Source organism: Streptomyces sp. NPDC058880 (assembly GCF_042742535.1).
In the GTDB taxonomy this organism is placed as follows: domain Bacteria; phylum Actinomycetota; class Actinomycetes; order Streptomycetales; family Streptomycetaceae; genus Streptomyces.
This window is the reverse complement of the sequence record NZ_JBHYMC010000004.1, coordinates 104,930-160,549: the sequence shown is the minus strand read 5'-3', so window position 1 is coordinate 160,549 and position 55,620 is coordinate 104,930. Positions and strand designations below refer to the sequence as shown.

The following is a 55,620-nucleotide window of genomic DNA, read 5'->3' as shown; positions in this document are numbered from 1 at the left end:
GCCGTCGCCGTGGGCGGAGGCCTCCTGCTGGGAGCCCGCAGACTCCGCACCCGACCCCGCGGCCGCGGGTGCTGACGCCGTCCCGCCTGCACTGGAGTCCGCCCCCCGGCTGATGTCCGTCCGCCCGTGATGACGTCGGCCGGCCCGTGGGGAAGTCCGCCCGCCCCCGGAGTCACGTACGGCGGCCGCGACCGCCCCGCATAGAGTCCCGTTGTGGAAAAGAACCTCCAGAGCCACCGCCCCGGCTCGCCCGTGCGGTCCGGCATCCCCGAGCACGGCCGCATCCCCAAGTACTACGCCGTCAAGGCCCGGATCGCCGAGCTCCTCGACGCGCTCGGCGAGGGCGGGACACTGCCCACCGAGCGCGATCTGGCCGAGCGGTACGAGGTCTCCCGCGAGACCGTCCGGCAGGCCCTGCGCGAGTTGCTGCTGGAGGGCCGGCTTCGCCGCTCCGGCCGGGGGACCGTCGTCGCCGGGCCCAAGCTGGAGCAGCCGCTGTCCCTCGCCAGCTACACGGAGGGGGTGCGCCGCCAGGGGCACCGGCCGGGCCGGCGGCTGATCGGGCTGGAACAGTTCCCCTGCCCGCCCGACCTCGCGCCCGGGATCGGTGCCGAGCCCGGCCAGCCCGTCTGGCACCTGGAACGGGTCCTGCTCGCCGACGACGAGCGCGTCGGCCTGGAGAGCACATACATCCAGGTGGCCCGTGCCCCGCGCCTGGACATCGATTTCCAGCCGGACTCCTCCTTCTACGGATATCTCCGCGACAGCCTCGGCATCTCCTTCGGCGAAGCCGACGAGAAGCTGGAGACCGTGCTCGCCACCCCTCGCGAGGCCCTGCTGATCGGCACCCCGCCGGCCCTGCCCATGCTGCTCATCCACCGCTTCTCGCGGGACGGGGAGGGCCGCCCCTTGGAGCGGGTGCGTTCGCTCTACCGCGGTGACCGGTTCAGCTTCACGACCCGCCTGCGCGCCGAATAACCCGACGTCAAACCCCCGTAGCCACTGAAAAGGGGTGCAGTGATATCACAGAAAGATAACGGGTCTGGTCCAATCGTCGAGGCGCGTTCACCGGCGCGTCGCCGGACCGCCCCTCCCGGGTCACGGCCGGCACCCACCGTTGGCGGCGTGAGAGTCATAGTCGTCGGAGGCGGCGTGGTCGGCACCATGCACGCCTGGCAAGCAGTCGAACGCGGCCACGAGGTCGTCCAGATCGAGCGGGAGGCCGAGGCGCGCGGCGCCTCACTGCGCAATTTCGGCCAGATCTGGGTCAGTGGACGGGCCGGGGGCGAAGAGCTCGACACCGCCCTGCGCGCCCGCGAGCTGTGGGAGCGGATCGGCGCGGAGGTGCCCGGCCTGGGTTTCCGTGCCATCGGCTCCCTCACTCCCGTCCGCAACGCCCGCGAACACGCCGTCGCCGAGGCGGCCCTGGCCCGCCCGGACGCCGCCGCCCGCGGCTACGAACTTCTCGGCGCCGGGGAGGCGCGCAGGATCAACCCGGCCCTGCGCGGCGACTTCGAAGCCGCCCTGTGGTGCGAGCGGGACGCGGCCGTCGAACCGCGCACCGCTCAGCTGCACCTGCGCGAGGCCCTGCGCGCCAAGGCCGGCAGCCGCTACACCTTCCTGCCCGGCCGCGAGGTCCGCGAGGTCACCGGCCCCGGCGCAGTCCGCGACGACCACGGCGACGTCCACCGCGGCGACGCCGTGGTCCTGGCCACCGGCGCCTGGTTGACCGGGCTGGTCCGCGAACTGGTCCCGGACCTGCCCGTGCGCCGGGTCCGGCTCCAGATGATGCAGACCGCGCCGCTCGGAGAGGCGCTCACCACCTCCGTCGCGGACGCCGACAGCTTCCGCTACTACCCCGCCTACCGGTCCGCGGCCCTCGACGAGCTGAACGCCGGCCAGGCCCAGACGCCGATCGCCGCCGCGCACCGGATGCAACTGCTGATGGTCCAGCGCCAGGACGGCGGACTGACGATCGGCGACACCCACGCATACGAGCACCCCTTCGCCTTCGACACCGTCGAGGATCCGTACGAGCACCTCACCGAGGTCGTCGAGTCCTTCCTGGGCCGCTCACTGCCGAAGATCAGGCAGCGGTGGGCCGGCGTGTACGCGCAGTGCACGGACACCTCCCGCGTCGTCCACCGCCAGCAGGTCGCCGACGGCGTCTGGCTGGTGACCGGACCCGGCGGGCGCGGCATGACCTGCTCCCCCGCCATCGCCGAGACCACCGCGAACGAACTGGGCTGGTAATCCCGATGACCGACACCACCGAAACCACCGGCACCACTCGCGCCGAAGCCACCGACACCACCCGCACCACCACCCGCACCACCACCGGCGCCGGCCGGCTGGTCGTCCTCGACATGGCCGGTACCACCGTCGCCGACGGCGGCCTGGTCGAGCGCGCCTTCGAGCGGGCGGCGGGGCGCCTCGGCGTCGAGCCCGGCACCCCCGACCACGCCGAGAAGCTCCAGTACGTCCTGGCCACCATGGGCGAGTCCAAGATCTCTGTCTTCCGGCACCTCTTCGGCAGGGAGGAGCTGGCCCGTCGCGCCAACTCCGCCTTCGAGGAGGCCTACGCGGAGCTCGTCGACGGCGGCCTGGTCGCCGAGGTCCCCGGCGCCCGCGCCGCGATCGAGGAGCTCCGTGCCGACGGCCGGACCGTCGCCCTGACCACCGGCTTCGCCCGCGTCACCCAGGACGCCATCCTGGACGCACTCGGCTGGCAGGACCTCGCGGACCTCACCCTCTGTCCCGCCGACGCGGGCGGCCGCGGCCGGCCCTTCCCCGACATGGTGCTGACCGCGTTCCTGCGGACCGGTGCCGCGGCCCGGGTCGCGGATGTCGCCGACATCGTGGTCGTCGGCGACACGGCCTACGACATGCTCAGCGGGCGGCGCGCCGGAGCGGGCATCGTGGCGGGCGTTCTCACCGGCGCCCACGACCGCGCGGCGCTGACGCGGAACGGCGCGACCCACATCCTCGGCTCCGTCGCCGAACTCCCGCGGCTCCTCCCGGAGTCGGCGTGAGCGGTATCCGCTTCGACGGGGTCAGCGTCGCCTACGACGGCAACACCGTGCTGGACCGCCTCGACCTGACCGTGGAGGCGGGCGAGGTAATGGCGCTGCTCGGACCCTCCGGCTCGGGCAAGACCACCGCCCTGCGCGCGGTCGCCGGCTTCGTACGGCCCGGCGCGGGACGGGTGCTCATCGGCGGCCGGGACGTCACCGCACTCCCGCCGCACCAGCGCGGCATCGGCATGGTCGTCCAGCAGTACGCGCTTTTCCCGCACATGCGGGTCGAGGACAACGTCGCCTTCGGCCTCAAGGCCCGGAAGGCGCCGAAGGCCGACGTCCCCGGCCGGGTCGCCGAAGCCCTGGAGATGACGGGCATGGCCGCCTACGCCCGGCGCTACCCGCGCGAGCTGTCGGGCGGCCAGCAGCAGCGGGTCGCCCTCGCCCGCGCCCTCGCCATCCGCCCCGGCGTGCTCCTGCTGGACGAACCGCTCTCCGCCCTCGACGCACAGCTGCGCTCCGGGATGCTCGCCGAACTGGCCCGGCTGCACCGCGAACTGCCCGACGTGTCCATCCTGTACGTCACGCACGACCAGGTGGAGGCGCTCACCCTGGCCGACCGGATCGCCGTCATGGATCGCGCCCGGCTGCAGGACTGCGGAACACCGCAGGAGCTGTACCGGGCCCCGCGCACGGAATTCACCGCTTCCTTCGTCGGCGACGCGAACCTGCTCCCGGTCACGGTGGCGGACGGCGGCGCCGTCTTCGAGGGCCGTGTGCTGACCCTCGACCCGGGGCGCGCGGCGCCGGGAGCCGCGGCCACCCTGTGCGTACGGCCGCACCTGCTCGGTCTCGGTACCGGCCCCAACGCGCTGAGCGGCACCATCACCGAGGTGCAGTGGCGGGGTTCCACGCACCGGCTGTACGTCGACGTCGGCGGACACCGGGTGAAGGCGGACCTTCCCGAACTGCGGGAGACGCCCTCGCTGGGAGACCCGGTCACGCTGCACTTCGAGCCGCGCGACGCGGTGCTGCTGGCCGCAGGGGTGACCCGTGCCTGACGCCGCGCGGCAAGCCCTGCCGCCCCCGCCGCGGGGCTCCGCCGCACCCCCGCCGCCCGACCCGGTGCCCCCGGTCCTTCCCGCTCCCGGTCCCGCCCTCGCGGCCCCCGGGGCGCCCCCGCGGGGGATCCCGCGCAGTGTGTGGGCGGTGCCGCCGGTGGCCGTGCTCGCGCTGCTGTTCCTGTATCCCCTCGCGCTGGTCGTCCAGCAGTCCCTCACTCCCGACGGCGGCGGCGCCTTCGACGCCTATGCCCGCGTCTTCGGGTCGCAGGCCTTCCGCGACGCCCTCGGGACCACCGTCTGGCTCGCGGTCGGAGCCACCCTCGGCTGCCTGCTCCTCGGGTTCACGCTCGCGCTGATCATCGCGTTCGTGCCCTTTCCCGGAGCCCGCGCCGTCGCCAGGTTCATCGATGTCTTCCTCTCCTTCCCCTCCTTCCTCATCACTCTCGCCCTCCTCTTCCTCTACGGCACCGTCGGCATGGCCAACGGCCTCGTCACCGGATTCACCGGCGCCGCCGAGGGGCCGTTCCGCTTCCTCACCACCCCCTGGGGCGTCCTGCTCGCGGAGATCACCTACTTCACGCCCTTCGTGATCCGCCCGCTCCTCGCCGCTTTCTCCCAGCTCGACACGGCCCAGCTGGAGGCCGCCGCGAGTCTGGGCGCGCGCCCCGCCCGGATCGTGCGGCGGGTGATCCTGCCCGAGGCCCTCCCGGCCCTCGCGGCCGGCGGCAGCCTCGTCCTCGTCATGTGCCTCAACGAGTTCGGGATCGTCCTGTTCACCGGGGCCAAGGGGGTCACGACCCTGCCGATGCTCATTTACGGCAAGGCCATCCTCGAATCCGACTACCCGGCCGCCTGCGTGGTCGCCGTCGTCAACATCGTGATCTCCGTAGGCCTGTTCGGCCTCTACCGGATGGTGGGCAAGCGTGCTGGTGCATAGCAAGACCGGCCGCTGGGCCGCCTGGGGCCTTTTCGGGCTTCTGTTCCTGCCGCTCTTCGCGCTGCCCCTGGCCGTCGTGGTCGCGGCGTCCTTCGCCACCCACTGGTCCGGAGCCTTCCCCTCCGGCCCGACCGCCGCCCACTACGCCGCCGCCGTGCGCGGCGAGTCCCTCCAGGCCCTCACCACCAGCCTGGTCACCGCCGTCGCCGCCAGCCTCCTCGCGCTCACCGTCGGCACCTGGTCCGCGCTGGCCGCCGCCGCGCTGGGAAAGCGGGGCAAGCGGCTCCTGGACGCGCTGTTCATGCTGCCCGTGGCGGTGCCGTCCGTGGTCGTCGGCCTCGCCGTCCTCGTCGCCTTCAGCCGCCCGCCCGTCCTGCTCAACGGCACCGCCCCGATCGTCGTCCTGGCCCACACCGTCCTCGTCACGGCGTTCGCCCACCAGTCGGTGTCCGCCGCCATCGTCCGGCTCGACCCCGCCTACGAGCAGGCGGCGGCCTCCCTCGGCGCCCGTCCCGGGTACGTGCTGTGGCGGGTCCGGCTGCCCCTCCTGCTGCCGTCCCTCACGGCCGCGGCCGGCCTCTGCTTCGCCCTGTCCATGGGTGAGCTCAGCGCCACGATGATGCTCTACCCGCCGGACTGGGTGCCCCTCCCGGTCCGTATCTTCACCGCCACCGACCGCGGTTCGCTCTTCGGTGGATCCGCCGTCGCCGTCGTCCTGATGGCCACCACCGTGCTGGTCCTGCTGGCCGTCTCCCGCATCCGCACCAGGGCCTCGTACCGCTGATTCCCTCCGCCCCCGCCGAGCCGGGCGGATCCCCACCGATCGCAGTCGATCGCGACCGGTCTCCGTCGAACTCCGCCCGTCCCCCCTCCCGCCGAATCCTGTACCCCGTAAGGAAGTTCCATGCCCAGAACCCTCGTGCTCCGCGCCTGCGCCGCGGTCACCGGCAGCCTCGCCCTCACCGTCTCACTCACCGCCTGCGGCGGCTCCTCCGCGGCCGGCCCCGCCGAGTCCGGGGAGACCGAGAAGGTCGTCACCGTCTACAGCGCCGACGGCCTCAAGGGCGAGAAGGGCGACGGCTGGTACGACCGGGTCTTCGCCGACTTCACCAAGAAGACCGGCATCGAGGTCAAGTACGTCGAGGGCGGCTCGGGTGAGATGGTGCAGCGCGCCGTCCGCGAGAAGACCAACACCCAGGCCGACGTGCTGATCACCCTGCCGCCCTTCATCCAACAGGCCGACGGCAAGGGCCTGCTCCAGCCCTATGTGCCCCGGGGCGCCGACAAGGTCAACGGCGCGGACAAGTCCACCGACGGCAAGTGGACCTCGGTCGTCAACAACTACTTCGGCTTCGTCTACAACAAGAAGGAGCTCGCCGAGGCCCCCAGGACCTGGGAGGAGCTGCTGGACGCCCGCTACAAGGACAAGCTCCAGTACTCCACCCCGGGCGTCGCGGGCGACGGCACGGCCGTCCTCATCAAGTCGATGCACGACTTCGGCGGCAAGGAGCCGGCGATGGAGTACCTGAAGAAGCTCCAGGCCAACAACGTCGGCCCGTCCTCCTCCACCAGCAAGCTCGCGCCCAAGACCGACAAGGGCGAGCTGCTCGTGGCCAACGGCGACGTCCAGATGAACTTCGCGCAGTCCAAGTCCATGCCGAACCTGGGCATATGGTTCCCCGCGAAGGAGGGCGGCAGGCCCACCACCTTCGCCCTGCCGTACGCGGCGGGCCTGGTCGCCAAGGCCCCGCACTCCGAGAACGGCAGGAAGCTCCTCGACCACCTGCTCGGCGAGGAGGCCCAGCGGCTGGTCAGCGAGGTGGGCGGCGGCTTCCCGGCCCGCAGCGACGTCAAGCCGACCGACGCCAACGCCGTCGAACTCACCAGGCTCATGACGGGTGTCGAGATCTTCGAGCCGGACTGGGCGGACATCGACAAGAACCTCACCGACTACGTGGACGCGTGGAAGTCGGCAACCGGAAGCTGACCTGTCGCCTCCCGGTCACCCACGACCGGCACAGTGACACCCGCATAACGGGTCTGGACCGAAGACCGCACCTTCGGTCCGGGCCCGGCGCCGGCCGGGGGTGTCCTGCCGATCGCGCCGGGCCCGCGGGCCCTGGCACCGCACCCCGCCGGCACGTCACCCCCAGCGCCCCTTCCCACGATCACTCCCGGAGGAGTTCGTGTCCCCTGCCATCCCCGCCGTCCCTGCCGTCCCTGCCGGACGCACCCTCGCCGTGGCCGCGACCGCCACCGCCCTGATCGCCGCTGCCCTCGGCGCCCCCACCGCCACCGCCGCCGCGGCCGGCACCAGCGACAAGGTCCTCGTCATCGGCGTCGACGGCGCGGTCCTCGACCGCGTCAAGGCCGCCGACGCCCCGCACCTGCAGGGCCTGATGGCCCAGGGGCTGACCGCCCGGAGCACCCTCTACGCGAGTCCGATGGCCGCCACCTCCTCGGGCCCCGGCTGGTCCACCATCGCCACCGGCGTCTGGCCCGACAAGCATGGGGTGAAGGACAACTCCTTCATCGGCAAGAACTACGCCGCCCACCCCGACTTCCTCACTCGCATCGAGAACGCCAAGCCGGCGCTCAACACGTATGCGGCCGCGGACTGGGAACCCATCACCTCCACCGACCAGAACGGCCCGATCTTCTCCGCCAAGGTCGACAAGCGCCTCTCCCTCAAGGGCGACCGCGACGGCTACCGCAAGGAGGACCCGAAGGTGGCCGCCGCGGCCGCCACGGAACTGCGCACCCAGAACCCGGACGCCGCCTTCGTCTACCTCGGCGAGATCGACGCCGCCGGCCACTCCCACGGCGCCGCCAGCCAGCAGTACCTCGACGCCGTCGCCCGCGTCGACGCCCTGGTCGGCCAGCTCCTCGCCGCCGTAGAGAACCGCCCGACGTACGGCCGGGAGAACTGGAAGATCCTGGTCACCACCGACCACGGCCACACCTCCTCGGGCGGCCACGGCGGCTCCACCCTCGCCGAACGCGGCACCTTCGTGATCGCCAAGGGCGCCGGGATCCCCGCCGGTTCGGTCCGCGACGACGTCAAGCTGGCCGACGTGGCCGCGACCGCCCTCGCCCAGGTCGGCGTCAGCGCCCCCGGCATCGACGGCGTCCCGCTGGGCTCCCCGGACGCCGACCCCTTCGACACCGTGCGCCCCGCCCTCCAGGCCCGGGTGGACGAGACGGGCATCCCGGCCGGAGTGAAGGGCTTCACGCACACCCCGCCCGCCGGCTGGTCCGTCGACAACTCGAAGATGGGCACGGGCGGTGTCAGCGAGTGGGCCGGCTGGGCCTTCGCGACCGACGAGTTCTGGACCCAGTCGCAGCGCGACCAGTGGCGCGAGCTGAACGTCCGCTCCCGTGACGTCTTCGCCGTCGCCGACTCCGACGAGTGGGACGACAAGGCCCACACCGGCACCTTCGACTCCACCCTCGTCACCCCCAAGTGGCCGGTCACGGGCGGCAGTACACGAACCCTCACCTTCCAGACGCACTACCGCCACGAGGCGGGCCAGACCGCCCAGGTCCTCGTCTCGTACAACGGCGCCGCCCCGACGGTGGTGAAGACCTACACCGCCGATGCCGTCGCCAAGACCGAGTCCCTCGCCCTCCGGGTCCCGACCGGAGCCACCGACGTCCAGGTCCGCTTCCGCTACAGCGGTGACAACAACTGGTTCTGGACCATCGACGACGTCCGGCTGGGCTGACCGCCCGCCCGCCCTCCCGCGTCCGGGCTGTGGACGGCCGAGACGTCCGCAGCCCGGCCCGGATAGGGTGGTACAGACCAGAGGCAGCAGGTCAGCGAGAGCGGAGAACAGTCCCGTGGCAGAGCGCAAGCCGATCGAATCGTGGCTCACCGACATGGACGGGGTCCTCATCCACGAGGGCACGCCGATCCCGGGCGCCGATGCCTTCATCAAGCGGCTGCGCGAGTCGGGCAAGCCCTTCCTGGTGCTGACCAACAACTCCATCTACACCCCGCGCGACCTCCAGGCCCGCCTCGCCCGCATGGGTCTGGACGTCCCCGTCGAGAACATCTGGACCTCCGCCCTGGCCACCGCCAAGTTCCTCGACGACCAGCGCCCCGGCGGCACGGCCTACGTCATCGGCGAGGCCGGTCTGACGACCGCCCTGCACGACATCGGCTACGTCCTCACCGACCACGAGCCCGACTACGTGGTGCTGGGCGAGACCCGCACCTACAGCTTCGAGGCCATGACCAAGGCGGTCCGCCTGATCAACGCCGGGGCGCGCTTCATCTGCACCAACCCCGACGAGACCGGTCCCTCCACCGAGGGCCCGCTCCCCGCCACCGGCGCCGTCGCCGCGCTGATCACCAAGGCGACCGGCAAGCAGCCGTACTTCGCGGGCAAGCCGAACCCGCTGATGATGCGCACCGGCTTGAACGCCATCGGCGCGCACTCGGAGACCAGCGCGATGATCGGCGACCGGATGGACACCGACGTGCTCGCCGGTCTGGAGGCCGGCATGCGGACCTTCCTGGTGCTGACCGGGCTGACCAGTGAACAGGACACCGAGAAGTTCCCCTACCGCCCGACCGAGACGGTCGCCTCGATCGCGGACCTGGTCGACCTGGTCTGACGGACGGCGGCCCGTACGGCCGTCCGGGCGTACCGTGTTTGGGGCGTACGGCTGACACGTACGGCGCCGCTCCGGATGCGGAGCGGCCTGCCGCGCGTGAATCTCCTTGTCGAGGAGGTTCACCATGCGCAGTGTTCCGATCGCTGTCCGCACCGCCGCCGTGGCCGCCGCTCTGGCCGCGTTCTCCGCGGTGACCGTCGTGTCCGCGCCCGCCGCCCTCGCGGGTGAGGAGGACCGTGGCGACCGCGGCAGCATCACGGTCGACCCGAACCCGGCCGCCCCGGGAGCGCAGGTCAAGCTTCGGGTCCACGGCTGCGAGGGCAACCGGGGGGCGGCCAAGTCCTCCGTCTTCGTCTCGGACGCCGATCTCTACGGACGCGACGGCGGGCGCCGCAGTCCGCTCTACGGCGACGCGATGATCAGCTCGCACGCCTCGCCGGGCTGGCACGCCGTCCGGGTGTACTGCGACGGCGGTGAGAAGTTCACCGGCTCCGTGCAGGTCGCCGCCCGCCGCCACCCCTCCCACCACGCCTCGCCGATCTGGCCCGTCCACGCGGGCGGCGGCGGCATGGCGGACCGCCCGGCCGAGGCTCCCGGCCTGCTCACGGCGGCGAAGAAGGAGCACACGGGCGGCGACGGCCCGGGGACGCCGCACACGGTGATCGGCGCCGTGCTCGCCGCGGTGGCCACGCTGGCCGTCGCGGGCCGCGCCCTGGCCCTGCGCCGCCGACGCAGCGGCGAGTGAGGCGGGCGGCGCGTGGGCGAGGAGTGGCGGACGGACGAGGCCAAGGCTTCCGCCGGGGGTCGGTTGCTGACCTTCGCGGCCTGGTCGGTGCTGGTGCTGGGCCTGTGGCTGTGGGGCCGTGAGCTCACCGTGCCGCCGGCCCCGCTCGCCGGGCAGGGCGGCGGAGGATTGAGCGCGGGGCTGCCGGCCGCGCACGCCCCCGTCGCGGGATCGCTGCCGCAGCGCGTCGACGTGCCGTCCATGGGGATCCAGGCTCCGGTGGTCTCCCGTGGTCTGGACAAGGACGGTGCGATCGATCCGCCGCCGTACGACAGCCCCGGCACGGTGGGCTGGTGGGGGCAGGGCGTCCAGCCGGGGGCGGTGGGGACGGCACTGATGGTGGGACACGTGGACACGCGGTCCAAGCCGGCGGTCTTCTACGGCCTGAGCACGGCGAAGCCGGGTGACAAGGTGCGCGTGGTGCGGGCGGACGGCTCCGTCGCCGAGTTCACGATCGAGGACGTACGGGTCTACGAGCGTGCTGCCTTCGACGCGCACAGGGCGTACGGCCCACGGGTGCCGGGCCGCGCGGAACTGCGGCTGGTGACCTGCGGGGGGACGTACGACAAGACGGCCAAGGAGTACACGGCGAACGTGGTGGTCTCCGCCTATCTCACCGGCGTGGGAGTCCGCTCCGGCACGTCGGTCTAGCGCGCCCGGCGCACGGAGCCCTCGCACGGGAACGAAGAAGCCCCTCACAGGTTTCCCTGTGAGGGGCTTCTTCCGTCTGTGCGCCGCCAGGGACTCGAACCCCGGACCCGCTGATTAAGAGTCAGCTGCTCTAACCAACTGAGCTAGCGGCGCTTGCTGACAGGGAAAACTCTACCCCACCTCCGCGGGTGCTCATGACCAGCCACGCCCACCTTGTCCGATTAACCCATGTTTGGGCAGTTTATCGTGCACGATATGTCTGCGCCGCCCGCATCTGACGCTTTACCAGATGCGGCCCCGGTCGACCACTGGAACAGCAGGGGAGTGGACGGAACCGCATGACGATGCAGCCCCCGGCGCATGTGCAGATGCCCATGCCCGCTTTCGAGGAGTACGAGCCCGCGGGCGACTGCGTGTGCCGGGGCTGCGCCCAGCGCCGCCGGGACCTCGCCCGCGCCGGAGCCATACCGCTTCGGGACGGCGGCCACCCCGCCGCGCGCGGCGCGCGGCGGGCGCTGGTCGTGGCCACCGCAGCCGGAGTGGTCCTCGGCGGTGGTGGCGGGACCGCGGTGGCCCTGAGCGCACCCGCCACCGGACCGGTGGCCCTCGACGACCCCGGCAGCCCGCAGGGCGGCCGCGCCCCCCTGCACGGCCCGAAGGGCATGCCGGGCAACCCCGGGGCGCCGGCCCGGCCCGGCGCCGTCAAGCGGATCGACCGCACGACGATCATCAACAGGGCCAAGCTATGGCTGGACGCGCGGGTTCCGTACAGCATGTCCGCGTACTGGTCGGACGGCTACCGGCAGGACTGCTCGGGCTACGTCTCCATGGCCTGGAACCTCGGCTCGAACGAGTGGACCGGCAGCCTCGACACGTTCGCCACCAAGATCACGAAGGAGGAGTTGCTGCCGGGGGACATGCTGCTCTTCCACAACCCGGCGGACCCCAACAACGGCTCGCACGTGGTCCTCTTCGGCGGATGGGTCGACGAGACGCGCACCCACTACGTCGCCTACGAGCAGACGCGCCCCACGACGCGGAAGCAGGCCACGCCCTACGGCTACTGGGCCAACGCGGCGAAGTACGTCCCCTACCGCTTCAACGGGGTGACCGGCGGCATCGTCCCGGAGGCCCCGGGCACCGTCCCCGCCCCCGAAGCGCCGGCGGCGGGCCCGAAACCCGGCGACCCCGCCAGGACCTTCCCGGGCGCGGACACGTTCGGCCCGGGCGCCGTCAACGACCACGTCGCCCAGCTGGGCCGGATGCTGATCGAGCGCGGTGCCTACCGCTTCTACCCCAAGGGGGTGGCCGACCGGACGTGGAGCGACCACGATCGGCTCGCCACCCAGGCCTTCCAGCGGGCGCAGGGCTGGACGGGCGCCGACGCCGACGGCGTGCCCGGCGCGCACACCTGGCGCCTGCTCGTCGACCAGCAGGGCAAGAACATCCCGCCGACGGTGGGCGCGGCGCCCGGCCCCGGCGGCGTACGGGCCTACCCCGGCGCCGCGGTGTTCCGCCCGGGGCAGTCGCACCCGGCCATCGAGGCCCTCGGCCGACAGCTGGTGAAGAAGGGCTTCGGCAGGTACTACACGTCCGGGCCGGGCCCCCGCTGGGGCGAGGCCGACCGCCGCAACGTCGAGGCCTTCCAGCGCGCGCAGGGCTGGCGCGGGGCCGCGGCCGACGGCTATCCGGGCCCGGAAACGTGGCGTCGGTTGTTCGCATGACGGAGGTAACGATGTTTCCCACGCGCACCACCTCGACGACGGGCACCCTCCGCCTGCCGGCCGCGCCCGAGCCCGCCCCGACCTCCTTCGGTTGGGCCGCCACCACCCCGACCCTGTCCCTGCGGGCCGCACCCCCGCCGGCTGCGGAACGGGCTCCGTCCCGCACCGGCGACGGGCCCGCCGCGCCGCCCGCCACCGGGTCCGTCCCGCCGCCGGCCGGTGAGGCCGTGCCCGGTCCCGTCCCGGTGCCCGCGGCCGCATCGGGTGCGGTGTCGGCGGAGCCGCCGGGGGAGCCCTGGCCCGCGCCCGCCGCATCGGCGGCGCCCGTTCCGACCCCGTCCGGGCCGGGGGAGCCGTGGCCCGCGCCCGCCGGGCACGGTTCGACGACGGTGCCCGCCCGGCCCTCCGTATCGGCGCCGGCCGGGTCGGCCTCCTCCGGGCCGGCCCCCGCCGCCGTTGCGTGGCCCGCCGTCGCACCGCACGGGGTACCGGTTCCCGCCGGACAGGCCCCGCCCCGGGCTGCCGAGCCGTCTGCGGTGTCTGCCCGGCAGCCCGGGCCCGCCGCACAGACCCCGCAGACCCCGGACGGGTGCGGTTCCGCGGCCGTGCCGGGGGCGGTGCTCGCGGGGGTGCCCGCAGCGCAGGCCCCGCGGGCCGTACCGCTCGGCACGTACGCCGTGCCCCCGGCGGTGGAGCAGCCCGTGGGGCCCGCCCCGGAGACGGCCTCCGAGCCGCCCGCCGTTCCGGCGCCCGCCGGTGAGGCCGAGCCTCTGGCGGCGCGGGCGCCGCACGCGTCCTGGCCGCAGCCGGCGCCCCGCCCGGCGGACAGGGTTTCCGGACCCCTCCTCCCTGCTCCTGCGGCGGCTCCGCTCGCGCACGGCGAGACGGCGGGGGTGGACGACGGCTCCGGCCGCGTCCCGGCGCCGGGTCCGCAGGCGGCCGAGGCGGCCGAGGCGGCCGAGGCGGCCGAGGCCGCGGTGCGCGCGGCGCGGGGGCGGGCCGAGCCCGAGCACACCCGGGCGGGCTCGGAGGGCGGACGGCCGGACGCCGGTGTCCCGCACCCGCAGTGCGGGGAGCGCGAGGAGTCCGGTGCCGCCCCGAACTCGGGCGTGCCCGGACCGGGCGTCGCCGAGATCGTCGCCCGGGCGGTGACGCGCGCCATGGAGGAGGACAGCGCCCGGGACCTCCCGAACGCCGCCGCCCCCCACCGCGGGACCGCCGTCACCGAGGTCCCGTTGCACCTCCCGTTCCGTGCCGCGTCGACCGGCCTCCTGCCCCAGCGCGCCCCCGCGGCGGTGGCCCGCCCCGTGCGCCCCGCCCCCGGCCGCCGGGTCCCCCGCGGCGACGACCAGCTCCGCGAGCACCGTGGCCCGGTGCTGCCCGGCTGGGTCGGCGTGGCCGTCGGCGGCCTCGCCCTCGTCGGCTGCACGGCGGTGCTCTGGCGGGCCGGGGCCGTCCCCGACGCCTTCGCAGCCGCGTTCGGGGCCGCCCCCCGCGCCTACCGCGGACTGCGTGCCGCCGACTGGCCGCCGCTGGCCTTCCTCGGCGTCGTGGCCCTCGTGGCGCTCGGCGGCCTCGGTCGGGCGCGTACCGGCCACGCCTGGGTGCTCACCCTCTTCGGCCGCTACCGCGGCACGGTCCGCCGTACCGGTCTGACCTGGGTCAGCCCTCTCCTGCTGCGCCGCCGGGTGGATGTACGCCTGCGCCACTGGCGCAGCGACCCGATGCCCGCCGTCGACTCCGGCGGACTGGCCCTCCAGGTCGTTGTCCAGGTCGTCTGGCAGGTCAAGGACACCGCCCGTGCCACGCTCGCCGTCGCGGACCACACCGGATACCTCGCCGAGCAGGTCGAGTCCGCCATGGCCCGCGTGCTCTCCCAGCTTCCGGCAGACGCCTTCCACGAGGACGCCCCGACCCTGCGCGACGCCGAGGCCGTCGGCGACGCGCTGACCCGGATGCTGGCGGCCGAGACCGAGGCGGTCGGGATCGAGGTGTTCTCGGCCCAGCCGACCCGGATCGAGTACGCGGCCGAGGTCGCCGAGGCCATGCGCCGCCGCCGGGTCGCGGCGATCGACGCCAAGCATCGGGACACGGTGCTGGCCTCGGTGGTGGACGCGGTGGACGACACCGTCCACCGGCTGACCTCGCGCGGACTCGTCGAGCTCGACGACTACGAGCGCAAGGCCCTGGTGAAGGACCTCACGGTCGCCTTCTGCACGGGACGCGCCGACTAGGGCCGGCCGGGGGCGTGGGGCAGGCGGGGCCTTCGCGATGTGCCCGGGCGGGGCCGGGGCACGTACCGCGTCGGGAGCGGGAGCGGGAACGGGTGGCCGGAAGAGACCGGACCACCCGTTCTCTCATTGGTATGGACATGGCCAACTCTCGTCAATAATCTGGGACTTGGTCTAGACCTGAATCCCCTGCGCGCGCTCGCCGAACTCCCCCCACGTCCAAGGAGCATCATGCGTAACGTCCGCGTGCCCGGACGGGCCGGCGTCGCCGCGCTCGGTCTCGGCCTCGTTGCCGCAGTCACCCTCGTCGGCGCCCCCAGCGCCAGCGGTCACGGCTACACCGACACCCCCATCAGCCGCCAGAAGCTCTGCGCCAACAGGACGGCCTCCGACTGTGGTGCGATCCAGTGGGAGCCGCAGAGCGTCGAGGGCTTCAAGGGCTTCCCGGCCGCCGGCCCCGCCGACGGCAAGATCTGTTCCGGAGGCCTCTCGCAGTTCGCCGAGCTCGACAACCCGCGCGGCGGCGCCTGGCCCACCACCAAGGTGACCAGCGGTCAGGGCTATTCCTTCCGGTGGCAGTTCACTGCCAACCACTCCACCACCGACATCAAGTACTACGTCACCAAGAACGGCTGGACCGGCACCAAGGCCCTCACCCGCGCCGATCTCGAACCCCAGCCCTTCCTCACCGTCGCCTACAACGGCGCCCGCCCCGCCATGACCACCGTGCACCAGGGCGCCATGCCGAGCGGCAAGACGGGCCGGCACCTCATCCTGGCGGTCTGGACCGTCAACGACACCCCGATGGCCTTCTACGCCTGCTCGGACGTTCAATTCTGACCATACGTCAGCTACCCTCCGGCGGCATGCGGACGACGACAGCACCCGAAACCGTCGCGGAGCTCATAGCGCGCCAATGGGGCGACCACCGGCCCGGGCTGAAGCACGCGGAAGGCGTCCTCACCCACCACCGGACCGCCCGCGAAGCCGCCGCACGCGCCGCGCTCCTCGTCGACCTCATGCCCGCGGAGGCCGAGCCGCACCTCGGGGTCCTGCTCGACAACACCCCCGAGTTCCCGTTCTGGCTCGGCGCGGCGGCCCTCGCCGGGGCCGCCGTCGCCGGGATCAACCCCACCCGGCGCGGCCCCGAGCTGGCCCGGGACATCCTGCACACCGAGTGCCGGCTCCTGATCACCGAGCCCGCCCACCTTCCCCTGCTGCGCGGCCTCGACCTGCCGGGCGTACGCGTCCTGATCACCGGCACCGAGGAGTACGAGGCCCTCCTCGCGCCCTACGCGGCCGCCAAGCCCGGCGACGCCGCACTGCGCACCCCCGGCCCGGACTCCCGCCTCCTCCTCTACTTCACCTCCGGCTCCACCGGCGCTCCCAAGGCCGCCATCTGCAGCCAGGGCCGGCTCGCCGCCGCCGGAGCCTCGCTGGCCCGCAGCTTCTCCGTCGGCCCGGACGACGTCCACTACGTGTGCATGCCGCTCTTCCACGGCAACGCCGTCATCGCCGACTGGCTCCCGGCGCTCGTCGGCGGGGCCGCGGTGGCCCTGCGGCGGCGCTTCTCCGCCTCGGCGTTCCTGGACGACGTACGGGCGTACGAGGCCACCTACTTCACCTACGTCGGGCGGGCGATCCAGTACCTGCTGGCCACCGGGCCCCGCCCCGACGATCGTGTCCACCGCCTGCGGCTCGGCTTCGGCACCGAGGCCGGGGCGGTGGACGCGGCACGCTTCGCCGAGCGATTCGGCGTCCGCCTGGTGGAGGGTTACGGCGCCACCGAGGGCGGCGCCTCGATCCAGCGCACCCCGGACACCCCGCCGGGCGCCCTGGGTCGGGCGGGTGCGGGCGACGACCTGGCGGTCATCGACCCGGAGACCGGCGCGGAATGCCCTCCGGCCGTCCTGGACGGGGGCGGCCGCCTCCTCAACGGCTCGGCCGCCATCGGGGAACTCGTCAACCGGGGCCACAGCCTGTTCGAGGGCTACTGGCGCAACCCCGAGGCGGAGGCCGACCGCACCCGCGACGGCTGGTACTGGACGGGCGACCTGTTCTTCCGCGACGCGGCGGGCTTCCTCTACTTCGCGGGCCGCACCGACGACCGGCTCCGCGTCGACAGCGAGAACCTCGCCGCAGCGGTGATCGAGAACATCCTGGCCCGCTGGCCGCAGGCAGCCGCGGTGGCCGTCTACGGGGTCCCGGACGAGGTCGCCGGCGACCAGGTGATGGCGGCCCTGTCCCTCCGGGAGGGGGCGGAGTTCTCCCCGGACGCCTTCGCCGCCTTCCTCGCCGGCCAGCCGGATCTGGGCACGAAGATGCTTCCGCGCTATGTCCGCGTCGTCCCGGAGATGCCGGTCACCGCGACGAACAAGGTCCACCGCGTGTCCCTGCGCCGGGCGGGCTTCCGATGTGCCGACCCGGTCTGGCACCGGTCCCCCGCGGGGGGCTACACCCTCCTGACCCCGCCCGAGCTCATGGCCCTGCTGGCCCGGTACGCGGCGCAGGGCCGCACGGACCTCCTCGACCGCGAAGCGGGCCTCCGCTAAGGAGGGCGGTGTTCCGGAACGGTGAAAGGTGCAGGTGGGGAGTGGGCTCGGGGCCGTCCGGGCGGGGGCGTCCGCCCGCCGCGGGTGCCCGCGGTCCGCGCGTACCCGCGCGGGGCGTGGTTTGGAGCACCCCTGAGGACCGGGTACTATTTTCTCTGTCAGCAGGCGCCGCTAGCTCAGTTGGTTAGAGCAGCTGACTCTTAATCAGCGGGTCCGGGGTTCGAGTCCCTGGCGGCGCACCTGTCCTTCGGGCGGTTTCCGGTTCACCGGGAACCGCCCGAAGTGTTTTCCGGCCGGCCCCGAACGGTCTCGCCCGGGCCTCCTCCTGTGGGCCACTGGTCGGCGCCACCTCCCGCTGGGGCGCCGCTAGAGGGTGAGCGACAGCAGCAGCGGCGCGGCCTTCCGGTTCAGGGTGTCGGCCGCGGCGCGCAGCCGGTGCGCGTGCTCGACCGGCATCGACAGCGCCAGGCAGCCGACCGAGGCCCCCGCCGTGATCGGGACGGCCGCGCAGACCGTGCCCACGGCGTACTCCTGCAGGTCCAGCATCGGGACGGTGGCCGGCTGGGCGTCCAGCTTGGAGAAGAGGACCCGCTCGTTCACGATCGTCTTCGACGTGAGCCGGGCGATCTTGTGTCGGGACAGGTGGTCGCGCCGCCCGTTCAGGTCCAACTGGGTCAGCAGGCACTTGCCGACCGCGCTGGCGTGCGCAGCCGACCGGAAGTCGACCCACTCGTGGACCTTCGGGGTGCGAGGGCTGTCCGCGAACTGCGTGATCCTGACCTCGCCGTCCACGTACCGGCTGATGTAGACGGCCGCGCCGACCGAATCGCGCAGCCGGTCGAGGGTCTCTTGGAGCTTGTCGGTCAGGGCCTGCTGGCGGTCGGTGCCGGACCCGAGCAGGACGAGGGAGTCCCCTATGGCGTACGCGCCGTCCGCCACCTGCAGGACGTATCCCTCCCGGCGCAGCATCAACAGCATGGGGGCGAGATGGACTGCGGGCAGGCCGGTCTCACGCGCGATCTGCATGTCGGTCACACCGCCGGTGTGCCGTGCGATCGTTTCGAGTACGCGCAGTGCGTACTGCACCGAGTGGAACGGCGCGGTCGGCTCGGGCTTCAGCGCCACGGTTTCCCCCCTAGCAGGTTGTTACCGCTTGCCTTACCACGATAGCCATCAAGAGGCCCCTGTGGAGCGTCGGTTGGGGAGATTGATGGCTCGATCGCGTCCGTCTGCCTCGATCTATGACGCAGGCATATGCCGTGGTCACGCGTCCCGCGCCGTCGCTCCGGGAATGCCCGGCGACCGGTCACGGTTCGAGTTCTTCGTACGGTTTCGCGCGGACGTCGCGCGGACGTGGACGACGGTACGGGAGCGACGATGAGTGACACCGGGGACGCGGGCGGCGCGGCGAGCGGGCTGCGCGGAGGCGGCGCCGACGGCCCGGCCGTCGATGCGCAGGACGGCCCCGGCGGCATACGGGGTACCGCCCTCGGCCGGGCGCCCGTACCGCTCTCCGTCCTGGACCTGGTCACCGTCGGCGCCGGCAGCACCGCGCACGACTCCCTGCGCACCAGTGTGGCGATCGCGCGCCTCGCCGAATCCCGCGGCTACCACCGCCACTGGGTCGCCGAGCACCACTCCATGCCCGGCGTCGCCAGCTCCTCGCCGGCTGTGATCCTGGCCCACCTCGCCGCGCACACCTCCCGCATCCGGCTCGGCTCCGGCGGGGTGATGCTGCCCCATCATGCCCCGCTCGCCGTCGCCGAACAGTTCGGCACCCTGGAGGCGCTCGCCCCGGGGCGGATCGACCTCGGGCTCGGCCGGGCCCCCGGCACCGACGGCCGCACGGCCGCCGCACTGCGCGGGCCCGGACGGCTCGATGAGGGTGCGGACGAGTTCCCGCGCCGGCTCGCGGAGCTCACCCGCTTCCTCGACGACGACTTCCCCGACGGGCATCCGTACGCCCGCGTGCACGCCGTACCGGGCCCGGTGCAGGGTCCGGCCGGGCGGCCGCCGCTATGGCTGCTCGGCTCCTCCGGCTTCAGTGCGCAGCTCGCCGGAGAGCTGGGCCTGCCCTTCGCCTACGCCCACCACTTCTCGGCGGCGGGCACGCTGCCCGCGCTCGACCTCTACCGCAGGAGCTTCCGGCCCTCGGCCGTCCTGGATGCCCCCTACGCCGTCATCGGGGTGTCGGCGCTCGCCGCCGACACCGACGAGGAGGCCCGCGCCCAGGTGCTCACGGGCGCGCTGTCGATGCTGCGGCTGCGCGCCGGGCGCCCGGGGCTGGTGCCCACGCCCGAGGAGGCGGCCGCGTACCCCTACACCCCGCTGGAGCGGGAGTTCGTGGACGGCTGGCTCGCCAACATCGTCCACGGCACATCCGGCGCGGTCGCCGACGGCCTCGACGGCCTCGCCCGACGCACCGGGGCGGACGAGCTGATGCTGACGACCAACGCCCACAGCGGGGCCGCGCGTCTGCGCTCCTACGCTCTGGTCGCCGATGCCTACGGCATGCCGGAGTCGGCGCCCTCGGTCGACTGACGTCAGGAGAACGGGGTTTGGCTGGTTTGTTGCCAAAACCTTGCCGGAGGCTGTCTCAAGGGAGCCTTAAACCGCTCGTCACCCGGGGTGGCGAGCGGTTTCTGATGTGCGCTCACGTCTCTGACTTGGGTAAATGGCGCGGGAGTGGTCTAGTCCTTCTTTGGTCCGAACCATTGACGCGGGGCGTGAGTGATCGCTATCACTTCTCTCACCCGAACCTCCAGCACTCTCCTCCCAGCCCCCCCGGAGGCAGTACATGCACATCCGTAAACCCTTCGCCGCGGCCGCCGCAACGGTCGCGCTGGCAGCCGGAGCGCTTGCCTCCTTCGCGGGACTCGGCACCGCCCAGGCCGCCGACGCCGCGGCCGGAGCCACGGCGGGCGGCGTCCGCATCGCCTACTACGACCAGTGGAGCGTGTACGGGAACGCCTTCTACCCCAAGCACCTCGACACCCGGGGCATAGCGAGCAAGCTGGACATCATCAACTACTCGTTCGGCAACATCCACCCCACCGAGCTCACCTGCTTCGAGGCGAACAAGGCGGCCGGCGATGACAACAACCCCAACGCCGGTGACGGCGCGGGCGACAGCTACGCCGACTACCAGAAGTCCTTCAGCGCGGCCGACAGCGTGGACGGCGTCGCCGACAAGTGGGACCAGCCGATCGTGGGCGTCTTCAACCAGTTCAAGGAACTGAAGGCCAAGTACCCCCACCTGAAGATCAACATCTCGCTGGGCGGCTGGACGTACTCCAAGTACTTCCACGACGCGGCCAAGACCGACGCCTCCCGCAAGAAGTTCGTCGCCTCCTGCATCAAGCAGTACATCAAGGGCGACCTCCCGGTGGAGGGCGGCTTCGGCGGCCCCGGCACCGCGGCGGGCATCTTCGACGGCATCGACATCGACTGGGAGTACCCGGGCTCCTCCGGCGGCCACCTGGGCAACCACTACGGCCCCGAAGACAAGCAGAACTTCACCCTGCTGCTCCAGGAGTTCCGCAAGCAGCTCGACGCCGAGGGCGCGGCCAACGGCGGCAAGAAGTACATGCTGACCGCGGCCCTCCCGGCCGGCCAGGACAAGATCAAGTACATCGAGACCGACAAGATCGGCCAGTACTTGGACTACGCCAACATCATGACGTACGACATGCACGGCGCCTGGGACGGCGACGGGCCGACGTACCACCAGTCCCCGCTGTACCCGTCCGCGGCCGACCCGACCGACCCGATCGCGCCGGGCACCGAGAAGTACAGCATCGACAACGCCATCGACTCCTGGATCGACGGCAACCCGGCCTACGGCATCACCGGCGGCTTCCCCGCCGACAAGCTGACCCTGGGCTACGAGTTCTACTACCGCGGCTGGAAGGGCGTTCCGGCCGGCAGCACCAACGGCCTCGCCCAGACCGCGACCGGCGGCTCCGCCGCGCGACCGCTCAGCCAGCAGGCGGGCATCGCGCACTACAAGGAGCTCGGCGGCATCGTCGACAACCCGGCGACCACCTTCTGGGACGACCAGTCGAAGTCCTCGTACTTCTACAAGGACGGCGAGTTCTTCACCGGCCTGAACCAGAAGTCCATCCAGGCCCGGGTCGACTACGGCAAGCAGCGCGGCCTGGCCGGCGCGATGATGTACTCCCTGCTCGGCCTCGACAACAACGCCACGCTGCTGGGCCAGATCTCCGACGCCCTGGGCGGCACCACGGTCCCGCCGACCACGCCTCCCACGACGCCGCCGACCACCACGCCGCCGACGACGACCCCGCCGACCACGCAGCCTCCGACCGGCTGCAGCTCGACCCCGGCCTACGTCGCGGGCACGATCTACACCGCCGGCAACGAGGTCTCCCACAACGGCCGCACGTACAAGGCCCAGTGGTGGACGCAGAACGAGACGCCGGGCACCACCGGTGAATGGGGTGTCTGGAAGGACCTCGGCGCCTGCTGATCTCCCCCCACCCCGCGCCGAGCGACGCCTCCGCCCCGCCCCCTCTCCCAGGGGCGGGGCGGAGGTGTGTGACATGGTTGCCGGATTCCGGACACCCTGCCGTAGTGACCTCGTTAGGCTCGGCCACAAGCCCGCTTCCCGCTTGGGGGTGCCGTCCCATGGTCCTGGCCCGCGACATCGATCCCAGCGCCTCGCCGCTGGACTACTACAGCTACGAGTTGCGCCGCCTGAAAGAGGAAGCGGGCCTGAAACAGTCGCAGCTCGGCGCGATCATCTTCTGCACGGGCTCCCTGATCGGCATGGTCGAAAACGGCCGCCGCGTCCCGACCCGCGACTTCTCGGAGCGGGTGGATGCGGCCCTGAATACGGGCGGGGTGTTCTCCCGCCTGGTGGGGCTTGTCCTGCGGACCCAGTTGCCCAACTGGTTCCAGGCGTACGCCGAGATGGAAGCGAGGGCCACACACATCTCTTCGTTCCAGCCGCAGCTGGTGTACGGACTCCTGCAGACGGAGAGGTACGCGCGAGCGGTACTTCGCGCAGGGTGGGGCGAGAGCCTCGATGACGCGGTTGCGGCTCGGTTGGAACGCCAGCGCATCCTCAGCAGGGAGCGTCCGCCACTGGTCTGGGTGGTCTTGGACGAGGCCGTGCTGCACCGCCCGTTCGAGAGTCCCGAGATCATGCGGGAGCAACTGGACCGGTTGCTGGAGTTTCGGGACCTGAGGACCGTGCGTATTCAGATCCTCCCGTTCAGCTCCGGGCAACACCCGGCCACAGTAGGGGCGTTCAATGTTCTCCGATTCGAGAAGGAGCCGGATGTCGTCTACGCCGAGAGCTACGGCTCGGCCCATGTGACGGCGAATCCCGAGACGGCCAGTGACTGTGCACATCGCTACGATCATCTGCAGGCTGCGGCGCTCTCCATGGACGATTCCGCGGCACTGATCGCCCGCGTACGGGAGGAACGTTATGGGAACCCAGAACAGTCTGACGGGCGCGCTTTGGCGTAAGTCCAGCTACAGCGGTGGGACCGGCGGCGACTGCGTCGAGTGCGCCCCGCTCGACGGCGCCGCCTGGCGCAAGGCTTCGTACAGCAGCACCAACGGCGGCGAGTGCGTCGAGGTGGCCGCGCAGCCGTGCCGGGTCGCCGTCCGGGATTCCAAGAACCCCGACGGGCCCGCCTTCACCGTCGGGGCGGCGGCGTTCGCCGCCTTCGCCCGCAGCCTGTGACTTAGAGCCAGCCCTGCTGAGCCGCCTTGAGGCCCGCCTCGAAGCGGCTCGTGGCGTGGAGGCGTTCCATCAGCGCAGACATCTGCCGCCGTACGGTCCGCAGCGACACCCCGAGCCGTTTGCCCGCGGCCTCGTCCGTCAGGCCGGAGGCCAGCAGCTTCAGCAGTTCCAGCTCGGCCGCGCTCGGGCGGGAGTCGCCCGTACGGCAGCGGTCCGCGCCCAGCGGTACGGCGGCCTGCCACGTCTGCTCGAACAGGGTGACCAGGGAGGCCACGATCCCCGGGGCGCTGGTGCACAGTGCGCCCAGCCGTGAGTTCGCCGGATCGATGGGGACGACGGCCACGGTGCGGTCGAAGACCAGCAGGCGGGGTGGGAGCAGCGGGCTCGTGCGCACCTGGCCGCCCTGTTCCGTGAGCCAGCGGGCGTAGGACAGGGTCGTCGGGTCGTTGCGGGCGCTGTCCTGGTAGACGGACCGCATCTCGATGCCCCGGGCCAGCGCCCGCTCGTCGAGCGGCCGGGAGGACTCCAGGCTGGCCTCGGACAGGGCGCCGCCCGGCAGGATCGCCAGGCACTCGCGCTCCAGCCCGTGGGCGAGCTCCTCCAGCCGGCTCTGGATGGCGTCCATGCCCACCAGGCGTTCCGCGCCGTCGACCTCGGTGTTCGGGCGCAGTTCCGCGAACTCGGAAACCACCTGGGCCGCCGCGGCCTTGCTGCGGGCCAGTTCCTCTTGCTGCCGGGCCAGTTCCTCCTCCTGGCGGCGCAGCAGCAGTTCCAGGCCCAGTTCCGGGCGGACCGCCCGCAGTGCGCCGGGGCTGTCCCGGGACGGTCTGAGCAGGTCCAGGTCGACCAGCCGGTCCAGGCCCTCGCGGACCTGCGTCTCGGTGAGGTCGAGGCGTGCGGCCAGCTCGGCGACCCCTCCGGAGGGGTCGGCCAGCATCCCCCGGTACACGGCCTCCACCTCGGCTCCGAGCCCCAATGTCTGCAGCAAGTCCCCGCCCCCCAGCGTAACTTCGGCATCCACACCGGTGCCGTCAGCGGTGATCGTAGGCGAAACCTGGCACCAAGGTGCCAGGCCCTTTGGTGCCAGCCGGAAACCCTTCTGCGCGGGTCGCGGGCGCAGCACCATGGTGATCACCGGAACGGCGGGGGCGGAAGCCCCCGGCTCAGGCCAGAGCCCACGGACGAACCGGACAGCGCGCAGCAGCACACCGCACCGCACGGACCACCACCAGCATTCGACCTCAGGGGAAACCATGTCCCGCACCGCCCGCCGCTTCGCCGCTGTCGCCGCCGCCCTCGCCGCCCTCTGCGCCGCCGCCGTCACCGCCACTGTGGCGCCCGCCCCCGCCGAAGGCGCCCACATCAGCGCCAGCATCAACGGGGACGCGCTCCCGGCGGACGCCGACGGCAGCATCAACTGGGACTAGCCGACGTGCGCATCGTCCGGGCCGCCCTCTCGGGCCCGCGCCAGGACCCCGGCCACCCCGACGCGCTCGCGCTCCTCTCCGACCTGATCTGGGCCCACGCCGAGGCCGCCCACGGGCTCGAACACGTACGGGCCAAGCCGGCCGGCCGAGGCGTCGACCTCTACCTCTTCCTGCGGGCCGTCTCCGAGACCGCCGCGCTGGACCAGGCCCGCGCGCTTCTCGACGGCGTCCGAGCTCCCCTGCGCGCCCACGGCTACCGCACCGCCGAGCCGCGTCACTGACGCCCTCCCACGAAGGAACACCGTGAACACCACCCTCCGCCGGGCCGCCCGCACGACCGCGGTCGCCGCCCTGTCCGGCGCCCTCGGAGCCGGACTGCTCACCGCCGCGGCCGTCGCCGCCGCCCCTGCGGCGACCGCCGCGACCACCTGCAGCGGGACCGCCTCCCTCTACGGTGTCCTCCCCGACGGCCGGCTCACCTTCAGCACCATCACACCCGCCACCGGCGACCTGAAGAAGGTGCTGGTCGGCGCCGACCTGGGCTTCGAGCCCAGGACGATGGCCACCCTGAACTTCAACACGATCCTCGTCACGTCTACGGCCGGCGCCCTCTACCGCCTCGACGTGCTCACCAACAACACCTCCCTCGTCCTGGAACGCCCGCCCGTCAAGCTCTTCGACAGCGGCTGGACCCACGACAAGCTCACCTACGACGGCCACGGCCACCTCTACGGGACGGCCGGGGGCCTGCTGATCCAGTACCTGGTCTCGCAGCCCAAGCCGACCGGCTCGGCGCACATCGGGCAGCGCAAGGAGATCGGCAGCGGCTTCGTCCTGAAGACCCTCACCGCCGCCGGGGACGACCGGCTCCTGGCCACCACCGCGGCCGGCGCCCTCTACTCGTACACGATCAACAGCGATGGCAGCTGGGATCGCGACGACCTCAAGGCCTCGGGCTGGTCGGCCTTCGACCAGGTCGTCTCACCCGGCGGCGGCCTCTACTACGGCCGGATCGCCAGCACCGGCGCCATGTACTGGTACAAGGACGCCAATCCGGCCGACGGCTCCGGCGCCGACATCGCCTACCACAACGAGACGCCCGTCAACACGGGCGGCTGGACGCAACAGTTGCTCTCTGCCCAGCCGGCGACCTTCAGCTGCACCACCACCGCGGACCCCCTCGACGGCCGGGACATCCCCGCGGTGAAGGCGGCCGGACGCGACCTGATGAACAAGCACGACGGCGGCGCCTGGAACAGCTCCGCCCAGTGGAACTGCCTGGAGCAGCTCTGGGACAAGGAGAGCGGCTGGCGTTACTGGGCCGACAACCCGAACTCCACCGCCTACGGCATCCCGCAGGCCCTGCCCGGCTCCAAGATGGACGCCTTCGGCGACGACTGGCGCACCAACCCCGTGACGCAGATCAAGTGGGGCCTGTCCTACATCGACGGCCGGTACGGCACGCCCTGCGGCGCCTGGACCCACTTCCAGAACAACAACTGGTACTGAGCCGCGGCCCCTCCCGCGCCCGCGCCGTACCCCTCCACCTCACGACCTCCCCGGCCCGACGCGCGTGCGTCAGGGCTGCCCGAAAACCGGAGACACCGATGCTCTCGACGTCCCTCAAGCGCCGCCTCGCCGCCACCCTCGCCGTCGGCGCCACCACCCTCGGCCTGGTCACCGTGTCCTCGGCGCCCGCCCAGGCCGCCGCCATCTGCGGCGGCGACGTGTCCGTGTACGGCACCCTCCCGGACGGCCGCCTCACCTACACGGCGATATCCCCGAACACCGGGGACCGCGTGAAGACGCTGATCGGCGCGGACCTCGGCTTCACCCCCAAGGCGATGGCCACCCTCAACTTCAACACCGTCCTGGTGACCTCGACGGCCGGCGAGCTGTACCGCGTCGACATCCAGACCAACGGCAACGCCCTCGCCCTGGCCGGCGTCACGAAGATCTGGGACAGCGGCTGGACCTTCGACAAGATGACCTACGACGGCGCGGGCCACCTCTACGGCACCGTCGGCGGCCAGCTCCACCGGTACAACGTTTCCCAGGCCAAGCCCAGCGGGCCCGCCCACATCGCCAAGCACGTCGTCATCGACGAGGGCTTCGTCCTGAAGACCCTCGCCGCGGCCGGCGACGACGTCCTCGTCGCCAGCACCGCCGACGGGCGGCTGCTGTCCTACCAGATCAACGGCGTCGGGGACTGGGAGAGCGCGGAGCTCAAGGGCAGCGGCTGGTCGGCGGTCGACAGCCTGGTCTCGCCCGGCGGCGGCCTCTACTACGGCCGGACGAACGGCGGTATGTACTGGTACCACGACGCCGACCCCACCGACGGCAAGGGCGACGACATCGCCTACCACCCCGGCGACCCGGTCGACGCGAGCGGCTGGACCCAGACCCTGCTCTCCGCTTTCGCGGGCGACTGCACCTACCGTCCGCCGGCCCCGCCGACCCCCACCCCCTCCACCAAGGGCGGCCAGATCGCCCGTAGCGAGATCATGAGCCGCGCCCTGAACTGGCTCGGCCGGGACATCCCCTACAGCCAGAGCGCGTACGCCTCCGACCCGGACGGCGACCACACCTACCGCACCGACTGCTCGGGCTTCATCTCGATGGCCTGGCACGCCTCCACCAGCTACACCACCGCCAGCCTGCCGAGCGTCAGCGCCACCATCTCCAAGTCCGACCTGCAGCCCGGCGACGCGCTGAACACCTCGGACGGGCACGTGGTGCTCTTCGAGAAGTGGATCGACAAGGGTGCCGGAAAGTTCTCCTACATCCACGAGTCCAACCCGAACGACGACATGATGCGTGGCCAGGACTACCTCAACGGCGGTAGCGACGGACGTATCGCCGGCCACGCCGCGTCCGGCTACGTCGCCCTGCGCTACGACAAGACCATCAGCGGCTGACGCAGCCGCAGGAAGGCCGGACCGCCCTCGGACGGTCCGGCCCACCGGCGCGTTCGGAGCGGGTCGGTCACGCTGCCCGTCAGACCAGGGGGTGCTGGGCCGGCTCGTCGGGCAGGGCGGGGGCCGCCGCCCCCACCCGGCGCCCGATCATGCGGGCGATCACATCCGGGGTCACCGCGCGGGAGTACAGCCAGCCCTGCCCGGTGTCGCAGCCCACGCGGCGCAGCCGGGCCGCCTGCCCGGCCGTCTCCACGCACTCCGCGGTCACCGTGAGGCCCAGCCGGTGGGCGAGCTGGACCAGGGCTTCGACGATGGTCTCGTCGGCCGGGTTCGGGTGCGCGCCCTCGTCGTAGCGGAAGCCGCGTACGAAGGAGCCGTCCAGCTTCAGCACCGAGACCGGCAGCCGGCTGAGGTAGGCCAGGTTCGAGTAGCCGGTGCCGAAGTCGTCGATGGCGATGCGCACCCCCATGTCGCTCAGCGCCTGGAGCGCCTGGAGCGGCCGTCCGGCCGAGCCCATCACCGCCGACTCGGTCAGCTCCAGCTGGAGCAGCTGTGGGGCCAGGCCCGTCTCGGCCAGGATCTCCGCGACGTCGCCCACCAGGTCCGAGTCCCACACCTGCCGCACGGCGACGTTGACGGACACGAAGACCGGGGCGTCGCTCGGCTGTTCGATCTGCCAGCGGCGTGCCTGCCGGCATGCCGTCCGCAGGACCCACTGGCCCAACTGGACGATGGAACCGTCCTCCTCGGCGATGCCGATGAACCGATTCGGCGTCAGCGTGCCGAACTGCGGGTGCCGCCAGCGCACCAGGGCCTCGACACCGCGCAGCGCACCGCTCTCCAGGTCCACCAGCGGCTGGTACTCCAGGGCGAACTCGCCCCGTTCCACGGCCGGCCGGAGCGTCGAGGACAGCGCCTGCCGAGTCATGCGGTGCGCGTTGCGCTCCGGGTCGAAGAGGGTCCAGCGGGCTTTGCCGTCCGCCTTGGCCCAGTACAGGGTCGTGTCGGCGGCCTGCATCAGCCCGGTCGCCGAGGTCCCGTCCGTGGCCCGCTCGACCACGCCGATGGAGGCGGAGACCGACAGCCGCTGTCCGGCCAGGTCGAACGGCTCCTGCACGGCCGTCAACACGCTGCGCGCCAGGTCCGCGAGCTGCTCGGTGCCGGTGGAGTCCTCCACGAGCACGGCGAACTCGTCCCCGCCGAGCCGTGCTACCAAGTGCCCGCCCGTGCGCCCGTAGCCGGACTGGTCCGCGCACTGGGTGAGGCGGGAGGCGACGGCCGTCAGCAGCCGGTCGCCGACGCGGTGGCCGAGAGTGTCGTTGACGGCCTTGAAGCCGTCGAGGTCCAGGTAGCACAGGCCGATCCGGCCGGTGCCGCCGCCGTGGTCGTACGTGGAGGCCTCCAGGGCTGCGGAGAGCCGCTCGAAGAACAGCGCCCGGTTGGGCAGCCGCGTGACCGGGTCGTGCATCTGGAGGTGCCGCAGCCGGGCCTGGAGGTCGCGCCGGTCGCTGATGTCGGAGACGGACAGCAGGACGTTCCCGGTGCCGGGTACGGGCCCCAGGGTGACCTCGGTCCACAGCGAGTGCCCGTCGGGGTGCTTGAGGCGGCGGGTGCAGCGCAGCCGGGCCTGGCGGCCGCGCAGGACCTCCTGGTACGCGGCCCAGGTGCGGGCCTCCGCGGCCAGGTCCACCAGGTCGGCGGCGGACCGGTGGACGAGCAGGTGCGGTTCGCTGCCCAGCAGGCAGGCAAAGGCCTGATTGGCCGTCACCACGTAGCCCTCGCGGTCCACGACGGCCATGGGGAGGTGCGCCGCGTTGAAGGCGGCCCGGTAGTCGCGCAGTTCGGACTCGGCGCGATGAGGCGCCGACGGAACCGACGGCAGTACCGGCACTGATGGGTGACGCTCCGTAGTGGCCGATCGGATGCTGTCGGCCGCCGAACCGGTTCCTTCTGAGGTTCCGCTCACCGTTGGCCCCGCAGTGTTCGTGAGTGTCCGTGCAGGAAAGTGTGCCGATCATAGAGGCTGCCGGGAGGCCCTATCCAGCGGCGTCACCGGATGAGACGCGGCGGTTCGGCGTGATGACGGATCGTCGGACCGGGACCGCCTGATCGATTCCGTGCGGCTCTGAGCGGGTCGCGCCCCCTCCTGATCTCTGGTGATCGGTCGTGACGTTCTGTAGGTGGTGGCGTGAAGTCCGGGGGTCACCGGCTTGCCGTACTGCTCACTCGTGTGGGGCAGCGGAACAGGGCATAAGTAAGACAATCGCCTCAAGGTGGCTAAAAAGGAATGAATCCACCACCGGAGGTCGATGTGACGCGACAGCAGACACCCGGGGGAGTGGACCGCTCTCGCGTCCGAAGTACCGCCGCGGCGCTCACTTCCCTGACGGCGCTCGCCGCCATGTCGCTCGTCGCGGGTCCCGCGGTGGCCGATTCCGGCGCCGGGCCCTGCGCCCTGACCCGCACGGCGGCGCACCACTCCCTGGGGCTGGACTCCTGGAACGGCTCCTACCCCAAGCCCGAACGCACCCTCGACGCGGTGATGGTCTTCCTCTCCTTCCCTGATCACCGGGACACCCTGACGCCCGAGCTGCTCACCCGCGACTACTTCCCCGCCACCAGCGACTTCTTCGAGCAGGCCTCCTACGGCCGGTTCCGCCTGGTCCCGCACCCGCAGAAGGAGTGGATCCAGATGCCGCTCCCGTCCACCGCGTACGGCATAAAGCGTGACTGGGCCCCCGGCGACCGGGCCGCCTACCTGCGCGATGCGGTCGCCGCGGCCGACCCCCGGGTGGACTTCGCCCAGTACGACATCGTCTACTTCGTCGCCGACCCCGACGCCCCCGGGGTGGACTCCGACGCCACGAAGGTCGTGAACTTCGACCGCCCGATCATCGCGGACGGTGCGGAGCTGCGCCGGATCGTCACCGTCTTCGAGCGCCACCCGCCGGACCGCAACGTACTCGCGCATGAGACCGGCCACGTCTTCGACCTGCCGGACCTCTACCACCGCCCCACCGACGGCAAGGGCGACTGGGACACCTACGTCGGCGACTGGGACGTCATGGGCAGCCAGTTCGGGATGTCCCCGGACCTCTTCGCCTGGCACAAGTGGAAGCTGGGCTGGCTGGACGCCTCCCAGGTGGACTGTGTGCAGTCGGGCTCGTCGCTGCACACCCTGCAGCCGCTCGGGCAGGCACCGCCCAGCGGCGGCACGGGCGGGACCCGGCTCGCGGTCATCCGGACGGGGCCGGGCAGCGCGATCGCCGTCGAGGCCCGGGGCTCGTCCGGCAACGACGGCGGCACCTGCACCGAAGGCGTCCTTGTCTACCGGGTGCGCAACGAAGCGGCCTCCGGTGGCGGCCCCATCGAGGTGCTGGACGCGCACCCGCAGACAGAGGCGTGCTGGGACCGTTCGGTCTACCCGCCGCTGGCCGACGCCCCGCTGGAGGTGGGCGAGACGTACACGGTGCCGGGGGAGCGGATCACCATCGAGGTGGCCGACCGCACCAGGTCCGGCGCGTACACGGTGAAGATCACGACATGACGAAGAAGGCCCCCCACGCGCGTGGGGGGCCTTCTTCCGTCTGTGCGCCGCCAGGGACTCGAACCCCGGACCCGCTGATTAAGAGTCAGCTGCTCTAACCAACTGAGCTAGCGGCGCTTGCTGACGAGGAAGACATTAGCAGGAGGATCGGCGGAACGAAAAATCGATATCCCCAGGTCCCGTCGGTGCGGCGGTGCGGGCCGCCCGTACGAAGGCCCAGAGCAGGGCCTCGGGCCCGGGGAGCCAGGGTTCCCGGACGTCGGGGGCTGCGAGCCAGCGCGACCCGCCGGGGCCGGAGGCGAGCGGCGGGACGGTGACGGCGTCGCCGCGGCCGTGGCACAGCGGCGCCGGGGCGCGGCGTGAGGCCCCCCACTCCTCCCACGCCAGCAGGGCGGGCAGCCGGGGTGCGGTGCCGGGGGTGGCGAAGAGCAGCATCCGACCGCGGTGCACGGCGACCGGGCCGGAGCCGGGCCCCTCGGCCCGGAGCAGGTCCAGGACGCGGCGCCCGAGCAGCACCGGGACGTTGACGACATCGAAGGCGCGCCCGCAGGGCAGCGTGGCCGGCAGCCCCGGCCGGGCCTGCCACAGGGCGAGGGTGCGGCGGGGCTGTGCGGAGGCCGAGGCGAGCCAGGCGGCCCCCTGCGCGGTGACGTGCGGGGCGGGCGTGGTGCGCGGGCGCTCGCCGGGCGCGTGGAGGGCGGTGCATCCGTGGGCCGTCGTCAGCGTCGTCATATGCCAAGGTCTACCTGCCGTAGCGGGTCGAACCCGCGGAGTTACCGAAAGCCGGGACGGGGCGGGCGGGTAGGCGGTACATTGCCCCCGCATATGCCGGATGCGGGGTGTCCGGCCGCGCGGGCGGCCGGCCGTGCCGCCATCAGGCCAGGTCGGCGCGGCCACGCTGCAGGGTCTCGCCGAACTCGATCATCTTGAGGGCGTAGTCCTCGGTCCACTCCGCCCGCTCGGCGATGGCTCCCGGGGTGAGCCGGTCGAACCGCCGGGGGTCCGCCAGCTGCGCGGCGGCCAGCGCCTGGAACTCCACCGCCCGCTCCTGCGCCGCCCGGAAGGCCAGCGTCAGCTCGGTCGCACGGGTCAGCAGTTCGCGCGGGTCCTCGATCGACTCCAGGTCGAAGAAGTGCTCCGGATCCGCCACGGCCTCCGAGGGTTCGAAGAGCAGCGGCGCCGGCCGCAGCCGTCGCTCGGTCCGCTCGGGCTCTGCCATTCCTGTCCTCCTGCTGCGCGTGCGAAATCCTTCCGGGCCACCGTCCATTGTCCAGCGCCCCGCAAGGGTGCGCGCCGACGGGTTGGAACGCCCGTACGGCCGGTGAGGTGCGCGAGTAGCCGGGCGGGTCCCGTGGCGGGGGAGTCGATCAGGTGATCGGCCGTCAGTCGTTGGCGGCCCGCGCCCGCCCCGCCCGGCGGTCCGCTCAGGCGGTGACGGCCTCGGCCGTGAGCTCCGCCTCGCGCCCGGCCGCCAGGGCGGCCACGTCGGCCAGTACCGCTGCCAGCTCGCCGGAGAGGGCCTCGGGGGCCTCGAAGCCCTCGGCGCCGATCAGCTTGGGGATGCCCGGGACCGCGACGGAGTGCTCGGCGGGCAGCATGCCGAGGCGGGTCAGGATCGGGAGCAGCATCTCGGCGGCCGGGGCGCCGCCGGTGGGGCCGGCGCTGTAGCTGACGATGCCGACCGGCTTGCCCTTCCACTCCTCGTAGAGGAAGTCGATGGCGTTCTTGAAGGGCGCGGTGAAGCCGCCGTTGTACATCGGCAGGACGAAGAGGAAGGCGTCGGCGGAGTCGACCAGGGCGCTCCAGTCGCGGGTGTGCTGGTGGGCGTAGTTCCCGGTGGAGGCGTACTCCGGCTCGTCCAGGAAGGGCAGTGCGATCTCGGCGAGGTCGACGGGGGTGACCTCGAAGCCGCCGTGGTCGCGGGCCTGGGCGGTGACCCACTGGGCGAGCGGGCGGCCGGAGGAGGTGGGGCGGGTGGCGGCGGAGACGACGTGCAGGCGGGTCATGGGGGCGACTCCCGGTCGATGAGTTGTTGATGTGTCATCTATCAAAGCGTTATATGAGTGACGTGTCAACCAGGTAGATGATGTGTCATCGATCTGGCTACAGTGGAATGCATGACCCCCGCATCCGAGCCCCGCTGGCTCACCGAGGCCGAGCAGGACGCCTGGTACGCCTGGCGGCGGATGTTCCCGCTGGTCGACGCGGAGATCGCGCGCGACCTCAACCAGGACAGCGGGCTGTCGGAAGCCGACTACGACGTGCTGTCCGTGCTCGGCTCCACCGACGGCCGCCGCATGCGCATCAGCGCACTGGCCGAGCTGATGCAGTGGTCCCGCAGCCGGCTCTCCCACCAGCTCACCCGCATGGAACAGCGTGGCCTCGTCCGCCGCGAGGACGTCGCGACCGACGGCCGCGGCGCGGAGGTGGTCCTCACCGACACCGGGGTGGCCGCGATCACCGACGCCGCACCACTCCACGTCGAATCGGTGCGCCGCCACCTGATCGACGTCCTGACCCCGCAGCAGCTGCAGGCCCTGGCCGAGGTGGGCGAAGTGCTCCGGCGCCGCTTCGGCGCCCACCGCAAGGCCGGGGGCTGAAGCGGAGCGCCCCGACCCCCTACGGCCGCCAGGACACCCGGTGCTCCGCCAGGTGCGCCAGGACGGAGTGGTTGGCCTCCCAGCCGTCCGGGAACTTCATTGTCACGCCCAGCTGCACCGGCTCGGTCGACGGATGGTCGTCCAGCAGCTCCGCTATGCCCGCCCGGGCCACCACCACGCAGGCGTGCCGGTGTCGGGAGGCCAGCACGCACAGCCGGCCCGTCTCCAGATGGAAGGCGGTCGCGTCCGGGCGCCCCGACAGCGGGTGCAGCACCACGGTGAGGTCGTACTCGCGGCCCTGCAGCCGGTTCGCCGTGTCCACCGTGACCCCGCCGACCCCGAGGGCGGCCAGCGCCGCACGGACCGCCGCCGCCTGGTCGCGGTGTGCCGTACCGACCGCGATCCGGTCGGCCGTCAGCGGCACCGGCCCCGCGGACTGCTCGTCGGAGGTCACCGCCCCGCGGTCCAGGACCCGGCGCACCACCCGGGCCACCGCGCCGACCGCCTCCGGATCGGTGCGCGGCGTGTGCCGCGCCGGCAGCTCCAGCAGGCCCCAGCCCGCCTCGGCGGCCTCGTCCAGCACCCGGTCCGGGCCCGACCCGTCCGAGGGCACCCCGTACGAGAGCTTCCGATCGCCCGGCCCCGTACCGCTGCGGAACTGCGTGTACGGGTAGAAGGCGCGCGAGACCAGCGGCGCCGCCGTCGCCGGGAGCCGCCAGGACACCGGCAGCCGGTGCTGCGGCAGCTGCGGGTTGTGCGCGAGCAGCGTGCTCACCGCAGACGCCGACGGGTCGTAGGACAGCCCCGCCCACTGCTCCGCGCCCACCACGCTGAACGGGTCCAGCTGCCCCGGGTCGCCCACGAACAGCGCCCGCTCGAACAGCCCGGCCACGGCCAGCAGAGCGTCGGAGCGCATCTGGTACGCCTCGTCGACGATCGCGTGCTGCCACGGCTCGACGTCCTTCACGAACGCCCACTTCGCGGCCGTGGAGAGGGTGATCGGTAGTTCCGCGAGGTCCCCCGGCCTGGCCGAGAGGGTCACCGACGGCAGCTCCCGCAGCGCCGGGTCGTAGGAGTCGCCCTCGCTGCTGTGCAGCCGGCCGACCTTCAACTCCGGGTCCTTCTCGGCCAGCCGCAGCACCAGGTCGTCGACCTGCGCGTTCGTCTGCGCCACCACCATCAGCCGGCGGCCGGCCGCGGCCAGCTCCCGGGACGCCCGGACGACGAGCGTGGACTTCCCGGCGCCGGGCGGGGAGTCGACCACGACACCCCGCTCGGTCCCGTGCAGGGTGTCGTGCAGGATCGCGGCGGTCGCCCGGGCGGCCGCCGCACCCGGATCGAAGGCGGCGGGCGCGGACACGGGAGTCACAGGATGTCCTCCTCGGTGACGGCGTCGGGCAGGTGGAGGGCGGCCCCGGACCCCGGCGGACCACCGTGGGTCCACGGCGTCCGCTCCGGGTCCGGGAGCTTCGGGCCGCCGCGCGCGTCGTGCTCGAAGAGCGTCCAGCACACGCGGTCCCCCTCCTCCGGTACGGAACCCGGCTCCGGGTCCCGGCCGCGTCCCATCTTGTCGAGGAGCCGCAGCACCACCTGCCCGTCCTCTTCGAAACGGACGAACCGTGCGCTCTGCGACCGTCCGTCCCCGTCCAGCACGCGGTACACGGTCGCACCGCCGCCGTCCGCGAGCTGCGGCCGGTCCTGCGAGGACACCGTCACCAGCGGCCGCGGACTGGGCCGCTTCGACTCCGTCCACTCCATCACGACCTCGGTGACCTCGCCCTCGAAGGCCTCGCCCGCAAGCCGCCGGCCCGCCATGACCAGGGGGTCGTCCAGCGCCTCCTGAGCGTCCAGCCGCACCTGCTCGGTCTCCCGCGTGGCCAGCTTCTGGGCCGCCGTCACCGCGTCGTCGCGGCGCGGCTGCGGCGGCTCGCCGGCCCGTACGCGGTCCCGGTGGCCGGTGTACGACCAGCGGTCGCGCGTCCAGCGCTCCTCCGCCCGCTCGCCCGGCGGCAGGGCGCGGGCCAGGCCGATCGCGGCCCAGGTGGCCCGCCAGGTGCTCGACATCTGCTCCACGACCAGCCGACGCACCGCGCGCTCGGCCTCGCGCACCGCGCGGTCGTCCTCCCCGGGCCCTGCCGCCAGGACCGCGCGCGCCGCGTCGTAGCGGGCGATGGCCGGCGCGAGCAGCTTGTTGTCGAAGGCCGGGTCGGTGGCCGGACCGGCCGGCGGGCACAGCAACTGCCCGTGCCCGTCGCGGCCCAGCTCGGCGCGCAGGGCCGCCTCGGCACCCGACCCGCCCGCGGGCGGGTCGATCCAGGCCAGGAGTGCGCCCAGGTGCTGGTCCTCCAGATTGCTCTGGCCCGTCGCCCAGTGCCGGGACAGCAGGTCCGTCGCCGACAGCAGCATCGAGGATCCGGGCACTCGGGCCCGCTCGCCCAGGTGCGTGAACCAGCGGCCCAGCAGCGGCACCCGCGACGGCGCCGGATGGGGATGGTCCGGATCCTCCTCGGCGGTGCGCCTGAAGCGCATCGACCGCCCGAGCAGCCGCACGTACTCGATGCCCGCCCGGCTCGGCACGATCAGCTGCGGGGCGTCCACGCACAGCTCGGTCTCGACCTTCACCCGCTTGCCCGTCTCCGGGTCGGTCTCGCTCCGCTCGGCCGGCTCCACGTCGTCGGCGTGCGCCTCGATGTGCGCCAGCACGTGGACCGCGAGGTCCGCGAGGAACGCCCAGCGCAGGTCCCGGTCGCGGGGCTGGGGTATCACGAAGACCCGAGGCTCGTCCGGATCGGTGCCGACCATCGCGCCCAGCGGCGCTCCGGCCTCGCCGGCCGTGGTCAGCGGCACGAAGACCAACGGCTTGTCGCTCAGGTGGCGGTGGCGCACGGTCGCGAGCGGCTGCGCGCGGCCGGCGCGGACGGCCTCCAGCCGGGCCAGGGTGCTCAGCAGGGGCATTCCGGGCTCTCCGGGACGTGCGGGCGGGGCAGGGCGGCGGACCGTTCCAGCGCCTCGGCGCGCAGCGTGGCCGCGCGGTGCAGGGCGGCGGCGGTGGGGTCCTCGGTGCAGCCGGCGCCGGCGGCGGCCGCAAGGGCCTCCTCGACGGTGGTCAGCGCGCCCAGCTCGCCCCGTACGGAACGGCCCAGGGCCGTCACCTCGCCGGCGGCGCGGGCCCGCTCCCGGCAGTGGAACGCCAGCTCGCAGGCGGCCAGGCACTCGGGCGCGTAGGCGGCGTCCACCGCCGACACCGCCTCGGCCAGCTCCTCGGCGGGCCGCTCCGGGTCGAAACTGAGCCCCTCGGGCAGTGCGGCGGCCAGCTCGTCGACCCGGGTCAGCCGGTCCAACTGGCGGCGGGTCACGGAGCGCTCGCGGCGGATGTCGACGGGAGCGGCGGTGGGCAGGTTGGAGAAGTCCTTCGGGCAGACCAGCAGCACGCTGTGGCCGACCTCGGCACCGGCCAGCTTCCCGGCGATCCGCTCCAGGGCCAGGACGTAGACGGCGGCCTGGCGGGCCGCCGCGCCCACCTTCGCGGCGTCCGCGGCCGCGTCGATCATCGGGAACGACTTGATCTCCACCACGGTCCAGCGGCCGTCGGGGTGCACCACGACGGCGTCCGGCTCCAGGTACGCCGGGGTGCCGGCCACCTCCAGGGCCAGCATCGGGTGGTCCAGCAGGGTCCAGTCCTTCGCCGAGGTGGCCTCGCGCAGGGCCAGGGCGGTCCGGGCGGCGCGGCCCTCGGGCCCGGCGGCCGTCAGGTCGGGGACGAGGGCGCCGGCGCCGGGAGGCTCGGCGGACGCGTCCAGGTGCGCGTGCACCAGCCGCAGCAGCTCGGCCCCGCCGTCCCCCTTGACCTTCGCCTCGAAGGAGTTGCCGCGGATGATGGCGAACTGCGACTGGCCGAAGGCGGCGGGCGAGCCCAGGGCCGTGGCGAGGGCGTTCTTGTCCACGCCGGCGCCGTCGAGCAGGGCGCGTCTGCCGCAGCCGGGGTTGGCGGCGAGGGCCGCGAGCGCCCGGGCGTCGAGCGGGCGGGGTGGTACGGCGGGGCCTCGCAGGCCGGCGAGCCGCTGCCGCAGCGTGGTCGGCTGCGCGGGGCTGCTGGGCGGGTAGGAGCTCACCGCGGAAGTCTCCCATCCGCCACTGACAATCGTGTGCGGAGCCGGGAAAAGGGCCGGTGGGAGAGCAGGTCGGGGGCGTGATGGATGATGGACGGACGAGGAAACGCACCGACCGGGAGATTCTCATGGCCCCCCGCATCCTGCTGGCCCGGCACGGCCAGACGGCGTGGTCCCAGCTCGGCAAGCACACCGGGCGCACGGACGTGCCGCTGCTGGAGGAGGGCAGGCAGGGCGCGAAGCTGCTCGGCGAACGCCTGGCCCGCGACCCGTGGCGGGGCCTGCCCGGCCTGCAGGTGCGCACCAGCCCGCTGGTCCGCGCGAGCGAGAGCTGCGACCTGGCGGGCTTCGGCGCGCGGGCCGAGCCGTGGGACGCGCTGCTGGAGTGGGACTACGGCGACTACGAGGGCATGACGCCGTCGGAGATACAGGCGGTCCGGCCGGGCTGGCTGATCTGGCGCGACGGCGTCCCCGGCGGCGAGTCCGTCGCGGACGTCTCGGCGCGCGCGGACGAGGTCGTGGCGTGGGCGCGCTCGGCGGAGCGGGACGTTCTCGTCTTCGCCCACGGGCACATCCTGCGCACCCTGGCCGCGCGCTGGCTGGGCTTCGACGCCTCCTTCGGCGCCCGGATCCGCCTTGAGCCGACGTCCCTGTCGGTCCTCGGCTGGGCCTACGGCGCGCCCGCGCTGGAACGCTGGAACGACACGGGCCACCTGGACGTCTAGCACCGGCTCCGCGGACCGGGCCGGCCTACGCGGAAGCGTGGCGGGCCAGGAACGCGCCCACGCGGGGGGAGCGTTGGTGGGGGACCAGGGCCGTGGCCGTCCGCGCCAGCATCGAGCGGACCCGCGTCGACTGGACCTCGGCGAGGAGGTCCAGCACCCGGCCGCCCGCCCACGCGGCCTCGTCGGGGGCGTCCGCCCGCGCCAGGTCGCCGGTCAGCTCGGCGGTGTAGAGGGCGACGTTCCGGGCGAAGTGCGGATCCTGGAGGTCGGCCGCCCGCCGCGCGTGCCGCGCCGCGCGGGCGTGTTCCCCGAGTGCCGACCAGCACCGCGCCTCCAGCGACTCCAGTTCCGCCTCACCGAAGAAGGACATCCACTCGGGGTCGGCCTCCGCGGGCCCCCGGGAGAACTCCCGGTGCGCCCGCGCCAGCGACTCCTCGCAGGCCCTGCGGTCGTCGAGTCCCGCCCATCCGCCCGCCTCCCGCAGCGCGAGCAGCGACAGCAGCCGGGGCGAGCCGAGGCCGGACGCGGCCCGCCGGCCCGCCTGGGCCGCCCGTACCGCCTCGCGCGCGCGGCCGGTGTCCCGGGCCAGGAAGGACATGTTGCTGAAGGCGTGCGCCTCCAGGCCCGCGTCCCGCGCCACCCGGGCCGTGGCCAGGGCCTCCGCGTAGTGCGAGCGGGCGTCGTCGAAGCGGCCCGAGTCATGGGCCAGCCAGCCGACCGAGACGGCCAGTTCACCGGCGCCCGCGTGCAGCCTGTCCTCGGTGGACTGCCGCGTCGCCCCGGCGTCGAGGAGGGCGTAGGCGGTGCGCAGCGGCTCGGACGCCTTGCGGTACAGGGCGTCCGCCCCGTGCCGGTCGTCCAACAGTCGGATCCGGCGTACGGCGTCCTCGACGGCGGCGGCCTCGGACTCGCCGGCGCGGGCGGGCGGCCGGCGGGAGTCGCCGAGCAGGGTGATGCCGAGCGTCGCGGCCGCCACGGTCGCGGAGCCGCCCGCCATGAACGCGCGACGCAGCACGTCGCTCTCCTTGGCACTGGAAGGGGAAGGGGAAGGGGGAGGGGGGATGGGGACGGGGACCGGGTGGGGGCCGCGGTGCGCAGAGCGCCCGCGGACGCTCTCGCGGGGGGAGAAGCCCAGGTCGGCCAGGGTCCGGCCGGGGTACATGTGGAGGAAGACCCGCTCGTAGGCGTAGTTGGGACAGCGGATCTCGCCGGACTCGACCCGGCCGATGTAGCGCGCGTCGCAGGAAACCGTTTCTCCGATCTCCTTCGCCGCCCGCCGTACCAGGGCCGCGAACTCGGCAGGGGAGTGCTGCCCGCGCAGCCGCCGGAACGTGGAGTTGGGTGAGTGGGGGAACGCCGCCATGGACGTGACCTCTCTGGCAAGGAACGCAGCGCCGGTGCGGTGGCTGGTGCCGTGGGGCCCGGCGCGCTTGAACGTACCGCCAGTGACGGGGTGTTCACACGATGTTTAGCTACAAAACGGATATCTCACCCGTGATCTGCCATGAACTGCCATCCTTTGCAGCGTCTTGGTGCCGCACCCGTTGACGTTCCCGCGCGTTGAACCCATGCGGATGCGGATCGAGGAGGGGTTCCCCTTGGTGGAGGCCGGCATGGAGAGCACTGGAACGAACACCGCGCCCGGGCCTGTGGGGGTCCCGGACCTGGACCTGGTGACCGTGCCCACGCGGCAAGGCCTGGAGGCGGTGGACATCATCCGCCGGTCCGCCGGCCGCTCCGGCCCGGTGGGACCCGTCCTGCACGACGGGTCCGGCAACACCCTCGGCTTCCTCGTCCCGCCCGGCACCGCCGACGCCTGGGACCTGCCGGGCAGCGCCTGTACGCAGTCCGACGGGCGGGGGATGCGTTTCGGCGACGCCGTCTCGCCCACCGCGGGCGCCACGGGCTGGCTGCTCCCGCCGGAGGCGGTCGGGCCGGTCACCGACCCCGAGGTGTTGCGCGCGGCGCTCGGCGAGGCGGCCCGGCTGATCGAGGCCGCGGACAACTGCCGCTGACCCCTCTCGCCGGGCCGCCGCGCACAATGGGGTGGTGGCAGGCAAGGACAGGAACAAGGGCAGGCAGCGGGGGCGCGGCGGCGCCGAGACGGTCGTCGGGCAGGTGGACGGCGGCCGGGCGGAGCTGGAGCCGGACCGGGAGCGCACAGCCGCCTGGACCCTGCTGATCGACGGTGCCCCGCAGTCGCACGTCGATCTGGACGATCCCGGGTACCTGGACTTCTCCTACCAGCGGCGGATCGGCCACCTCATCGACCTCGCCGCGCCCGCCCGCCGGCCGCTGAACGTCGTGCACCTGGGCGGCGGCGCCTTCACCCTCGCCCGCTACACCGCGGCGTCCCGCCCCCGCTCCGCCCAGCAGGTCGTGGAGATCGACTCCGCCCTGGTGGCCTTCGTACGGGAGCACCTGCCACTGGATCCGCAGGCGCGGGTCCGGGTCCGGGCGGTGGACGCCCGGGCCGGCCTGGCGAAGGTGCCGGACGGCTGGGCGGACCTGGTGATCGCGGACGTGTTCAGCGGGGCGCGCACCCCGGCGCATCTGACGAGCGCCGAGTTCCTGGACGACGTACGCCGGGCCCTGGCGCCCACCGGGTGGTACGTGGCGAACCTCGCGGACGGGCCGCCGCTGACCCACCTGCGCGGCCAGATCGCGACGGCGGCGTCCCGGTTCACCGAGCTGGCGCTGGCCGCGGACCCGGTGGTGTGGCGGGGGAAGCGCTTCGGCAACGCCGTGCTGGTGGCTGCCGACCGGGAGCTGCCCGTCGCGGAGTTCACCCGGCGCGTCGCGGGCGACCCGCATCCGGGCCGGGTCGAGTACGGCCGGGCACTGGCGGACTTCGCCGGCGGCGCGGCCCCGGTCGGGGACGCCTCCGCGGTGGCCTCCCCGCAGCCTCCTCCCTCCGTCTTCCGCTAGGGAAGAGGGCAACCCCCTTGTGCGGGCGGGACTCCTGGAAGAGGATCAGGTTCAGTTCCCGTTCCGGATCCAGCTTCAGTTCCCCTTCCTCACCCCTTATCCCCTTCCGCCTCACCTTTCAGCTTCCCCTTCCCCTTCCCCTTCCGGCGGTCGTTCGCACGGCGCGGCCTGTGAACACCATCCGGTCTGTCCTCCATGTGACGCGCTCAGGAAACGGCCGACGATGCCCGATCTCCCCGCTTCATCCGGTGCTCCGACCCCGAGCACGCCCAGTACCGCAAGCTCCGACTACACGCGCAGACTCGCCCGTCTGGAGCGGTCCGGGCTCAAGCGGCTGCTGCCCACGCAGGCCCCCTACCGGTGGCACCTCCAGCGGCTCCGGCTGGGCCGGGTGCTCGACGTCGGCTGCGGGCTGGGGCGCAACCTGCTCAACTGCGGACCCGACAGCGTCGGCGTCGACCACAACCCGCACTCGGTGCGGACCTGCCGTGAGCGCGGGCTGAACGCCTACACCCCGGACGGCCTGGCCGAGGCCCCCGACTGCGGTCCCGGGTCCTTCGACAGCCTGCTGGTCGCGCACGTGCTGGAGCACGTCGAGGAGGGGACGGCGGCGAGCCTGCTGGAGCAGTACCTCCCGCTGGTCAGGCCGGGCGGCTCGGCCGTCATGATCACCCCGCAGGAGGTCGGCTTCCGCTCCGATGCCACCCACATCCGCTGGGTGGGCTTCGAGGAGCTGCGCAGCCACGCCGCGAAGGCCGGGGTGGCGGTCCGACGGACGTACTCCTTCCCCTTCCCCCGCCTGATGGGCAAGGTCTTCCCGTACAACGAGTTCGTGCTGGTGGGTACGGTCCCCGCCTGATCCTCGCAAAGGGCCGGCCCCTGCCGGTCCGGCCCTGCGCGCCGTCCACCGGTGCCCCGGCTCAGGGGTCGACGATCTCCACCATCGGCGGGTGGTCGTGCCAGGTGCAGAAGACCGACACCTCCCGGCCGTCCCGGGTGAAGGTGACCCGGATCCAGAAGTCCTGCTTCCACACCTGCATGCGCCAGCCGGCCGCCGGTGTCGCCGAGACCAGCTCGGCCGAGGAGGCGCCCAGGGAGAAGGTGACCCGGCCGCCGGAGACCGGATAGGCCCGCACCTCCCCCGCGCTCCGGCCGCCCTCCTGCTGCCCTCCGCCCGGGGAGGCCGCGGGCTTCTGCGACGGCTTGTCGGCGGAGGAACCGGCGGACGGCGACGCGGTCGGGCCGGGCGACTGGGACGGCGCGCCGGACGGGGTCCCCGACGGGGACTCCTCGGGCTGTGCCCGCCGGGTCGAGGAGGACAGCGGCTGCCCGGTCAGCGGCACCGCGAGCGGCCGGTCGTATGCCGTGCCCGACATGACGGTGTGGACGCCCCACCAGCACAGCGTCACCGCCGCCCCGGTCGCGAGCATCCATGCCGCGGCATGCACAAGTCCTCTTCGCATCAGTGCACATACTGCACCACGTGCCACAAGAGCGGCCCGACACCCCGTGCAGTCGTCCGGATGGACTACGGTGCGGCCCATGGCAAGTGTGCTCGTGGTCGAGGACGACCAGTTCGTACGTTCCGCCCTCATCCGACACCTGACCGAGGCCTCGCACACCGTGCGGAGCGTCGGCACGGCCCTGGAGGCGCTGCGCGAGGTCGCCCACCACCGCTTCGACGTGGTCATCCTCGACCTCGGCCTGCCCGACCTGGACGGGTCGGAGGCGCTGAAGATGCTGCGCGGCATCACCGACGTGCCCGTGATCATCGCCACCGCGCGCGACGACGAGGCCGAGATCGTCCGGCTGCTCAACGACGGCGCCGACGACTACCTGACCAAACCCTTCTCCGTCGAACACCTCTCCGCCCGGATGGCCGCGGTCCTGCGCCGGGCGCGGGCCGCCGCCGGGACCGAGCCGCCCTCGCGGGTCCTACGCGTCGGAGGCCTCGCCATCGACCCGCTGCGCCGCCAGGCCGAACTCGACGGGGCGGTACTGGACCTCACCCGCCGGGAGTTCGACCTGCTGGCCTTCCTCGCCGGGCGGCCCGGAGTGGTCGTGGCCCGGCGTGAACTGCTCGCCGAGGTCTGGCAGCAGTCCTACGGGGACGACCAGACCATCGACGTCCACCTGTCCTGGCTGCGCCGCAAACTCGGCGAGACCGCGGCCCGGCCGCGCTACCTGCACACCCTGCGCGGGGTCGGCGTGAAGCTGGAGCCACCGCAGTGATGCCGCGATGAGATGGGCCCTGGTCAAGGTGTGCCTCGCGGTCACCGCGATGGTGGTCGTGGCCTTCGCCGTACCGCTCGGGCTCGTCGTCCAGGAGATGGCGAGCGACCGGGCCTTCTCCAACGCCGAGCGGCAGGCCGCCACCATCGGCCCCACGCTGTCGATCACCACCGACCCGGCGCAGCTGAGCAAGGCCGTGGAGTCCACGCAGATGGGCGCGGCCCGACGGATGGCCGTCCACGTGCCCGCGATCGGCGACAGCCCGCCGGTGAGTATCGGCAAGGGCCGGGCCGGGGAGCGCGCGGTCGCGGAGACCCGGCGGATGGGGCGGGCCACGACGGCCACGGTGCCCGGCGGCGGCTCCGCGCTCCTCCAGCCGACCGCGCTCGGGTCCGGGGACATCGCTGTGGTGGAGGTCTTCGTACCGGAGAGCGAGGTCAGCAATGGCGTCGCCACCGCCTGGCTGGTGCTGGCGGGCGTCGGACTGGCCCTGATCGTGGGTTCGGTCGCGGTCGCCGACCGGCTGGGCGCCCGGCTGGTCCGGCCGGCCGAACGGCTCGCGGACGCCGCGCACCAGCTGGGCGAGGGGCGGCTCGGGACGCGTGTGCCCGAGGCCGGGCCGAAGGAACTGCGCTCCGCCGCCGTCGCGTTCAACGCGATGGCGGACCAGGTGGTGGAGCTCCTCGCCAACGAGCGGGAACTGGCCGCGGACCTGTCGCACCGGCTGCGCACCCCGCTGACGGTGCTCCGGCTCAACACCGCCTCGCTCGGGGACGGTCCGGCCGCGGACCAGACCCGGGCGGCCGTGGAACAGCTGGAGCGCGAGGTCGACACGATCATCCGGACTGCCCGGGAACAGCGCCCGGCCACCGGCCTGGTCGGGGCGGGAGCGGGCTGCGACGCCTCCGAGGTGATCCGCGACCGCATGGGCTTCTGGTCGGCGCTCGCGGAGGACGAGGGCCGCGAGGTGCGGCTCGCCGGGGTGGACCGTGCGGTACGGATCCCCGTGGCCCGGCCCGAACTCGCCGCCGCCCTCGACGCCATGCTCGGCAACGTCTTCCGGCACACCCCCGAGGGCACCCCCTTCGCGGTCGACGTCCACGACGCGGGCGACGCCGTGATCGTGCTCGTCTCGGACGCGGGACCCGGCATCTCCGACCCGGACGCCGCCCTGCGCCGCGGCAACGACGGCGCCCGGGACGGGTCCACCGGCCTCGGGCTGGACATCGTGCGCCGGGTCGCGGAATCGACCGGCGGCGACGTGCGGCTGGGCCGCTCGGTGCTCGGCGGCACCGAGGTCCGCGTGTGGATCGGCCTGGACGGGCGGAGCACGGGCGGCCCGGGCGCGGGGCGGCCCGGCCGCGGCCGACGCGGCAACCGACGTAACCGGGGGCGCGCCACGCCGTGACCGGGGGCGCGCCTAGCAGGCAGGATGTCCTGATCTCGGTACGGTCCGCGGCATGGACACCCTCATCTTCGGCGGGCTCCTCGCCACGCTGGTCGCCATGTACCGGGAGACGTCCCGGATGGTCGTGCTCGGGGCGTGGTGGGCCGTGCTCGTCGCCGTCACCCTGCTGATGGCACACCACATCACCGGCAGCCTGGCCCTGACACTGAGCTGGTGACCATGGCGACGATCGAGACCCTCGTCCCGGAGACCGCGCCCGAGAGCCCGCCGCTGGGCAAGGTCCAGTACTGGTTCGCCTGCCTCTTCGCCGTCGGCTGGACGGGCGTGGTGGGCGCCGGCCTCGTGCACCAGTTCGTGCAGGGGGAGCACCCGTGCCCGCTCTGCGTGGTGCAGCGCATGTTCATGTTGCTGGCGGCGCTGGGAGCGGCGTACATCATTCGCACGGCGCTGCACCGCGGCTCGGTGACGGGCCGGCACTACATGACGGGCTGGGGCCTGACCCTGATCGCGCTCGTCGGAGGCTCCGTCGCGGCCTGGCGACAGACGACGCTCCACATCCTGCCGGGCGACAAGGGGTACGGGGGCGAGGTGTTCGGCCTCCACCTGTACGTGTGGGCGCTGATCCTCTTCCAGGCCTCCGCGCTCGTCGTCGGCATCGCCCTGGCGACCGCGCACACGACGGCGGATCGCGGCGTCCCGGCGACCGGGCCGGGCCCGCTGCGCACGGCGGGGCTGTTCGCGCTGTGGTTCCTGGGCGTGGTCATCGCCGTGAACCTGCTGGTCGTCTTCGCGGAGGAGGGCTACCACTGGTTCCTGCCGGACGATCCGAACGGGTACCGGTTCTTCTCCGACCTCGGGATGTCGGACTAGGGCACGACCCGGAAGACCGGAAGGGACGCGCGCCGCGGCGCCCCCCCACCGAACGGAAGGAAGCGACAGATGCGCTACGCAGTCCTCGGCACCGGCATCGTCGGCCGCACCGTGGCCGCCCGGCTCGCATCCCTGGGCCACCAGGTGGTCATCGGAACCCGGGACCCCGGGGCGACCCTCGGCCGGGCCGAGTACGCGGACTGGCAGGAGGCACACCCCGGCGTGGGGCTGGCCGGCTTCGCCGAGGCGGCCCGGGACCGCGAGGTGCTGGTCAACGCCACGAGCGGGCGGGGCAGCGTCGCCGCACTGACGGCGGCGGACGCCGCCCGCCCGGCGGGCAGGGTCCTGATCGACATCGCGAATCCGCTGGACTTCTCGGGCGGCTTCCCGCCGGTCCTGGACCCGGTGAACGACGACAGCCTCGGCGAGCTGATCCAACGGACCTTCCCCGGGCTGCGCGTGGTCAAGACGCTGAACACGATGAACTGCCGGATCATGGTGGACCCGGCGCGGGTCGCCGGAGAGCACCACGTCTTCGTCTCCGGCGAGGACGCGGACGCCAAGGCGACGGTGCGCGAGCTGCTCCACTCCTTCGGCTGGCCGGAGGCGAGCGTCCTGGACCTCGGCGGCATCGAGACGGCCCGGGGCACGGAGATGCTGCTGCCGGTCTGGCTCCGGCTGATGGGCGCACTCGGCCACACGGACTTCAACTTCCACATCCAGGGCGCCTGACGGGGCGGCGGGACGAGGCCGGTCCGCTGGCCGGCCGCGCCGGGACCGGCCACCGGGGGGTGCGTCCGGACCGGACACCCCCGGTGGGCCGTGGAACCCGCCGGCTACATGACCCCCTTGCGGGCCAGCCGGGCGTACCAGTGGGCGCTGGAGCGCGGTGTGCGGACCTGGGTGTCGTAGTCGACGTGGACGATGCCGAAGCGCTTGCTGTATCCGTAGGACCACTCGAAGTTGTCCAGTAGCGACCAGAGGAAGTAGCCCTCCACCGGGGCCCCGTCCGACAGCGCGCGGTGGACGGCGGCGAGGTGGGCCTCCAGGTAGGCGATGCGCTGCGGGTCGTCCAGGTCCGGGGCGTAGGCCGCACCGTTCTCCGTGACCATCAGTGGCAGGCCGGGTGCCTCGCGGGTGAACCGCATCAGCAGGTCGTAGAGGCCGGTCGGGTCGATCGACCAGCCCATGTCGGTCTGGTCGCCCGGGGGCTGGTGGAAGGCCACCGCGTCCGCGCCGGGCCACGGGGAGTGGGACGCGGCGCCGTGGCCGTCGGCGCGCGGGCCGCCCCCGTCCGGGGCGGCGGACACCACCGCCGGCGTGTAGTAGTTCACGCCGAGGAAGTCCGGCGGCCGGTGGATCAGCGCCTCGTCGCCGGTGCGGACGAACGACCAGTCCGTCAGGGAGGCGGTGTCCGTGAGCAGGTCCTGGGGGTAGGCGCCGTGCAGCAGCGGCCCGGTGAAGATCCGGTTGGCCAGTGCGTCGATGCGGCGGGCGGCGTCCAGATCGGCCGCCGAGCCGGTCAGCGGCCTTACCGCGCTGGGGTTGAGGGCGATGCCGACCCGGGTCCGGCCCGGGAGGGCCGCCGCGGCCATGCCGTGGGCCAGGTTGAGGTGGTGGGCGGCGCGCAGCGAGTCGGCGGCGGAGGTGCGGCCGGGGGCGTGCACTCCGGAGGCGTAGCCGAGGAAGGCGCTGCACCAGGGCTCGTTGAGGGTGGTCCAGAGCTCCACGCGGTCGGCGAGCGCGTCGGAGACCTGCTCCGCGTACCGGGCGAAGGCGTAGGCCGTCTCGCGCTCGGGCCAGCCGCCGGCATCCTCCAGCTCCTGCGGGAGGTCCCAGTGGTAGAGGGTCACGCACGGCCGGATGCCGTGGGTGAGGAGCTCGTCGACGAGCCTGTCGTAGAAGCCGGTGCCGCCGGCCAGGACGCGCGGCCAGGACACCGAGAACCGGTAGGAGCCCAGGCCCAGTTCGGCCATGAGGGCGACGTCCTCGCGCCACAGCCGGTGGTGGTCGACCGCGACGTCGCCGGTGTGGCCGCCGTACACCTTGCCCGGAGTGCGGCAGAAGGTGTCCCAGATGGAGGGCCCGCGCAGTGCGGCCGCGCCCTCGATCTGGAAGGCGGCCGTGGCCGTGCCCCACAAGAACCCGTCGGGGAAGCGGAGCTGCTCCCCGCCCGGATCCGTTGCGTTCGACGTGCGGTCCGTGCGGTCCGTGCGGTCCGTGTGCGCCGGGGTGTCAGTCATCCCTTTACCGCTCCCTGCATGATGCCGCCGACGATCTGGCGGCCGAAGACGAGGAACACCACAAGCAGCGGGAGCGTGCCGAGCAGCGCACCCGCCATGATCACGGACTGGTCGGGGATGTATCCCCGGCCGAGTCCGGTCAGGGCCACCTGTACCGTCGGGCTGCCGTTCTGGGTCAGTGCGACGATGGGCCAGAAGAAGTCGTTCCAGGCCATGACGAAGGTCAGCATCCCCAGCACCGCCATGGCCGGGCGGGCCGCGGGGAAGACCACGTGCCACACGACCCGGAGGGAACTGGCACCGTCCGTGCGGGCCGCTTCCACCAGCTCCGTCGGCAGCGCGTGCACCAGGTACTGGCGCATGAAGAACACGCCGAAGGCGCACACCAGGGAGGGCAGGACCACCGCCTGGAGCCGGTCGGTCCACGACAGCTTCGCGATCAGCATGTACAGCGGCACCACGCTCAGCTGCGGCGGGACCAGCATCGTCCCCACCACCAGCGCCATCAGCATCCGGCGTCCGCGGAAGTGCAGCTTGGCGAAGGCGAAGCCCGCCAGGGTGGAGAAGAGGACCGTCCCGATGGTGACGGTGCCCGCCACGATGACCGTGTTCAGCAGGGCGGTGCCCATGTTCGCGTCGGTCCAGGCGATCTGCAGGTTGCGTCCCAGGTTTCCGCCGAACCAGAACGGCGGCGGGGTCTGGGCCAGACGCGTGTTGGTGCGGGAGGCCGCGATCGCCGTCCACACCAGGGGGAAGAGCGAACCGGCGGTGAAGAGGCCGAGCACCCCGTAGGTGAGCCGGCCCGCGCGCAGTGATCTCATCGCGCGTCCCCCCGTCCGCGCAGCAGCCGCGCCGCCCCGGCGATCAGCAGCAGGAGCAGGAACATCGCCCAGGCGATCGCCGAAGCCCGCCCCAGGTGCAGGTTCACCCAGCCCTGCTCGTACAGGTACAGACCGAGCGTCTGGAACTGGTGGTCCGAGCCGCCCGTCGCGCCCGCGCCGCCGTTGAACAGCAGCGGCTCGCCGAACAGCTGGGTCGCCCCGATCGTCGACACCACACCGGTGAACAGGATCGTCGGCCGCAGCGAGGGCACCGTGACGTGCAGGAACTGCTGCCAGCGCGAGGCCCCGTCCAGCGCGGCCGACTCGTACAGCTCGCCCGGCACCGCCTGCATGGCCGCCAGGTAGATCAGCGCGTTGTAGCCGGTCCACCGCCAGATCACGATGGTGGAGACCGCCAACTGCGAGGCGAAGGTGCCGTTCTGCCAGTCCACCGGGCCGACGCCGGCCGCCGAGAGCGCCCAGTTGATCATCCCGTAGTCCCGGCCGAAGAGCAGGACGAAGACGAGCGTGGCCGCCGCCACCGAGGTGGCGTACGGGGTGAGCACGGCGACCCGGAAGAAGGCGGAGCCGCGCAGCCGGTAGTTGAGCAGATGGGCCACGCCCAGCGCGATCGCCAGCTGCGGGACCGTGGAGAGCAGCCCGATGGTGACCGTGTTGCGCAGCGCGTTCCAGAAGAACTCGTCGTCCCACAACCGGGTGAAGTTGCGCAGGCCTACCCACGTCATGCTGTCAGGGTCGGTCAGCTCCACCTGGTGCAGTGCCGCCCAGCCCGTGTAGAGCAGCGGGAACAGCCCGAAGGCGGCGAAGAACAGGAAGAAGGGCGCTACGAAGGCGTACGGGCTCCAGCGCAGGTCCCAGCGGTAGCGGCGCGAGCGCCACACCTGGCCCGGCCTGCCCCGGCCGCCCCCGTCTGCCGCCGCCCGCTCCGGGGCGGCGGCAGACGGGGACAGGACAGCCGTCTCGTCCGTCACCGGCGCCTCACTGGTCCAGGGCGTTGTCGATGGCCTTCACCGCGGCCTCCCAGCCCTCCTGCGCGCTGCGGCCCTTCTGGTCGACCTGGAGCATTCCGATGTCGGCCAGGTTCTGCGCGATGACCAGGTCCTTGGGGCCCACCACCGTCACCGGCACGCCCTGCGCCGCCTTCGAGAAGATCTCACCGATCGGCGCACCGCCGAAGTACTCGTGCCTCGCCCCCGATACCGCCGGCAGCGTGTAGGCGGCGCTCGCGCTCGGGAAGCTGCCCCGCTTCTCGAAGAGCTTCGCCTGCTGTTCCGGCGCCGTCAGCCAGGCCGCCAGCTTGGCCGCCTCCTCGGCGTGCTTGCCGGCCTTCGGGACCACCAGGAAGGAACCGCCCCAGTTGCTGGGCTTCGGCGCCTGCGCCACGTCCCACTTGTCCTTGCCCGACGGGCCCGCCTTGTCCTGGATGTAGCCGAGCATCCACGCCGGGCAGGAGACCGTCGCGAAGGCTCCGTTGGCGAAGCCCTGGTCCCAGCCCGGGGTGAACTGCTGCAGCTTGGCGCTGAGGCCCTCGGTGGCGAAGGACGCCGCCAGGTCGAAGGCTCCGCGGACCGCCGGGTTGGTTTTGTAGACGACCTTGCCCTGGGCGTCGTAGAACCGCTCGGCGCTGCTGCCCGTCACCGCGGCCATGACCCCCGATGCCGAGTCCACGAAGGCCTTGCCGTCGCCCGCCTTCGCCTTGTACGCCTTGCCCGCCTCCAGGTACTTGCCCCAGTCGCCCGCCCACAGCGCGCCGACCGCCTCCCGGTCCGAGGGCAGCCCGGCCGCCTCGAAGAGGTCCTTGCGGTAGCAGATCCCCTGCGGCCCGATGTCGGTGCCGAGACCGACCGTGGCCCCGCCCTTGGCGGCGGGCGCCGTGCCCTGGGCCCACTTCCACGGCAGGTACGCGGCCTTGTCCACACCGGGCACCTTGCCCAGGTCCACCAGTTTGTCGGCCTGGGTGGCGGTGATCTCGGCGATGTTGTTGACCTCGACCGCCTGGATGTCGGCGAGGCCGCTGCCGGTGCCCAGGTGCGTCAGCAGTTGGGGGTAGTAGTTCTCGTTGCGCTCGATGGAGGTCTGCTCGATGCGGACGCCCGGGTTCTGTGCCATGTACGCGTCGTAGAGCCCGGCCTCCTGGAGACCGAAGGCCCCGAAGACTCCCACGGTCAGGGTGGTTCGGCCGGTGCCGCCGGCCGACGGACCCGCCTTCGGGTCCGTCTCGGGATCCTGCGCGCACCCCGCGAGCAGCAGCGCGGCGGCGCCCATCGAGGCGACCGCCGTGACGAGGGTTCTTCGGGCTCGTGCTCGGGACGGGGACTGGGCTCGCATGGTTCCTCCCTGAAGGGTGGGCGACAACGTGGGGGTGTCGTGTGACACAGTGTGGGAGCGCTCCCACAGTAGTCAAGGGGTAGATTCACGACCGGGAGGAAGCCATGAACGGGAACGGGCGCAGCGGGGGACGGCCGACCCTGGAAGAGGTCGCGGTGCGCGCCGGAGTCGGGCGCGGCACCGTGTCCCGGGTGATCAACGGGTCCTCCAGGGTCAGCGAGCAGACCAGGGCCGCCGTCGAGGCGGCCGTGACCGAGCTGGGGTACGTGCCGAACCGCGCGGCCCGCGCCCTCGCGGCCAACCGCAACGACGCGATCGCCCTCGTCATCCCCGAGCCCGAGGCCCGGTTCTTCGCCGAGCCGTACTTCTCCGAAGTGGTCCGCGGGGTCGGGGCGGCCCTCGCGGAGACCGACATCCAGCTCGTCCTCACCCTGGCCGGCAGCGACCGCGAGCGCCGCCGCCTCGCGCAGTACCTCTCCGGACACCGGGTCGACGGCGTGCTGCTGGTCTCCGTCCACGCCGGGGACCCGCTCCCGGAGCTGCTGGTGGAGCTGGGCATCCCGACGGTGATCAGCGGCCGGCGTTCCGCGGCGGAGACGCTGCCCTGTGTGGACTCCGACAACCTGGCGGGAGCCGCCGAGGCCGTGCGCCACCTGCTCGACCGGGGCCGCCGTACGATCGCCACGATCACCGGCCCGCTGGACGTGTACGGAGCCCGCTGCCGGCTCGACGGCTACCGCCAGGCCCTGGCCGCCGCCGGCCGCCCCGTGGACGAGCGGTTGGTGGCGGTCGCCGACTTCACCGAGGAGGGCGGCCGCCGGGCCATGCGCGAGTTGTTGGAGCGCAGCCCCTCGCTCGACGCGGTCTTCGCCTCCTCGGACGTCATGGCGGCGGGCGCCCGGCGGGAACTGCGTGCGGCCGGGCGCCGGATCCCGCACGACGTGGCCCTGGTCGGCTTCGACGACTCGGTGGTGGCCCGGCACATGGATCCGCCGCTGACCAGCGTCCGGCAGCCCATCGAGGAGATGGGCCGGACCATGGCGAGCATGCTGCTGGACCGCGTCTCGGGACGAGGGGGGAGTGCCGTGGCCGCGGGCGGGCCGGCGGTCGTCCTGCCGAACAGGCTGGTGGTGCGGGAGTCGTCCTGACCCTCACCGGGGCGCCTTGGCCCCGGAGTCCCGGAGCCCCGGGACATGCAGAAGGCCCCGGTCCGCTTCCGCGTACCGGGGCCTTCCCGCAGGGTGAGTGACGGGACTTGAACCCGCGACCACCTGGACCACAACCAGGTGCTCTACCAGCTGAGCTACACCCACCATGTCCGGTCGGAAAACCGACCGGCCGAAGAAAAGGGTACAGGGTCCGGGAGGGTGCTCGCTCCACCCTTGTGCGCCCCCTCTCCGGAAGGGGCCCGGCAGGAACCTATGCGCCCGGCGCCGTGTGCTTGGCGGCGATGCTGCGGGCGGTGTCGGAGTCGGGCCCGGGCTGTGGCACGAAGACCGCCTCGCGGTAGTAGCGCAGCTCGGTGATGGAGTCCCTGATGTCCGCCAGCGCCCGGTGGTTGCCGTTCTTCGGGGGGCTGTTGAAGTACGCCCGCGGGTACCAGCGGCGCGCCAGCTCCTTGACCGAGGACACGTCCACGATCCGGTAGTGCAGGTAGCCCTCCAGCGCGGCCATGTCGCGCAGCAGGAAGCCGCGGTCGGTGCCGACCGAGTTCCCGCAGAGCGGTGCCTTGCGCGGCTCCTTCACGTGCTCCCGCACGTACGCCAGGACCTGCGCCTCGGCGTCCGCGAGGGTGGTGCCACCGGCCAGCTCGTCGAGCAGGCCGGAGGCGGTGTGCATCTCGCGGACCACGTCGGGCATGGTCTCCAGGGCGCGGTCCGGCGGGCGGATCACGATGTCCACGCCCTCGCCGAGCACGTTGAGCTCCGAGTCGGTGACCAGCGCGGCCACCTCGATAAGTGCGTCGTCCGTCAACGAGAGCCCGGTCATCTCGCAGTCGATCCACACCATGCGATCGTTCATGTGTCCCACCTTATGCGGTCCCCCGCGGAGCGGACCGCATATCGCGGAGCGGAGCGGACCGCACATGCGGAAGGTCCCCCATCGGCGGTGACCGATGGGGGACCTTCGCCGTCGTACCCGTCGTGGGGGTTACGCGTGTTCCCGCAGGACCCGGTTCGGGGCGTACAGCTCCGTCACCGTGGAACCCGTCGCGGCCAGGGCAGCCGCCGCCCGGTGGGGCTGCGGGGTGCGCTGGTGCGGCACCGGTCCCGTGGAGATCTCCGCCACCTGCGCGACGTCGGCCTGCGGCCGGCGTGCCCGGTAGGCGGAGCGGTACGCAGCCGGGGAGGACCCCAGCTGCCGCCGGAAGTGCCCGCGCAGGGCGACCGGCGAGCGGAACCCGCAGCGTCCGGCGACCTCGTCGACCGAGTAGTCGGAGGTCTCCAGCAGCCGCTGGGCCTGGAGCACCCGCTGGGTGATCAACCACTGGAGCGGCGCGCTGCCGGTGAGCGAGCGGAACCGCCGGTCGAAGGTGCGCCTGCTCATGTAGGCGCGGGCGGCGAGGGTCTCCACGTCGAACTGCTCGTGGAGGTGTTCCAGTGCCCAGGCGACGACCTCGGCCAGCGGGTCGGCGCCGATCTCCTCCGGAAGCGACCGGTCGAGGTAGCGCTCCTGCCCGCCGGTGCGACGCGGCGGCACGACGAGCCTGCGGGCCAGGGCCCCGGCCGCCTCGCTGCCGTGGTCGGTGCGCACGATGTGCAGGCAGAGGTCGATTCCGGCCGCCGTGCCCGCGGACGTGAGCACGTCGCCGTCGTCGACGAAGAGTTCGCGCGGATCGACGTGCACGGACGGGTAGCGCTTGGCCAGCGTCGGCGCGTACATCCAGTGCGTCGTCGCGGGCCGGCCGTCCAGCAGACCGGCGGCCGCGAGCACGAAGGCCCCGGTGCACAGTCCGACGATCCGGGCCCCTTCCTCGTGCGCCAGACGCAGGGCGTCGAGCGCCTCCGGAGGCGGCGGTGAAGTGATGGAGCGCCAGGCGGGAACGACGACGGTGCCTGCCCGGGCGATCGCCTCCAACCCGTACGGCGCGGTCAGTTCGAGTCCGCCGGTGGTCCTGAGCGGACCGTCCTCACCGGCGCACACGAGCAGTCGGTAGCGTGGAACTCCCGCGTCCTGCCGGTCAATGCCGAACACGGATAGTGGAATGGAACTCTCGAAGATCGGTCCGCCGCTGAAGAGCAGCACCGCGACGATCTCCCTGCGGCGACGCCCCGCGAGCTTCCTGCCGGCGTCCGCGACGACGGCGGTGGAATCCTGGCTCATGGCGCTAAGCCCCCCTTGGGTGTCGCGACTCCTTGGTCTGGTCGCACCTGCACGTTTCCCCTCGGCCTTGCACGTGGATCCCCCGCCGTAAATACATGATCGAATCTACTGCGTCCCGTGGTGTCGGCGTGACAAGTTCAGCACGCAGCGCTATGTCGACTTCTCAACTTGGCGAAAAGCATTCGATCAGGAAGGGTTCCACTCCGCTACCCGGGTGGGAAGCGCACATCAGGGCTGTGGCCAGTACCAGTAGGGCCAAATCGTCCCCTGAGGAATGTCGTCGCTGGTGGTAAGCGCGTCGACGGGACATTCCGGCAAGGAGGGCACCCTGCCGGGAAGTTGGCTGAAAACGTGCGGGTGTGGGTGTGCGAATGAGTCAGTCATGCGGGGACGGCGAGTCGCAGGCCCAGCAGCCCCGGCGGCCCGCGGGCCCGCCGCGCGAGTGCCGTCGGCGGTGCGCCGACGGAGGGTGCTCCTCCGCCCGGACGCGGGCCGCGGTCCGCTCCGAGTGTCGCAGCAGGACCAGGCAGGCGGCCGTGACGACGAGCAGGCCGAGGGTGGCGACCGCCGCCCCGCCGAAGGAGGTTCCGTAGACGACGAGGACCACCGGGACGAGCAGGCAGCTGAAGACCGCCCAGCGCACCACGTCACCCGCGGGGTCGTCATGGGGATGCCCGGAGGACCGCACGGACGGGTGAAGCGGCCGCCGGGGAGGGCCGGCGAGGTGCGGGCCCGGGTCGGGGAAGCGGGCGGACTGGGTCGGCTGAGCTGGCTGGTCGGGGTGAACCGGATGGCCGGACACGGCGTACTCCCTGCGGGCTCT

Annotated in this window: 53 protein-coding genes, 4 tRNA genes and 1 pseudogene (1 of these 58 running past the window's edge); 37 read left to right on the top strand and 21 right to left on the bottom strand. The window is 72.8% G+C overall.

Going from position 1 to position 55,620, the window contains the following annotated elements:
* The 12 genes from ACFW2G_RS04490 to ACFW2G_RS04435 all read left to right on the top strand — a co-directional run.
* Nucleotides 1–75, top strand: the final stretch of a protein-coding gene (locus ACFW2G_RS04490) for a hypothetical protein (protein WP_384446110.1). The gene continues 684 nt to the left of window position 1, outside the view; 75 of the gene's 759 nt are visible here — the last part of the coding sequence; the start codon falls outside the window, past its left edge; the stop codon is at nt 73–75.
* A 138-nt stretch (nt 76–213) separates the two neighbouring features.
* Nucleotides 214–978, top strand: coding sequence for a GntR family transcriptional regulator (locus ACFW2G_RS04485; protein WP_037923404.1), 765 nt, complete (start codon nt 214–216; stop codon nt 976–978).
* 147 nt (nt 979–1,125) lie between these two features.
* Nucleotides 1,126–2,253 (top strand): TIGR03364 family FAD-dependent oxidoreductase, encoded by a 1,128-nt coding sequence (locus ACFW2G_RS04480; protein WP_037923407.1) that lies wholly within the window; start codon nt 1,126–1,128, stop codon nt 2,251–2,253.
* Nucleotides 2,254–2,258: 5 nt separating this feature from the next.
* The gene (locus ACFW2G_RS04475) at nt 2,259–3,032 is read left to right on the top strand and encodes a phosphonatase-like hydrolase (protein WP_384580652.1); all 774 of its coding nucleotides are present in this window, start codon (nt 2,259–2,261) and stop codon (nt 3,030–3,032) included.
* Nucleotides 3,029–4,078: an ABC transporter ATP-binding protein gene (locus tag ACFW2G_RS04470; RefSeq protein ID WP_384580654.1), complete on the top strand. Its 1,050-nt coding sequence runs from the start codon at nt 3,029–3,031 to the stop codon at nt 4,076–4,078. The genes ACFW2G_RS04475 and ACFW2G_RS04470 overlap by 4 nt, the downstream gene beginning before the upstream one ends.
* Before the next feature lie 64 nt (nt 4,079–4,142).
* On the top strand, nt 4,143–5,018 hold the full coding sequence (locus tag ACFW2G_RS04465) for a 2-aminoethylphosphonate ABC transporter permease subunit (protein ID WP_384580754.1): 876 nt from the start codon (nt 4,143–4,145) through the stop codon (nt 5,016–5,018).
* The gene (locus ACFW2G_RS04460) at nt 5,005–5,802 is read left to right on the top strand and encodes an ABC transporter permease (protein ID WP_384446103.1); all 798 of its coding nucleotides are present in this window, start codon (nt 5,005–5,007) and stop codon (nt 5,800–5,802) included. Before ACFW2G_RS04465 ends, ACFW2G_RS04460 begins: the two co-directional genes overlap by 14 nt.
* A gap of 120 nt (nt 5,803–5,922) precedes the next feature.
* Entirely contained in the window at nt 5,923–7,005 is a 1,083-nt protein-coding gene (locus ACFW2G_RS04455) for a 2-aminoethylphosphonate ABC transporter substrate-binding protein (protein ID WP_384446101.1), read from the top strand.
* Nucleotides 7,006–7,204: 199 nt separating this feature from the next.
* The gene (locus ACFW2G_RS04450) at nt 7,205–8,743 is read left to right on the top strand and encodes an alkaline phosphatase family protein (RefSeq protein ID WP_384580656.1); all 1,539 of its coding nucleotides are present in this window, start codon (nt 7,205–7,207) and stop codon (nt 8,741–8,743) included.
* 115 nt (nt 8,744–8,858) lie between these two features.
* On the top strand, nt 8,859–9,638 hold the full coding sequence (locus tag ACFW2G_RS04445; protein ID WP_037923419.1) for an HAD-IIA family hydrolase: 780 nt from the start codon (nt 8,859–8,861) through the stop codon (nt 9,636–9,638).
* 124 nt (nt 9,639–9,762) lie between these two features.
* Complete coding sequence (locus ACFW2G_RS04440; protein WP_037923423.1) at nt 9,763–10,383, top strand: hypothetical protein; 621 nt, start codon at nt 9,763–9,765, stop codon at nt 10,381–10,383.
* A 12-nt stretch (nt 10,384–10,395) separates the two neighbouring features.
* Nucleotides 10,396–11,073: a class F sortase gene (locus tag ACFW2G_RS04435; RefSeq protein WP_037923425.1), complete on the top strand. Its 678-nt coding sequence runs from the start codon at nt 10,396–10,398 to the stop codon at nt 11,071–11,073.
* 79 nt (nt 11,074–11,152) lie between these two features.
* Here the strand turns inward: ACFW2G_RS04435 and ACFW2G_RS04430 are convergent.
* Nucleotides 11,153–11,226, bottom strand: a tRNA-Lys gene (locus ACFW2G_RS04430).
* Nucleotides 11,227–11,441: 215 nt separating this feature from the next.
* Between ACFW2G_RS04430 and ACFW2G_RS04425 the strand changes: the two genes are divergently transcribed.
* The 5 genes from ACFW2G_RS04425 to ACFW2G_RS04405 all read left to right on the top strand — a co-directional run bounded on the left by ACFW2G_RS04425 (nt 11,442) and on the right by ACFW2G_RS04405 (nt 17,819).
* Nucleotides 11,442–12,797, top strand: coding sequence for a peptidoglycan-binding protein (locus ACFW2G_RS04425; RefSeq protein WP_384446226.1), 1,356 nt, complete (start codon nt 11,442–11,444; stop codon nt 12,795–12,797).
* A gap of 11 nt (nt 12,798–12,808) precedes the next feature.
* Nucleotides 12,809–15,031: an SPFH domain-containing protein gene (locus ACFW2G_RS04420; protein ID WP_384580658.1), complete on the top strand. Its 2,223-nt coding sequence runs from the start codon at nt 12,809–12,811 to the stop codon at nt 15,029–15,031.
* Nucleotides 15,032–15,259: 228 nt separating this feature from the next.
* Nucleotides 15,260–15,868 carry a lytic polysaccharide monooxygenase gene (locus tag ACFW2G_RS04415; protein WP_384580660.1) on the top strand — a complete coding sequence of 203 codons (609 nt, stop codon included), beginning with the start codon at nt 15,260–15,262 and terminating at the stop codon, nt 15,866–15,868.
* A gap of 26 nt (nt 15,869–15,894) precedes the next feature.
* The gene (locus ACFW2G_RS04410) at nt 15,895–17,580 is read left to right on the top strand and encodes an AMP-binding protein (protein ID WP_384580663.1); all 1,686 of its coding nucleotides are present in this window, start codon (nt 15,895–15,897) and stop codon (nt 17,578–17,580) included.
* Nucleotides 17,581–17,745: 165 nt separating this feature from the next.
* Nucleotides 17,746–17,819: transfer RNA gene (locus tag ACFW2G_RS04405), tRNA-Lys, on the top strand.
* A 127-nt stretch (nt 17,820–17,946) separates the two neighbouring features.
* Here ACFW2G_RS04405 and ACFW2G_RS04400 read toward each other — a convergent pair.
* Entirely contained in the window at nt 17,947–18,705 is a 759-nt protein-coding gene (locus tag ACFW2G_RS04400; RefSeq protein ID WP_384446092.1) for an IclR family transcriptional regulator, read from the bottom strand.
* A 252-nt stretch (nt 18,706–18,957) separates the two neighbouring features.
* Here ACFW2G_RS04400 and ACFW2G_RS04395 point away from each other — a divergent pair, with 252 nt between their 5' ends.
* From ACFW2G_RS04395 to ACFW2G_RS04380, 4 genes are all read left to right on the top strand, one after another.
* The gene (locus ACFW2G_RS04395; protein WP_384446090.1) at nt 18,958–20,121 is read left to right on the top strand and encodes an LLM class flavin-dependent oxidoreductase; all 1,164 of its coding nucleotides are present in this window, start codon (nt 18,958–18,960) and stop codon (nt 20,119–20,121) included.
* Nucleotides 20,122–20,377: 256 nt separating this feature from the next.
* A complete protein-coding gene (locus tag ACFW2G_RS04390) occupies nt 20,378–22,069 on the top strand; it encodes a glycosyl hydrolase family 18 protein (RefSeq protein ID WP_384446088.1) in 1,692 nt (563 codons plus the stop codon).
* A gap of 158 nt (nt 22,070–22,227) precedes the next feature.
* A complete protein-coding gene (locus tag ACFW2G_RS04385) occupies nt 22,228–23,076 on the top strand; it encodes a helix-turn-helix transcriptional regulator (RefSeq protein WP_384446086.1) in 849 nt (282 codons plus the stop codon).
* On the top strand, nt 23,036–23,296 hold the full coding sequence (locus ACFW2G_RS04380; protein ID WP_384446084.1) for a DUF397 domain-containing protein: 261 nt from the start codon (nt 23,036–23,038) through the stop codon (nt 23,294–23,296). Before ACFW2G_RS04385 ends, ACFW2G_RS04380 begins: the two co-directional genes overlap by 41 nt.
* Before the next feature lies 1 nt (nt 23,297).
* Here ACFW2G_RS04380 and ACFW2G_RS04375 read toward each other — a convergent pair whose 3' ends face one another.
* Nucleotides 23,298–24,284, bottom strand: coding sequence for a LuxR C-terminal-related transcriptional regulator (locus ACFW2G_RS04375; RefSeq protein WP_384446082.1), 987 nt, complete (start codon nt 24,282–24,284; stop codon nt 23,298–23,300).
* 265 nt (nt 24,285–24,549) lie between these two features.
* Between ACFW2G_RS04375 and ACFW2G_RS04370 the strand changes: the two genes are divergently transcribed.
* From ACFW2G_RS04370 to ACFW2G_RS04355, 4 genes are all read left to right on the top strand, one after another.
* A complete protein-coding gene (locus ACFW2G_RS04370) occupies nt 24,550–24,723 on the top strand; it encodes a hypothetical protein (protein ID WP_384446080.1) in 174 nt (57 codons plus the stop codon).
* A gap of 5 nt (nt 24,724–24,728) precedes the next feature.
* The gene (locus ACFW2G_RS04365; RefSeq protein ID WP_384580665.1) at nt 24,729–25,004 is read left to right on the top strand and encodes a hypothetical protein; all 276 of its coding nucleotides are present in this window, start codon (nt 24,729–24,731) and stop codon (nt 25,002–25,004) included.
* 22 nt (nt 25,005–25,026) lie between these two features.
* Nucleotides 25,027–26,232, top strand: a complete 1,206-nt coding sequence (locus tag ACFW2G_RS04360; protein WP_384580667.1) for a peptidase S1 and S6 — start codon at nt 25,027–25,029, stop codon at nt 26,230–26,232.
* A gap of 98 nt (nt 26,233–26,330) precedes the next feature.
* Nucleotides 26,331–27,641 (top strand): hypothetical protein, encoded by a 1,311-nt coding sequence (locus ACFW2G_RS04355; protein ID WP_384580670.1) that lies wholly within the window; start codon nt 26,331–26,333, stop codon nt 27,639–27,641.
* A gap of 79 nt (nt 27,642–27,720) precedes the next feature.
* On the opposite strand, the gene ACFW2G_RS04350 is transcribed toward ACFW2G_RS04355, so the two are convergent.
* A complete protein-coding gene (locus tag ACFW2G_RS04350; RefSeq protein ID WP_384580672.1) occupies nt 27,721–29,607 on the bottom strand; it encodes a putative bifunctional diguanylate cyclase/phosphodiesterase in 1,887 nt (628 codons plus the stop codon).
* A gap of 321 nt (nt 29,608–29,928) precedes the next feature.
* Here ACFW2G_RS04350 and ACFW2G_RS04345 point away from each other — a divergent pair, with 321 nt between their 5' ends.
* A complete protein-coding gene (locus ACFW2G_RS04345; protein WP_384580674.1) occupies nt 29,929–31,188 on the top strand; it encodes a M6 family metalloprotease domain-containing protein in 1,260 nt (419 codons plus the stop codon).
* Nucleotides 31,189–31,231: 43 nt separating this feature from the next.
* Here ACFW2G_RS04345 and ACFW2G_RS04340 read toward each other — a convergent pair.
* The 4 genes and pseudogenes from ACFW2G_RS04340 to ACFW2G_RS04325 all read right to left on the bottom strand — a co-directional run bounded on the left by ACFW2G_RS04340 (nt 31,232) and on the right by ACFW2G_RS04325 (nt 33,194).
* A tRNA-Lys gene (locus tag ACFW2G_RS04340) sits at nt 31,232–31,305 on the bottom strand.
* Nucleotides 31,296–31,920, bottom strand: a pseudogene (locus ACFW2G_RS04335) (bifunctional DNA primase/polymerase). The gene ACFW2G_RS04340 and the pseudogene ACFW2G_RS04335 overlap by 10 nt, the downstream one beginning before the upstream one ends.
* 142 nt (nt 31,921–32,062) lie before the next feature.
* Entirely contained in the window at nt 32,063–32,407 is a 345-nt protein-coding gene (locus tag ACFW2G_RS04330) for a hypothetical protein (RefSeq protein ID WP_384580676.1), read from the bottom strand.
* A gap of 205 nt (nt 32,408–32,612) precedes the next feature.
* The gene (locus ACFW2G_RS04325; RefSeq protein WP_037923450.1) at nt 32,613–33,194 is read right to left on the bottom strand and encodes an NADPH-dependent FMN reductase; all 582 of its coding nucleotides are present in this window, start codon (nt 33,192–33,194) and stop codon (nt 32,613–32,615) included.
* Nucleotides 33,195–33,305: 111 nt separating this feature from the next.
* Between ACFW2G_RS04325 and ACFW2G_RS04320 the strand changes: the two genes are divergently transcribed.
* Entirely contained in the window at nt 33,306–33,788 is a 483-nt protein-coding gene (locus ACFW2G_RS04320) for a MarR family winged helix-turn-helix transcriptional regulator (RefSeq protein WP_037923453.1), read from the top strand.
* A 19-nt stretch (nt 33,789–33,807) separates the two neighbouring features.
* Here ACFW2G_RS04320 and ACFW2G_RS04315 read toward each other — a convergent pair whose 3' ends face one another.
* Genes ACFW2G_RS04315 through ACFW2G_RS04305 form a run of 3 tightly spaced genes read right to left on the bottom strand, consistent with a single transcriptional unit; the run spans nt 33,808 to nt 37,900 of the window.
* The gene (locus ACFW2G_RS04315) at nt 33,808–35,157 is read right to left on the bottom strand and encodes an AAA domain-containing protein (protein ID WP_384580678.1); all 1,350 of its coding nucleotides are present in this window, start codon (nt 35,155–35,157) and stop codon (nt 33,808–33,810) included.
* Entirely contained in the window at nt 35,154–36,743 is a 1,590-nt protein-coding gene (locus tag ACFW2G_RS04310) for a hypothetical protein (protein WP_384580680.1), read from the bottom strand. Before ACFW2G_RS04310 ends, ACFW2G_RS04315 begins: the two co-directional genes overlap by 4 nt.
* Nucleotides 36,731–37,900: a hypothetical protein gene (locus tag ACFW2G_RS04305; protein WP_384580683.1), complete on the bottom strand. Its 1,170-nt coding sequence runs from the start codon at nt 37,898–37,900 to the stop codon at nt 36,731–36,733. The genes ACFW2G_RS04310 and ACFW2G_RS04305 overlap by 13 nt, the downstream gene beginning before the upstream one ends.
* A gap of 125 nt (nt 37,901–38,025) precedes the next feature.
* On the opposite strand from ACFW2G_RS04305, the gene ACFW2G_RS04300 reads away from it, so the two are divergent.
* Nucleotides 38,026–38,622, top strand: a complete 597-nt coding sequence (locus ACFW2G_RS04300) for a histidine phosphatase family protein (protein ID WP_037923460.1) — start codon at nt 38,026–38,028, stop codon at nt 38,620–38,622.
* 25 nt (nt 38,623–38,647) lie between these two features.
* Here ACFW2G_RS04300 and ACFW2G_RS04295 read toward each other — a convergent pair whose 3' ends face one another.
* A complete protein-coding gene (locus ACFW2G_RS04295; protein ID WP_384580685.1) occupies nt 38,648–39,985 on the bottom strand; it encodes a tetratricopeptide repeat protein in 1,338 nt (445 codons plus the stop codon).
* Between the two features lie 250 nt (nt 39,986–40,235).
* Between ACFW2G_RS04295 and ACFW2G_RS04290 the strand changes: the two genes are divergently transcribed.
* The 3 genes from ACFW2G_RS04290 (at nt 40,236) to ACFW2G_RS04280 (ending at nt 42,409) form a co-directional block, all read left to right on the top strand.
* On the top strand, nt 40,236–40,637 hold the full coding sequence (locus tag ACFW2G_RS04290) for a hypothetical protein (RefSeq protein ID WP_384445976.1): 402 nt from the start codon (nt 40,236–40,238) through the stop codon (nt 40,635–40,637).
* Between the two features lie 34 nt (nt 40,638–40,671).
* Nucleotides 40,672–41,550 carry a spermidine synthase gene (locus tag ACFW2G_RS04285; protein WP_384445975.1) on the top strand — a complete coding sequence of 293 codons (879 nt, stop codon included), beginning with the start codon at nt 40,672–40,674 and terminating at the stop codon, nt 41,548–41,550.
* Between the two features lie 223 nt (nt 41,551–41,773).
* Nucleotides 41,774–42,409, top strand: a complete 636-nt coding sequence (locus ACFW2G_RS04280) for a bifunctional 2-polyprenyl-6-hydroxyphenol methylase/3-demethylubiquinol 3-O-methyltransferase UbiG (RefSeq protein ID WP_037923465.1) — start codon at nt 41,774–41,776, stop codon at nt 42,407–42,409.
* 61 nt (nt 42,410–42,470) lie between these two features.
* On the opposite strand, the gene ACFW2G_RS04275 is transcribed toward ACFW2G_RS04280, so the two are convergent.
* Nucleotides 42,471–43,013 (bottom strand): hypothetical protein, encoded by a 543-nt coding sequence (locus ACFW2G_RS04275; protein WP_384445974.1) that lies wholly within the window; start codon nt 43,011–43,013, stop codon nt 42,471–42,473.
* A 79-nt stretch (nt 43,014–43,092) separates the two neighbouring features.
* Here ACFW2G_RS04275 and ACFW2G_RS04270 point away from each other — a divergent pair, with 79 nt between their 5' ends.
* From ACFW2G_RS04270 to ACFW2G_RS04250, 5 genes are all read left to right on the top strand, one after another.
* Entirely contained in the window at nt 43,093–43,782 is a 690-nt protein-coding gene (locus ACFW2G_RS04270) for a response regulator transcription factor (protein ID WP_384445973.1), read from the top strand.
* 7 nt (nt 43,783–43,789) lie between these two features.
* Entirely contained in the window at nt 43,790–45,190 is a 1,401-nt protein-coding gene (locus ACFW2G_RS04265) for a sensor histidine kinase (RefSeq protein WP_384445972.1), read from the top strand.
* 52 nt (nt 45,191–45,242) lie between these two features.
* Entirely contained in the window at nt 45,243–45,407 is a 165-nt protein-coding gene (locus ACFW2G_RS04260) for a DUF5993 family protein (RefSeq protein ID WP_172671346.1), read from the top strand.
* A 2-nt stretch (nt 45,408–45,409) separates the two neighbouring features.
* On the top strand, nt 45,410–46,060 hold the full coding sequence (locus ACFW2G_RS04255; protein WP_384445988.1) for a disulfide bond formation protein B: 651 nt from the start codon (nt 45,410–45,412) through the stop codon (nt 46,058–46,060).
* Between the two features lie 69 nt (nt 46,061–46,129).
* Nucleotides 46,130–46,792, top strand: a complete 663-nt coding sequence (locus tag ACFW2G_RS04250; RefSeq protein WP_037923473.1) for an NADPH-dependent F420 reductase — start codon at nt 46,130–46,132, stop codon at nt 46,790–46,792.
* 104 nt (nt 46,793–46,896) lie between these two features.
* On the opposite strand, the gene ACFW2G_RS04245 is transcribed toward ACFW2G_RS04250, so the two are convergent.
* The 4 genes from ACFW2G_RS04245 to ACFW2G_RS04230 are packed head-to-tail and all read right to left on the bottom strand — an operon-like array spanning nt 46,897 to nt 51,473.
* Nucleotides 46,897–48,303 carry a GH1 family beta-glucosidase gene (locus ACFW2G_RS04245; protein ID WP_384580687.1) on the bottom strand — a complete coding sequence of 469 codons (1,407 nt, stop codon included), beginning with the start codon at nt 48,301–48,303 and terminating at the stop codon, nt 46,897–46,899.
* Nucleotides 48,300–49,124 (bottom strand): carbohydrate ABC transporter permease, encoded by an 825-nt coding sequence (locus ACFW2G_RS04240; protein ID WP_078556642.1) that lies wholly within the window; start codon nt 49,122–49,124, stop codon nt 48,300–48,302. The genes ACFW2G_RS04245 and ACFW2G_RS04240 overlap by 4 nt, the downstream gene beginning before the upstream one ends.
* Nucleotides 49,121–50,116 (bottom strand): carbohydrate ABC transporter permease, encoded by a 996-nt coding sequence (locus ACFW2G_RS04235; protein ID WP_384445970.1) that lies wholly within the window; start codon nt 50,114–50,116, stop codon nt 49,121–49,123. The genes ACFW2G_RS04240 and ACFW2G_RS04235 overlap by 4 nt, the downstream gene beginning before the upstream one ends.
* A 7-nt stretch (nt 50,117–50,123) precedes the next feature.
* Nucleotides 50,124–51,473, bottom strand: a complete 1,350-nt coding sequence (locus ACFW2G_RS04230; protein ID WP_384445969.1) for an ABC transporter substrate-binding protein — start codon at nt 51,471–51,473, stop codon at nt 50,124–50,126.
* A gap of 104 nt (nt 51,474–51,577) precedes the next feature.
* On the opposite strand from ACFW2G_RS04230, the gene ACFW2G_RS04225 reads away from it, so the two are divergent.
* Nucleotides 51,578–52,621, top strand: a complete 1,044-nt coding sequence (locus tag ACFW2G_RS04225; protein WP_037923482.1) for a LacI family DNA-binding transcriptional regulator — start codon at nt 51,578–51,580, stop codon at nt 52,619–52,621.
* Between the two features lie 92 nt (nt 52,622–52,713).
* On the opposite strand, the gene ACFW2G_RS04220 is transcribed toward ACFW2G_RS04225, so the two are convergent.
* From ACFW2G_RS04220 to ACFW2G_RS04205, 4 genes are all read right to left on the bottom strand, one after another.
* Nucleotides 52,714–52,786: transfer RNA gene (locus tag ACFW2G_RS04220), tRNA-His, on the bottom strand.
* A 106-nt stretch (nt 52,787–52,892) separates the two neighbouring features.
* Nucleotides 52,893–53,495, bottom strand: a complete 603-nt coding sequence (orn, locus tag ACFW2G_RS04215) for an oligoribonuclease (RefSeq protein ID WP_384445968.1) — start codon at nt 53,493–53,495, stop codon at nt 52,893–52,895.
* Between the two features lie 129 nt (nt 53,496–53,624).
* Nucleotides 53,625–54,797, bottom strand: coding sequence for a helix-turn-helix domain-containing protein (locus ACFW2G_RS04210; RefSeq protein WP_037923488.1), 1,173 nt, complete (start codon nt 54,795–54,797; stop codon nt 53,625–53,627).
* Nucleotides 54,798–55,173: 376 nt separating this feature from the next.
* Nucleotides 55,174–55,599, bottom strand: coding sequence for a hypothetical protein (locus ACFW2G_RS04205; RefSeq protein WP_384445967.1), 426 nt, complete (start codon nt 55,597–55,599; stop codon nt 55,174–55,176).
* Nucleotides 55,600–55,620: the final 21 nt, after the last annotated feature.

Excerpts from the sequence above, each read along its gene's own strand:
- ACFW2G_RS04420 (WP_384580658.1), top strand. The coding sequence starts at position 12,809 with ATGTTTCCCACGCGCACCACCTCGACGACGGGCACCCTCCGCCTGCCG.
- orn (WP_384445968.1), bottom strand. The coding sequence starts at position 53,495 with ATGAACGATCGCATGGTGTGGATCGACTGCGAGATGACCGGGCTCTCG.
- ACFW2G_RS04310 (WP_384580680.1), bottom strand. The coding sequence starts at position 36,743 with ATGCCCCTGCTGAGCACCCTGGCCCGGCTGGAGGCCGTCCGCGCCGGC.
- ACFW2G_RS04390 (WP_384446088.1), top strand. The coding sequence starts at position 20,378 with ATGCACATCCGTAAACCCTTCGCCGCGGCCGCCGCAACGGTCGCGCTG.
- ACFW2G_RS04300 (WP_037923460.1), top strand. The coding sequence starts at position 38,026 with ATGGCCCCCCGCATCCTGCTGGCCCGGCACGGCCAGACGGCGTGGTCC.
- ACFW2G_RS04260 (WP_172671346.1), top strand. The coding sequence starts at position 45,243 with ATGGACACCCTCATCTTCGGCGGGCTCCTCGCCACGCTGGTCGCCATG.
- ACFW2G_RS04295 (WP_384580685.1), bottom strand. The coding sequence starts at position 39,985 with ATGGCGGCGTTCCCCCACTCACCCAACTCCACGTTCCGGCGGCTGCGC.
- ACFW2G_RS04290 (WP_384445976.1), top strand. The coding sequence starts at position 40,236 with ATGGAGAGCACTGGAACGAACACCGCGCCCGGGCCTGTGGGGGTCCCG.
- ACFW2G_RS04475 (WP_384580652.1), top strand. The coding sequence starts at position 2,259 with ATGACCGACACCACCGAAACCACCGGCACCACTCGCGCCGAAGCCACC.
- ACFW2G_RS04270 (WP_384445973.1), top strand. The coding sequence starts at position 43,093 with ATGGCAAGTGTGCTCGTGGTCGAGGACGACCAGTTCGTACGTTCCGCC.
- ACFW2G_RS04320 (WP_037923453.1), top strand. The coding sequence starts at position 33,306 with ATGACCCCCGCATCCGAGCCCCGCTGGCTCACCGAGGCCGAGCAGGAC.
- ACFW2G_RS04395 (WP_384446090.1), top strand. The coding sequence starts at position 18,958 with ATGAGTGACACCGGGGACGCGGGCGGCGCGGCGAGCGGGCTGCGCGGA.
- ACFW2G_RS04345 (WP_384580674.1), top strand. The coding sequence starts at position 29,929 with ATGAATCCACCACCGGAGGTCGATGTGACGCGACAGCAGACACCCGGG.
- ACFW2G_RS04225 (WP_037923482.1), top strand. The coding sequence starts at position 51,578 with ATGAACGGGAACGGGCGCAGCGGGGGACGGCCGACCCTGGAAGAGGTC.
- ACFW2G_RS04230 (WP_384445969.1), bottom strand. The coding sequence starts at position 51,473 with ATGCGAGCCCAGTCCCCGTCCCGAGCACGAGCCCGAAGAACCCTCGTC.
- ACFW2G_RS04440 (WP_037923423.1), top strand. The coding sequence starts at position 9,763 with ATGCGCAGTGTTCCGATCGCTGTCCGCACCGCCGCCGTGGCCGCCGCT.
- ACFW2G_RS04410 (WP_384580663.1), top strand. The coding sequence starts at position 15,895 with ATGCGGACGACGACAGCACCCGAAACCGTCGCGGAGCTCATAGCGCGC.
- ACFW2G_RS04370 (WP_384446080.1), top strand. The coding sequence starts at position 24,550 with ATGTCCCGCACCGCCCGCCGCTTCGCCGCTGTCGCCGCCGCCCTCGCC.
- ACFW2G_RS04210 (WP_037923488.1), bottom strand. The coding sequence starts at position 54,797 with ATGAGCCAGGATTCCACCGCCGTCGTCGCGGACGCCGGCAGGAAGCTC.
- ACFW2G_RS04455 (WP_384446101.1), top strand. The coding sequence starts at position 5,923 with ATGCCCAGAACCCTCGTGCTCCGCGCCTGCGCCGCGGTCACCGGCAGC.
- ACFW2G_RS04330 (WP_384580676.1), bottom strand. The coding sequence starts at position 32,407 with ATGGCAGAGCCCGAGCGGACCGAGCGACGGCTGCGGCCGGCGCCGCTG.
- ACFW2G_RS04385 (WP_384446086.1), top strand. The coding sequence starts at position 22,228 with ATGGTCCTGGCCCGCGACATCGATCCCAGCGCCTCGCCGCTGGACTAC.
- ACFW2G_RS04245 (WP_384580687.1), bottom strand. The coding sequence starts at position 48,303 with ATGACTGACACCCCGGCGCACACGGACCGCACGGACCGCACGGACCGC.
- ACFW2G_RS04250 (WP_037923473.1), top strand. The coding sequence starts at position 46,130 with ATGCGCTACGCAGTCCTCGGCACCGGCATCGTCGGCCGCACCGTGGCC.
- ACFW2G_RS04255 (WP_384445988.1), top strand. The coding sequence starts at position 45,410 with ATGGCGACGATCGAGACCCTCGTCCCGGAGACCGCGCCCGAGAGCCCG.
- ACFW2G_RS04280 (WP_037923465.1), top strand. The coding sequence starts at position 41,774 with ATGCCCGATCTCCCCGCTTCATCCGGTGCTCCGACCCCGAGCACGCCC.
- ACFW2G_RS04265 (WP_384445972.1), top strand. The coding sequence starts at position 43,790 with ATGAGATGGGCCCTGGTCAAGGTGTGCCTCGCGGTCACCGCGATGGTG.
- ACFW2G_RS04275 (WP_384445974.1), bottom strand. The coding sequence starts at position 43,013 with ATGCGAAGAGGACTTGTGCATGCCGCGGCATGGATGCTCGCGACCGGG.
- ACFW2G_RS04425 (WP_384446226.1), top strand. The coding sequence starts at position 11,442 with ATGCCCATGCCCGCTTTCGAGGAGTACGAGCCCGCGGGCGACTGCGTG.
- ACFW2G_RS04415 (WP_384580660.1), top strand. The coding sequence starts at position 15,260 with ATGCGTAACGTCCGCGTGCCCGGACGGGCCGGCGTCGCCGCGCTCGGT.
- ACFW2G_RS04380 (WP_384446084.1), top strand. The coding sequence starts at position 23,036 with ATGGGAACCCAGAACAGTCTGACGGGCGCGCTTTGGCGTAAGTCCAGC.
- ACFW2G_RS04355 (WP_384580670.1), top strand. The coding sequence starts at position 26,331 with ATGCTCTCGACGTCCCTCAAGCGCCGCCTCGCCGCCACCCTCGCCGTC.
- ACFW2G_RS04240 (WP_078556642.1), bottom strand. The coding sequence starts at position 49,124 with ATGAGATCACTGCGCGCGGGCCGGCTCACCTACGGGGTGCTCGGCCTC.
- ACFW2G_RS04325 (WP_037923450.1), bottom strand. The coding sequence starts at position 33,194 with ATGACCCGCCTGCACGTCGTCTCCGCCGCCACCCGCCCCACCTCCTCC.